This window comes from Streptomyces sp. NPDC047042, from assembly GCF_040644035.1.
In the GTDB taxonomy this organism is placed as follows: Bacteria; Actinomycetota; Actinomycetes; order Streptomycetales; family Streptomycetaceae; genus Streptomyces.
Genome location: NZ_JBEYVP010000052.1, coordinates 1 through 56,575, shown reverse-complemented (window position 1 = coordinate 56,575; position 56,575 = coordinate 1). Strand labels below are relative to the sequence as shown.

Here is a 56,575-nt window from a genome sequence, read left to right as displayed (position 1 = left end):
CGATGGGAGCAGCGCACCCGAGTGGACCGGTTCCGGCGGGGCGAGAGGTGAGCAGCAGGGCTCGGACGATGGTGGGGGTTCGGGGGACGACGAGTCGCCGCCCGAGAACCTGTACGGGCTGCCGACCATGGCCAGGCCCCTCTCCCCGCCGCCGCGGCGGACCGGATGGCGCAGGGGTGGGGCATCGGGGTCCGAGCCCCAGAAGCGGACGCCTCCCCCGCCGCCTCCGCCCCCGCCCCCGCCCCCGCCCCCGCCCCCACCGCCACCGCCCGGTACGCCCAAGGGGCGGCGCTGACCTGCGCGTAAGCTGCTCGCCATCCCCGCGAAACGTACTGTTCCCTGTCCGTCAGTCGGACCGCGTGCGCGGAAGGCACTGGGTGCCGGATACGGTGGAAACACCATGAACGCTACGCAGACCGCTGACGTACCCACCCTTCTCGTCAAAATCTTCGGCAAGGACAGGCCGGGCATCACCGCCGGTCTGTTCGACACACTTGCCGCCTACTCCGTTGACGTGGTCGACATCGAGCAGGTCGTCACGCGTGGCCGCATGGTGCTGTGCGCGCTCGTGACGCAGCCGCCTGCCGGGCTCGAAGGCGATCTGCGGGCCACCGTCCACAGCTGGGCGGAGTCCATGAAGATGCAGGCGGAGATCATCTCCGGGCTCGGTGACAACCGGCCGCGTGGGCTCGGACGTTCCCTCGTCACCGTGCTCGGGCATCCGCTGACCGCCGAGTCGACGGCCGCGATCGCCGCGCGGATCACCAGGACCGGCGGCAACATCGACCGTATCTTCCGGCTCGCCAAGTACCCCGTGACGGCGGTCGAGTTCGCCGTCTCCGGTGTCGCGACCGAGCAGCTGCGCACCGCCCTGGTCACCGACGCGGCGGCACTCGGTGTCGATGTCGCGGTCGTCGCGGCGGGGCTGCACCGGCGGGCACAGCGGCTGGTCGTCATGGACGTGGACTCCACGCTCATCCAGGACGAGGTGATCGAGCTCTTCGCCGCGCACGCGGGCTGTGAGGACGAGGTCGCCGAAGTGACCGCCGCCGCGATGCGCGGGGAGCTGGACTTCGAGCAGTCGCTGCACGCGCGGGTGGCGCTGCTGAAGGGGCTCGACGCGTCGGTCGTGGACAAGGTGCGCAGCGAGGTCCGGCTCACCCCGGGTGCGCGCACGCTGATCCGTACGCTGAAGCGGCTCGGCTTCGAGGTGGGTGTCGTCTCGGGTGGGTTCACCCAGGTCACCGACGATCTGAAGGAGCGGCTCGGGCTGGACTTCGCCCAGGCCAACACGTTGGAGATCGTCGACGGGAAGCTGACGGGCAAGGTCGTCGGCGAGATCGTGGACCGGGCGGGCAAGGCTCGGCTGCTGCGGCGGTTCGCGGCGGAGGCGGGGGTGCCGCTGGATCAGACCGTGGCGATCGGCGACGGGGCGAACGACCTGGACATGCTGAACGCGGCGGGGCTCGGTGTCGCGTTCAACGCCAAGCCGGTCGTGCGGGAGGCCGCGCACACCGCGGTGAACTTCCCCTTCCTGGACACCGTGTTGTATCTGCTGGGTGTCACCCGGGAAGAGGTCGAGGCGGCGGACACCCAGGAGTAGTTCTCGGGGTGTTGTGCGGGGCGGCGACTCGTGGGTGGAGGTGAGTGGACGCCGCCGGCTGCGGGTGGCAGGCCTGGTGCCGCCGGTCGGCACCAGGCCCTGGTGCTACTCGGTCGGTGCCCAGAAGTCGAGCAGTGTCGCCGTCTTCGGCTCCAGGCCCTTCCAGGAGCCTGTGAAGGACAGGGTCGCGAAGGCAGCCGCGGGGAAGCCCCGACGGGTGAGCCTGGTGCGTGAGTCGCTCTCGGACTCTTCGGCCAGGATGTCGGTGAGTGCCTGCACTCCTGGGTTGTGGCCGATCAGGACCACGTTCTGGATGTCGTCCGGGGTTTCGTTGAGCAGGGCGATGAGTTCGCCCGGTGAGGCTTCGTAGATCCGCTCCTCATAGACGGTCTTCGGCCGTTGCGGGAGTTCCTGGACCGCCAGTTTCCAGGTCTCGCGGGTCCGGGTGGCGGTGGAGCAGAGGGCCAGGCCGAAGGGGATGCCGGTGTCGGCCAGCCTGCGTCCGGCGACAGCGGCGTCCTTGCGGCCCCGGTCAGCGAGCGGCCGCTCGTGATCAGTCACCTGGGGCCAGTCGGCCTTCGCATGCCGGAAGAGGACGATCCTGCGGGGTTCTGCGACGCTCATGGCATCCAGCTTCGCATGAAACACGCCATCAGGCGCAGGGAGTTGACGGGCGGCTCCGCAGGTGGGAATGGGGTCTCCACGGTGCTCAGCGCGTCACCAGCTCCCGGGCTCGCTCAAGGAGGTGGGCGATCATCGGGTCGCCGCTCGCGGCCTGCGCGTCGGTCGGGTTCAGCATCAGGAGGAGCAGCGCGACGAACGCGATCGTCGGCAGGGCCAGGGCCCACCAGGGCAGCCGTATGTCGACGTCACGCCTGGTCGGCGAGAGGGGCCGGGAGTGCGTGCGGGCCGACATGGTGCCTCCGTGGGTCTACGAGCCGTCTGTGGCCCGCGTCTCGCGGCCACACCACGAAGTTACGGAACCCGCGGCCCTCAACCCATCCGGTGATCCACCCACTTGACCCTGAGACTCACCCCCTAGGGGATGGTGGGGCTACCCCCACCCAAGGCCGTCACGGTGAGGCGATCGTCGCGATGACGGCGATGATCACGAAGATGGCGAAGAACGAGCCGAAGACGAGCAGCATCTTCTTCTGGCCGTTCTGGGGGTTCGGATCGAGCACTGGCATACGGCCAGTCTCGCACCTGTCCCCCCGACTGCTCCCTGCGGGGTGCGCGCACCCGGTGGGGTGGGGTCAGCGGGCCGCGGCCTCGTCCTCCACCGTGCGGTCACGCCCCGCGAGTACCCCGACGACCATCTGCGGCAGCATCAGGCCGGCCATCAGCGCGAGCGGCAGTCCCCAGCCGCCGCTGTGCTGGTAGAGGACACCTACGAGGAGCGGCCCGGGGATGGAGATGAGATAGCCGGTGCTCTGGGCGAAGGCCGACAGCTGGGCGACGCCCGCGCCCGTCCTGGCCCGCATCCCGACCATCGTGAGGGCCAGTGGGAAGGCGCAGTTGGCGATGCCGAGCAGTACGGCCCAGATCCAGGCTCCGTCGGCGGGTGCGAGGTACAGGCCCGCGTAGCCGAGGAGTCCGCAGCCGCCGAGGGCGAGCACGATCGGCCCCTGGTGGGGCAGGCGCGTGGCCACGCGCGGGATGACGAAGGCGAGGGGCACGCCCATGGCCATGGTCACGGCGAGCAGCAGTCCCGCGGTGCCGGCCGGGACGCCGGCGTCCCGGAAGATCTGGGCCATCCAGCCCATGGTGATGTAGGCGGCGGTCGCCTGCAGCCCGAAGAACACCGCGAGCGCCCAGGCGGTACGGCTCCGGGTGATGCGCAGGGCGCCGGTCTCCCGTCCCGTGGCGGACGTCCCGCGCGCGGGGTGCGCCTCCGGCCCTGCTCCGCTGGCGCCCCGGACCCCGTGCCCCGTGGGGGACGTCCCGCGCGCGGTGTGGGCCCCGGGCCTCGGTCCGCCCGCGCCCCGATCCCGTACCAGCGGGATCCAGGGCACCACCGCGGCCGCCGCGAGGAACGCCCAGACGGTCAGTCCCGTCTGCCAGCCGCCCCCCAGCGCCTCGGTCATGGGCACGGTGACCGCCGCCGCGGCGGCGGTGCCGAGGGCGATGGCCATCGAGTACACGCCCGTCATGGAACCGACCCGGTCCGGGAACCAGCGCTTGACGACGACCGGCATCAGGACGTTGCTGACCGCGATCCCCATGAGGGCGAGCGCGGTGGCGGCCAGGAAGCCTACGGCGGTGCCCGTCCAGGGCCGGATCGCCAGGCCGGCGGCGATGGCGACCATGCCCGCGCAGACCACCGCCCCGAGGCCGAAACGGCGGGCCAGGCGGGGTGCCAGGCCGCCGAAGAGGGCGAAACAGAGCGGCGGTACGGAGGTGAGGACTCCGGCGGCGGTACCACTCATACCAAGTGCGTCGCGCACCTCTTCGAGGAGGGCGCCGAGGCTGGTGACGGCCGGGCGGAGGTTGAGGGCGGCCAGCACGATGCCGACGACGACCAGCCGCGTGAGCCACACGCGCGCGCGTGGTCCCACAGTCGCTGTCGACGTGGATGTGGATGTGGACTCCGTCGTCCGGGTTTCCTCGCTCACCATGCCATCCAGCATAGGATCATAGGATGATTGGTTGTAGTCCTCCGTCCGAAGGTGCGCCATGCCGCCGCTGAGCCATCCCCGTCGATCGGTCCTCTCCGAGCAGGTCATCGCCGCCCTGCGCAACCAGATCACCTCGGGCGAGTGGCCCGTCGGCTCCCGCATTCCGACGGAACCGGAGCTGGTCGAGCAGCTCGGGGTGGCCCGGAACACGGTCCGGGAGGCGGTCCGGGCCCTCGCGCACAACGGGCTCCTGGCCATCCGCCAGGGCTCGGGCACGTACGTCGTGGCGACCAGTGAGCTGGCCGGTGTCATGCACCGCCGGTTCGCCGACGCGGACCCCCGGCACATCGCCGAGCTGCGTTCCACACTGGAGTCGGGCGCGGCCGAACTGGCGGCCCTGCGGCGCACCGAACGCGACCTCAAACAGCTGGACGCGCTCCTGGAGCGCCGGGAGGAGGCCTGGGCGTCCGGCGACGCGGAGGCGTTCGTGACGGCAGACGCGAGCCTGCACATGGCGGTGGTGGCCGCTTCCCACAACGACGTGATGACGGCGATGTACGCGGACCTGGGTGAGGTCCTGCGGGACTGGCTGCGCGACGACGTGGGTGGGGAGCTGACCCCCCGGTCGTACGTGGACCACGCCCCGCTCGTCGACGCGATCCGCGCGGGCGACGCGACGGCCGCCGCGAGGGAGGCCGCCGGCTATCCGTTCGTGTGCCGGTTCAGGGCGTCCGCTGCTGGTGGCTGACCCACACCGAGCGGACCTCCTTCCAGCAGCGGCCGGTGAGCCGTACGGTCTGCGCCGGGCCGGCCTCCACCAGGGCGCCGTCGCTGTCCAGGTCCCACCAGCGGGCGCACTCGATGTGCAGACGCACGCGGTCGGCGGGCACATAGGGGTTGTGGCAGTACGCGGTCACCTCGGAGCCGGTGACCCGGGTGTGACAGGTGGCGCCGAAGGGCTCGGGCCGTTCCGGCTGCCGGGCCGCCACGCGCGCGTGGGGCACGGCCTCGTACGGAACAACGGTTATGAGCGCGGCGGCGGCGAGCAGCGGGGCGAAGCTGCGGGACAGGCGCACAAGGGGGACCTCCTCGGCCGTGCTGGGGAGGAAACGCGAGGTCGACGCGTACTCCAGCGTGCCCGGTCACCCCTCCCCCGCGCCCGGTCGGATGCGCCGAACGGGTGAAGGCGTACCGACGCACCGAGGGCCCGCGCCGGAAGCGGCGCGGGCCCTCGAGATGTCGGCCGTGCCCCGAGGCAGCGGCAGCGGTGTCACGCGCCGATCGCGTGCAGCCCGCCGTCGACGTGGATGATCTCGCCGGTGGTCTTCGGGAACCAGTCGCTGAGCAGGGCGACGATGGCACGGCCGGCCGGCTCGGGGTCCTTGAGGTCCCACTCCAGGGGCGACCGGGCGTCCCACACGGAGGCCAGCTCGCCGAAGCCCGGGATGGACTTGGCGGCCATGGAGGCGAGCGGGCCGGCGGAGACGAGGTTGCAGCGGATGTTCTGCTTGCCCAGGTCACGGGCGACGTAACGGCTGGTTGCCTCCAGGGCGGCCTTGGCCGGGCCCATCCAGTCGTACTGCGGCCAGGCGAACTTCGCGTCGAAGGTGAGGCCGACGACCGAGCCGCCGTTCTGCATCAGCGGCAGGCAGGCCATGGTGAGCGACTTCAGGGAGTACGCCGAGACGTGCATGGCCGTGGCGACCGACTCGAACGGCGTGTTCAGGAAGTTGCCGCCGAGCGCGTCCTGCGGGGCGAAGCCGATGGAGTGGACGACGCCGTCGAGGCCGCCGAGCTCCTCGCCGACGAGGTCGGCCAGCCGTCCGAGGTGCTCGTCGTTGGTGACGTCGAGCTCGATGACCTTGGTGGGCTTGGGCAGCTTCTTGGCGATGCGCTCGGTCAGCGTGGGCCGCGGGAACGCGGTCAGAATGATCTCGGCGCCCTCTTCCTGAGCCAGCTTGGCGGCGTGGAAGGCGATGGAGGACTCCATCAGTACACCGGAGATGAGGACGCGCTTGCCCTCGAGAATTCCGCTCATGGTGATCAGTGACCCATTCCCAGTCCGCCGTCAACGGGAATGACGGCTCCAGTGATGTACGAGGCGTCGTCCGAGGCGAGGAACCGCACCGTTGCGGCGATCTCCTCCGGCTGCGCGTACCGGCCGAGCGGCACCTGCTTCACGATGTTCTCGCGCTGCTCGTCGGTGAGGACCTTGGTCATGTCGGTGTCGACGAAGCCGGGCGCGACCACGTTGAAGGTGATGTTGCGCGAGCCCAGCTCACGCGCGAGGGACCGCGCGAAGCCGACCAGACCGGCCTTGGAGGCGGCGTAGTTGGCCTGACCGGGACCGCCGAACAGACCGACAACCGAGGAGATGAGGACGACGCGGCCCTTCCTGGCGCGCAGCATGCCGCGGTTGGCACGCTTGACGACGCGGAAGGTGCCGGTGAGGTTGGTGTCGAGGACGGAGGTGAAGTCCTCCTCCGACATACGCATCAGGAGCTGGTCCTTGGTGACGCCGGCGTTGGCGACGAGGACCTCGACCGGACCGTGCTCGGCCTCGATCTCCTTGTAGGCCTGCTCCACCTGCTCGGTGTCGGTGATGTCGCACTTGACGGCCAGGCAGCCCAGCTCTGTCAGGGCGGCCGGCGGCTCACCGGAACGGTATGTGATGGCGACCTTGTCGCCGGCCTCGGCGAACGCGCGGGCGATGGCGAGGCCGATGCCCCGATTGCCTCCGGTGACGAGAACCGAGCGGCTCAACGGATCACCCTTTCGTTAGCGGTTCAACACCTGTCCGAACAGCAGGGTTGACAGGCTGCTTCTGCGAAAATCTATCGGTCCGTCCACACCTGCGGACAATCGGGCACCGACAGTGGCTCACCCCTGGTCCTGTGGGGTCCCTACAGTCGGCGCCCTGTCGCCTCGCCTCTCCCGCGCTGTCCTGATCGAGGCCAATCCGTTGGAAGCCGTGCTGTCGGACCTGCATGATTCACTGCGAGACAGACGCATCACACTGCGCATCACACTCACCGTGACAAGGAGAGGCCGCTCATGGCCCATGAGGTCGATCAGTCATTCCTGGCACTGCCCCTACGCGCGTTGGCCGACGCCGCCCTCGCACGCGCGCGTGCGCTCGGTGCCGAGCACGCGGACTTCCGGTTCGAGCGGGTGCGCAGCGCGTCCTGGCGGCTGCGGGACGCCAAGCCGTCCGGATCGTCGGACACCACGGATCTGGGGTACGCGGTGCGGGTGGTGCACGGCGGTACCTGGGGGTTCGCGTCGGGCGTGGATCTGAGCATGGACGCCGCCGCGAAGGTCGCCTCGCAGGCCGTGGCCATGGCGAAGCTCTCCGCCCAGGTGATCAAGGCGGCGGGGTCCGACGAGCGGGTGGAGCTGGCCGGTGAGCCGGTGCACGCCGACAGGACGTGGATCTCGTCGTACGAGATCGACCCGTTCACCGTGCCCGACGAGGAGAAGGCGGGTCTGCTCGCCGAGTGGAGCGCCCGGCTGCTCGCGGCGAACGGGGTCAACCACGTCGACGCCTCGCTGCTCACGGTGCACGAGAACAAGTTCTACGCCGACACCGCGGGGACCGTCACGACCCAGCAGCGGGTGCGGCTGCACCCGCAGTTCACGGCCGTCTCCGTCGACGAGTCGAGCGGCGAGTTCGACTCGATGCGGACCATCGCGCCGCCCGTCGGGCGCGGCTGGGAGTACCTCACGGGCACCGGATGGGACTGGGATTCCGAGCTCGAACAGATCCCTGAGCTGCTCGCCGAGAAGATGCGGGCGCCGAGCGTCGAGGCGGGGCTCTACGACCTGGTCGTCGACCCTTCCAACCTGTGGCTGACCATCCACGAGTCCATCGGCCACGCCACCGAGCTGGACCGGGCGCTGGGTTACGAGGCCGCGTACGCCGGCACCTCCTTCGCCACCTTCGACCAGCTCGGCAAGCTCCGGTACGGCTCGGAGCTGATGAATGTGACGGGTGACCGCACCGCCGAGCACGGCCTCGCGACCATCGGCTACGACGACGAGGGCGTAGCCGGTCAGTCGTGGGACCTGGTCAAGGACGGGACGCTGGTGGGCTACCAGCTGGACCGGCGGATCGCGAAGCTCACCGGGTTCGAGCGGTCCAACGGGTGCGCGTACGCCGACTCCCCCGGGCATGTGCCCGTGCAGCGCATGGCCAATGTGTCGTTGCGGCCCGATCCGGGCGGGCTGGCGACCGAGGATCTCATCGGCGGGGTCGACCGCGGGATCTATGTCGTCGGAGACCGGTCCTGGTCCATCGACATGCAGCGCTACAACTTCCAGTTCACCGGGCAGCGGTTCTTCAGGATCGAGAACGGCCGGATCACCGGGCAGCTGCGGGACGTGGCCTACCAGGCGACGACCACCGACTTCTGGGGCTCCATGTCGGCCGTCGGCGGACCGCAGACATACGTCCTCGGCGGTGCCTTCAACTGTGGCAAGGCCCAGCCGGGGCAGGTCGCGGCCGTGTCCCACGGGTGCCCGTCGGCCCTCTTCCGGGGCGTCAACATTCTGAACACCACGCAGGAGGCCGGTCGATGAGCGCTCACCGCAACAAGGCGAACAAGCCGCACGAGATCGTCGAGCGGGCCCTCGAGCTGTCCCGGGCCGACGGATGTGTCGTGATCGCCGACGAGGAGTCCACCGCCAACCTGCGCTGGGCGGGCAACGCCCTCACCACCAACGGGGTCACGCGCGGGCGCACGCTCACCGTCGTCGCGACCGTCAACGGCAAGCAGGGCACGGCCTCTGGGGTCGTCTCCCGCGCGGCCGTCACCGCCGACGAGCTGGAACCGCTCGTACGGGCCGCGGAGGCCGCCGCGCGCGGCGCCGGGCCGGCGGAGGACGCCCAGCCGCTGGTCGGGGGCGTGCCGGAGTCCCCGGACTTCACGGACGCGCCCGCCGAGACCTCCTCCGCGGTGTTCACCGACTTCGCGCCGACGCTCGGCGAGGCCTTCGCACGCGCGCGTGCGGGCGGCCGGGAGCTGTACGGCTTCGCCAACCACGAGCTGGTGTCGAGCTACATGGGTACGTCGACGGGGCTGCGCCTGCGCCATGACCAGCCCAACGGGACGCTGGAACTGAACGCCAAGTCCCCGGACCGTACGCGCTCCGCGTGGGCCGGGCGGTCGACGCGGGACTTCAAGGACGTCGACCCGGCCGCCCTCGACGCCGAACTCGCCGTACGGCTCGGCTGGGCGGAGCGGCGCATCGAGCTGCCGGCGGGGCGGTACGAGACGCTGCTGCCGCCGACCGCGGTCGCCGACCTGCTGATCTACCAGATGTGGTCGGCGTCGGCGCGGGACGCCGCCGAGGGGCGCACGGTGTTCTCCAAGCCGGGCGGTGGGACACGTCTCGGCGAGAAGCTCACCGAGCTGCCGCTGACCCTGCGCAGCGACCCGAACGAGCCGGGCCTGGAGACCTCCCCCTTCCTGCTCGCCCACTCCTCCGGCGACGACCAGTCGGTGTTCGACAACGGACTGCCGCTGAGCGCCACGGAGTGGATCCGGGAGGGCGAGCTGAACCGGCTGATCACCTCCCGGCACACCGCCGGACTGACCAGCCTGCCCGTGTCCCCGGCGATCGGGAACATCGTCCTGGACGGGGGTGAGGACAAGTCGCTGGAGGAGATGGTCGCGAACACGGAGCGCGGGCTGCTGCTGACCTGCCTCTGGTACATCCGCGAGGTCGACCCGGCCACCCTGCTGCTGACCGGCCTGACCCGCGACGGGGTGTACCTCGTGGAGAACGGCGAGGTCAGCGGGGAGGTCAACAACTTCCGCTTCAACGAGTCGCCGGTGGACCTGCTCGGGCGGGCCGTCGAGGCGGGGCGTACGGAGAAGACGCTGCCCCGGGAGTGGAGCGACTGGTTCACCAGGGCCGCGATGCCGGCGCTGCGGGTGCCGGACTTCAATATGAGCTCTGTCAGTCAGGGCGTATAACCTCGTTGCCGGTAGTCCCTCGGCTGCCGTAGAACTGCATGAAGACCACCCAAGGAGATACGAGAACCGTGACGGACATCGTCGACGAGCTGAAGTGGCGGGGGCTTTTCGCCCTGTCCACTGACGAGGACGCTTTGCGCAAGGCGCTCGCGGACGGTCCCGTCACGTTCTATTGCGGTTTCGACCCGACGGCGGCGAGTCTGCATGTCGGTCACCTGGTGCAGGTGCTCACCATGCGCCGCCTCCAGCAGGCGGGCCTGCGTCCGCTGGCGCTGGTCGGCGGGGCGACCGGTCAGATCGGGGACCCGCGTCCGACGGCGGAGCGCACGCTGAACGACCCGCAGACGGTCGCGAACTGGGTGACCCGGCTCCGCGCGCAGATCGAGCCGTTCCTGTCCTTCGAGGGCGAGAACGCCGCCGTGATGGTGAACAACCTGGACTGGACGGCCGGCCTGTCGGCGATCGAGTTCCTCCGGGACATCGGCAAGCACTTCCGCGTCAACAAGATGCTGACCAAGGACTCGGTCGCCCGGCGGCTCGAGTCCCAGGAAGGCATCAGCTACACGGAGTTCAGCTACCAGCTCCTGCAGGGCATGGACTTCCTGGAGCTGTACCGACGGTACGGCTGCACGCTCCAGCAGGGCGGCAGCGACCAGTGGGGCAACCTGACGGCGGGCCTGGACCTGATCCACCGGCTCGAGCCCGACGCCGAGGCGCACTGTCTGGCGACGCCGCTGATGGTCAAGGCGGACGGCACCAAGTTCGGCAAGACCGAGGGCGGCGCCATCTGGCTCGACCCGGAGATGACGACGCCGTACGCGTTCTACCAGTTCTGGCTGAACGTGGACGACCGGGACATCTCGACGTACATGCGCATCCTGTCCTTCCAGTCCCCGGAGCAGCTGGAGGCGCTGGAGGCGCAGACCGCTGAGCGGCCGCAGGCGCGGGCCGCGCAGCGGGCGCTCGCGGAGGAGCTGACGACGCTGGTGCACGGCGCCGAGCAGACGGCCGCCGTGATCGCCGCGTCCAGGGCCCTCTTCGGCCAGGGCGAGCTGGGTGAGCTGGACGAGCGGACGCTGAGCGCGGCCCTCTCCGAGGTGCCGCACATCCGGGTCGCCGAGGCGGGTCTGGTCGTCGACCTGTTCGCCGAGGTCGGGCTGGTGGCCAGCAAGTCGGCCGCACGGCGCACGGTGAAGGAGGGCGGCGCCTACGTGAACAACGTGAAGGTCACCGCCGAGGACGCGGTTCCCGCGAAGGAGGACCTGCTGCACGGGAAGTGGCTGGTCCTGCGCCGGGGCAAGAAGAACCTGGCGGCGGTCGAGGTCACCGGCTGATCGGTACGTGTGGGAGGGGGCGGCCCGATCGACAGGGCCGCCCCCTCGACACCTACAGCTGTCGCTAAGCCCGGTGTCGTCTCTTGCCGCGCATCGACGAGTACGCCATGTCGCCCAGCATCACGATCACGACGGCCGCGGCGAGCTGGAGCGCGTGGCGGCCCCAGTCGATGCCGCTCGTCTCCTCGATGCCGAACCCTCGTGCGATCGCGTTGCCGACAATGGCTCCGAGGATGCCGAAGATGGTCGTCAGCCAGAGCGGACTGTGCTGCTTGCCCGGAATGATCAACTTGGCCAGCACGCCCAGCACGAGTCCCACGATGATCGCCCACAACCAGCCCATTTGCTGCCTCCTCGTACGGCTCCGGTGAGCATTACGCCCAGTGTCGGTCCGTTCGCGCTACGGCGCATGTCGGGGGCCTCGGTACGCGGTACGGCGCAGAGCGCTCACCCCGGGGGAAGGTGCCCCGGTCTCGTAGGCGGCGCAGACGCGGCGTAACGTGGAAGACGTCCGGGCCTGGTTCCCCGACCGGGTTCGGCGCGGGGGTACGGGCCGGGGCGTGTCCGATTCGGGTGGATGGTGGAATGTGATGCGGAAGCAGAGCAACGGTGGCGGCGCCCAGGTCTTCCGGATCACCGGGGCCCGGCAGGGGCTCGCGGACGATGTGCGCGCCAGACAGCGGCGGTACGTCATCTCCATGTCCGTGCGCACGGTGGCGGTGGTCCTCGCGGCGGTGCTCTGGAACATCGAACGGCACGTCGCGTTCGTGGCACTTGTGCTCGGCATGGTCCTCCCCTACATCGCCGTGGTGATCGCCAACGCGGGTCGTGAGAACGCGCCGGGGCTTCCGTCGACCTTCGTGACGGTTCCGGTACGGCCGATGATCGCCCCGCCGCGACCGGAAGAGGACCACGCGGAACCCGCAGCGGAAGACGTCGAGGGCGATCAGGGAGCCGGTGCGCGGGCCAATCCGCGCGAGCGAGCCTGACCGGAAGTCAGTGCGGACGGCTTCGCCAAGCTCAAGAAAAGCTCAGATCAATCATGGAGTTCCGGTGCCGGGCGGACGGGTACCCGTGACATACTTCGTACGCGCTCCGCATCCCCCGTCGGAGCGACAGACCGACGCCGGGCAGCTCCCCCCGTGGCTGCTCGGCGTCGCCTTTTTGAGCGCGGTTTCCGCCGGGTTAAGGTCGGCAAATGATCGGCCCTGACCCTGACTCCCCCATCTGTTCCGCCAAGGCATGCCGGGCGGACGCCGTGTGGGTCCTCGCCTGGAACAACCCGAAGCTGCACACTCCCGAGCGGCGCAAGACGTGGCTGGCGTGCGAGGAGCATCGCGAGCACTTGTCCCAGTTTCTGGGGGTGCGGGGGTTTCTCAAGGACGTGGTGCGGCTTGAGTCCTGGGGGGCTCCTCCGGAGGGGTGAGCGGGGGTTCGCCGGGTAACCATTCGCCTGCGGGCCGTGTGTGGCTTGTCGCGCAGTTCCCCGCGCCCCTAAAACGCTAGCCGCCGATTGCTGACATCGGTCTGTCCGGCTGGACGAAGGACGGGTCGTCGAGGCCCGCGCCTGCCTTCTTGCCCCACATTGCCTCGCGCCAGAGGCGGGCTATCTCCTCGTCCGGGGCGTCGGAGCGGAGGGCCGCGCGGAGGTCGGTCTCCTCGCGGGCGAAGAGGCAGGTGCGGACCTGGCCGTCGGCCGTCAGCCGGGTGCGGTCGCAGGCCGCGCAGAACGGGCGGGTGACGGAGGCTATGACGCCCACGCGGTACGGGCCGCCGTCCACCAGCCAGCGCTCGGCCGGCGCCGAGCCTCGTTCGTCGCTGCCCTCGGGGGTGAGGTCGAAGCGGGTGCGGAGGGAGGCGAGGATGTCGCCTGCCGTGACCATGCCGTCGCGCTTCCAGCCGTGCTGGGCGTCCAGGGGCATCTGCTCGATGAAGCGCAGCTCGTATTCGTGCTCGACCGCCCAGGCCAGCAGGTCGGGGGCCTCGTCCGCGTTGAGCCCCGGCATCAGGACCGCGTTGACCTTCACCGGGGTCAGGCCGGCGTCCCGGGCCGCTTCCAGGCCCGCGATGACGTCGTGGTGGCGGTCGCGGCGGGTGAGCGTCTTGAAGACGTCCGGGCGGAGGGTGTCCAGGGAGACGTTGACCCGGTCCAGGCCTGCCGCCTTCAGCGCCTTCGCCGTACGGACCAGGCCGATGCCGTTGGTCGTCAGGGACATCTGGGGGCGGGGGGCCAGGGCCGCGACCCGCTCCACTATGCCGACCAGGCCCGGGCGCAGCAGCGGTTCGCCGCCCGTGAAGCGGACCTCCTCGATGCCGAGGGAGGTGACGGCGATGTCGATCAGGCGGACGATCTCGTCATCGGTGAGCAGGTCGGGCTTGGCCAGCCACTGCAGGCCCTCCTCGGGCATGCAGTACGTGCACCGCAGGTTGCAGCGGTCGGTCAAGGAGACGCGCAGGTCGGTGGCCACCCGGCCGAAGGTGTCGATGAGCACGTGGGCCCCCTCCCTCGTAGCGGATCTTGTCGGATCGGAGTTTCTCCTACACCTGCGAGCCTACGTGACCCCACTGACAACATGACAGGCCCGAGGCCCCGGATGCGGCGCGGGGCCGCCGTGGATCTCGTGGATCCCACGGCGGCCCCGCGTGACGCCTTCACCGCAACAACGGCTCCTAGTGCGCGCCGGTTCCCGTGAGGGAGCGCACCTCCAGCTCCGCGTACTTGCCGGCGTCGGGCTCCTCCTTGGAGAGGACGGTGCCGAGCCAGCCCATGAAGAAGCCGAACGGGATGGAGATGATGCCGGGGTTCTTCAGCGGGAACCAGTGGAAGTCGACGTCCGGGAACATCGCCTTCGGGTCGCCGGAGACGACCGGCGAGAACAGCACCAGGCCGACCGCCACGATCAGGCCGCCGTAGATCGACCACAGGGCGCCCTGGGTGGTGAACCTCTTCCAGAACAGGCTGTAGAGGATCGTGGGCAGGTTGGCGGACGCGGCCACCGCGAACGCCAGTGCGACGAGGCCGGCCACGTTGAGGTCGCGGGCGAGGGCGCCCAGGGCGATGGAGACGATGCCGATGAAGACGGTGGACCAGCGGGCGGCCTTCATCTCCTCCTTCTCGGTGGCCTTCCCCTTGCGGATGACGTTGGCGTAGATGTCGTGCGCGAACGACGACGACGAGGCCAGCGTCAGGCCGGCGACCACGGCGAGGATCGTCGCGAAGGCGACCGCCGAGATCGTCGCGAGCAGCACCGCGCCCCAGGCGGAGTCGACGCCGCCGATGTGCAGGGCGAGCAGTGGCGCCGCCGTGTTGCCCGAGGGGTTGGAGTCGGTGATCTCTTTCTGGTCGATCAGTGCGGCGGCGCCGAAGCCGAGCGCGATCGTCATCAGGTAGAAGCCGCCGATGATGCCGATCGCCCAGTTGACGGACTTCCGGGCAGCCTTGGCCGTGGGCACCGTGTAGAAGCGGATCAGGATGTGCGGCAGACCGGCGGTGCCGAGGACCAGGGCGATGCCGAGGGAGATGAAGTCCAGCTTGGTGGTGCCGGTGGCGCCGTACTGGAGGCCGGGCTCCAGGAACGCGTCGCCCTTGCCGCTGCGTTCGGCCGCGGTGCCGAGCAGATCGGAGATGTTGAAGTTGAACTTCAGCAGCACCAGGAACGTAATGAGGATCGTGCCGCCGATGAGCAGCACTGCCTTGACCATCTGGACCCAGGTGGTGCCCTTCATGCCGCCGATGGAGACGTACACGATCATCAGGACGCCGACGAGGGCAACGATGGCGACCTTGCCCGCGTCGGAGGTGATGCCGAGGAGGAGCGAGACGAGGACGCCCGCGCCCGCCATCTGGGCCAGCAGGTAGAAGATCGAGACGACGATCGTCGACGTACCGGCGGCCGTGCGGACCGGGCGCTGGCGCATGCGGTACGCGAGGACGTCACCCATGGTGTAGCGGCCGGAGTTGCGCAGCGGCTCGGCCACCAGGAGCAGGGCGACCAGCCAGGCGACGAGGAAGCCGATGGAGTACAGGAAGCCGTCGTACCCGAAGAGGGCGATCGCGCCCGCGATGCCGAGGAAGGACGCGGCGGACATGTAGTCGCCGGAGACCGCGAGGCCGTTCTGGAAGGCGCTGAACTGGCGCCCGCCGGCGTAGAAGTCGGCGGCGCTCTTGGTCTGGCGGCCCGCCCAGACGGTGATGAAGAGGGTCGCGACGACGAACACCGCGAACAGGGAGATGATCAGTGGCCGATGCTCGCTCGCCTCGCCCGCCGCGAGAACACTCTGCTGTACGGGGCTCATGCGCCGCCCTCCATCCGGGACTTGATCGCCTCACCCTTCGGGTCGAGGTTCGCGGCGGAGTACCGCGAGTACCACCAGGCGATGAGGAACGTGGTGACGAACTGGGCGATACCGAGGACGAAGGCGACGTTGATGTGGCCGACGAGCTTGGTGCCCATGAAGCCGCCCGCGTAGTTCGACAGCAGGACGTACAGCAGGTACCAGGCGATGAAGCCGATGGTCAGCGGGAAGGCGAAGGAGCGGTGGGCGCGGCGCAGTTCGCCGAACTCGGCGCTCTGCTGCACCTCGACGAACTCCTCCGTGGAGGGGAAGCGGCGCTCTGTTTTCGAGGGGGGCGGTGCGTCGGTGGCCACGGAGTCTCCTCGCGTTGCGGGTGCGGCGGTGGACGGCGGTGCGTGGTCGTTCTCGGACGGGGTGGGGCTCGGTACGGACATGGCTCTTCTCTGACCTCGCGGTGATCTGGATCACGGTGGCCGGCTCGCGATGGTAGGGCCCCCACGCGTGATCCGACAGCGGGCTCGATGGTCCTCGCGCCCTCTGCCCAAGGTCACGGCGCCACGCGAGGAGCGGTTCAACTCGCCGCGCTTCTTTCCGAACTGGTCTCCGGAAGTCATTGCTGGCCAGCGGCGATGCGGGATAGCTTCGCCCTGTACCACCCGTCATGTACCTGCTAAATCGAAGGTGCGGGCCACGCGTCCGTGCCCGCTTTTTCGCGTGTACCCGCTTGTTGTCCATCCCTGCTACGCGCTTGCCCGGCAATCATCCTTGCCCGGGTGAGCCTCGCCTCCGGATGATGTGGAGAACCCATGGCTCATCTGCGCTCCAGACGTCGGCTCGCTCTCGCGGTGCCGGTCGTGCTGTCCCTGACCGCCTCCCTCGGCTTCCTGCCCGTGGCCGCGTCGGCCGCCGAGCCGGCCGCCCCCGTCGCCGCTCCGGCCGCGGAAGGCCCGAACCTCGCGTATGTCGTCAACACCAAGAGCACCGACCGTCACACGATCGGGGCGGTGACCAAGGCGATCTCCAAGGCCGGCGGCACCGTCGTGATCACGTACGGCAAGATCGGTGTGATCGTCGTCCACTCCACGAACCCCTCCTTCGGGGCGCAGATCCGCGCGGTACGCGGGGTGAGGTCCGCGGGTGCCACCCGGACCACACCGCTGGTCGCGGCCGGGACGACCGACGAGGGCGCGGCGGACTATCTGACGGCCGCGGAGGCGGCCAAGGTCGAGGCCGTGTCGGCGAAGACCCCCGAGAGCGAGCCCCTCGAAGCCGACCAGTGGGACCTGCGGTCGATCGGCGCCGACAAGGCCGCGAAGATCAACCCGGGCAGCCGCAAGGTGACCGTCGCCGTGATCGACACCGGCGTGGACGACACCCACCCGGACCTCGCCCCCAACTTCTCCGCCGCCCAGTCGGCGAACTGCGTCGGCGGCGTCGCGGACACCAGCGCGGGGGCGTGGCGCCCGTACACCGCCGAGGACTACCACGGCACGCATGTGGCCGGTGAGATCGCCGCCGCCCGCAACGGCATCGGGGTCGCCGGGGTCGCGCCCGGTGTGAAGGTCTCCGGCATCAAGGTGAGCGACCCGAACAACGGGCTCTTCTACCCGGAGAGCGTCGTCTGCGCCTTCGTGTTCGCCGCCGACCACGGCGTGGAGATCACGAACAACAGCTACTACGTTGATCCATGGCTGTACAACTGCATGGACGACCCCGATCAGCGGGCCATTGTCGACGCGGTCAACAGGGCGCAGCTGTACGCGCAGAACAAGGGCACCCTCAACCTGGCGTCGGCGGGCAACTCCAGCCACGACCTGGACTCCGACGCGATCGTCGACAGCACCAGCCCCGACGACTCGACGACGGTCACCCGCACGATCGACCCGCACGAGTGCTTCGACGTGCCCACCCAGCTCCCGGGTGTCGTCACGGTGAGCGCCACGGGCGTCGACAACGTCAAGTCGTACTACTCCACGTACGGCAACGGCGTCATCGACATCGCGGCCCCCGGCGGCGACCGCAAGTACCAGATACCGGACACGCCGTCGAAGAACGGCCGCATCCTGTCGACCATGCCGAACGGTGAGTACGGCTTCCTCCAGGGCACCTCGATGGCCTCGCCGCACGCCGCGGGCGTCGCCGCGCTGCTGAAGTCGAAGCACCCGTGGGCCACCCCGGCCCAGCTGCAGACGCTGCTCAAGGTGCAGGCGGACAACCCGGGCTGCCCCGCGTCGTACGACCAGGACGGTGACGGCACGCAGGACGCGGTGTGCGAGGGCGGCAAACGGGTCAACGGATTCTTCGGGTTCGGGATCGTCAACGCGCTGCGCGCGGTCAAGTGACCGGCACTGTTTCCGAGCTTTCCGCACGGTCCGCACGTCCCACGAACGAAGGAACTGGAGACTCTCTATGACAGCGCCTCACTCACGCTCCCGTCGCGCCGTGGCGATACCTGTCGGCATGGTCATGGCGTCGGCGTTCGCCTTCCTGCCGAACATCCAGGCTGTCGCGGCCGACGCCGAGGCCACCGCCGGTGCCACCGGTGCCGCCGCTGTCACGGCCGACGCCACCTCGCTGAGCTATGTCGTCAACGTGTTCCCCGGGTTCGGCCCTTCCCCGCACGTGAAGAAGGCCATCGCCAAGGCCGGCGGCACGATCGTGACGTCGTACGACCGGATCGGGGTGATCGTCGTCCACTCGGCGAACCCCGACTTCGCGAAGGTCATCCGCAAGGTGCACGGCGTGCAGTCGGCGGGCAACACGCGCAACGCGCCGCTGCCCGCGCAGTCGACCACCGACGAGGGCGCCCCGAAGGTCCTGACCGCCGCGGAGATGGCGAGCGCCACCGCCAGTGCCACCGCGGCCCAGGACCCGCTGGAGCCGTTGCAGTGGGACCTGCCCGCCATCAAGGCGGACAAGGCGCACGAGAAGACGCTCGGCAGCAGCAAGGTCACCGTCGCCGTGATCGACACCGGCGTCGACGACACCCACCCCGACATCGCGCCGAACTTCGACCGCGGCGCCTCCGTCAACTGTGTGACGGGCAAGCCCGACACCACCGACGGCGCCTGGCGGCCGACGACGGGCGAGAGCCCGCACGGCACGCACGTGGCCGGTGAGATCGCCGCCGCCAAGAACGGCGTCGGCGTCACGGGCGTCGCGCCCGGCGTGAAGGTGTCCGGCATCAAGGTGTCGACGACGGCCGGCTACTTCTACACCGAGGCCGTCGTCTGCGGCTTCGTGTGGGCTGCCGAGCACGGCGTCGACGTCACGAACAACAGCTATTACACCGACCCGTGGTACTTCAACTGCAAGAACGACCCGGACCAGAAGGCCCTGGTCGACGCCATCACCCGGGCCTCGCAGTACGCCGAGCACAGGGGTGTCGTCAACGTCGCGGCGGCCGGCAACGAGAACTACGACCTCGCGGCCGACGAGATCACCGACCCGGTCTCCCCCAACGACGCGACGCCCTCGGACCGGGTCATCGACCCGTCCAAGTGCTACGACATCCCGACCCAGCTCCCGGGCGTGGTGACGGTCGCCTCGACCGGCGCCAAGGGCCTCAAGTCGTCCTTCTCCAACCACGGCCGGGGCGTCATCGACATAGCCGCCCCCGGCGGCGACTCGACCCGTCTGCAGACCCCGGCCCCGCCGGCCACCAGCGGCCTGATCCTCGGCCCGCTGCCCGGCGGCAAGTGGGGCTACATGGCCGGTACGTCGATGGCGTCCCCCCATGTCGCGGGTGTGGCCGCCCTGATCAAGTCGACGCATCCGCACGCGTCGGCCGCGCTGGTGAAGGCGCTCCTGTACGCCGAGGCGGACGCCACGCCGTGCACGGACCCGTACGACCTCGACGGTGACGGCAAGGTCGACGCGGTGTGCGAGGGCCCGAAGAACTACAACGGCTTCTACGGTTACGGCATCGCGGACGCGTTGGACGCGGTGACGAAGTAACACACCTCTTCGATGTAACACACCTCTTCGATGGGCCGGGCAGTGTCGCACTGTCCGGTCCATCGTGTTGATTCAGTGCATATGTTGATACCCGGTGCAGGAAACGTGGCATTGGGGTGGGCTTGATACGAACGACCGACGGCGAACGCCCTGCCATCGCACGGGCGGTCGCCGTGCTCGTGCTGGTGGCCCTGGCCGCGCTGATACCGCTGCTCTCCCCGTCCGTCGCGCTGGACGGCACCGGGGAGGCCGCCGCGCCCGGCGTCGGCGGGATCGGGCTGCTGCGGACGGTGCTGTTCGCCGCGCTGTGCGTCCCGTTGGGCGAGTTGTTCGTCCACCGGCTGGCCGGCGGGCTGCCGGGGGCGCCCCCGGACCGGGCGCGCCCCTGGGCGCCGTACGCGGCCGGTGCCGGTTTCGTCGCCGCGTTGGGGCTCGCCTCGGTGGTGTCCACCGGGAACCTCGTACCGCACAGCCTGGGCGCGATCGACGTCGGCGGTCTGTACGAGTCCCGGGACGGGAAGCTCGCTCTCCTGGAGGTCAACGGGTTCGCGGCGGCGGGCCTGTGCGCCCTGTCGGCCCGCCCGGCCACCCAGATCTGGCCGTTGGCCGCGGTCGCCGTGGCGGAGGCGCTGCGGGCCCATCCGGCGCCGGAGCTCGATCCACTGACCGGTTCGGCGCTGACGTTCGTCCATGTCGTCTGCGCGGCACTGTGGGTGGGCGGACTGGTGTACGTACTGCGGACGTTGCCCCTCTGGGGAGAGGCCCGTGCGGCGGGCGTGGCCTTGTTGGGCCTCTACGCGCGCGTGGCGGCCGTTCTGCTCGCCCTGATCACCGCGACGGGCGTCTGGAGCACCCTGCGCCGGATGCCGCCGGACACGGTCCTGGACCAGCTGACGTCGACGGCATACGGCCGCACGCTGCTCGCCAAGCTGCTCGTGGTGGCCGCCGTCGCCGTGCTCGCCCTGTGGGCGCGGCTGCGGCTGCGTCGGGCGGCCGATCCGCTGACGGCCTGCTCCCCCGCACGCGCGGAGGTGGTCGCGCTGGGAGTGGTGGTCGCGGTGTCGGGGCTGCTCACGGCGCTGCCGGTGCCGATCCGCTGGACGTGACGGGCAGGTGACGCCCCGTCCGCGCGGCCGCGTGATCCAGAAGTCGGGGACCGGCAGCTGGGGGCAGGTTGTTGCTGACAAGTATTCAGGGCTGTACGCGCTTGCTTGTCGGCGGCCTTCATCAACGGGCGCGCGACGGAGTGTCAGTCGCGGCCCGTATTCTCTGTGACCATGCTCGAAGACCTGACGCCCACGCCGTCCTCCGCCCCGTGGCCGACCGCATATCCCCAGGGATACGCGGTCGTTGACGTCGAGACGACCGGTCTGTCCCGGGACGACCGGATAATCTCCGCCGCCGTCTACCGGCTCGACGCGCGCGGCGAGGTCGAGGACCACTGGTACACAACGGTCAATCCGGAGCGGGATCCCGGTCCGGTGTGGATCCACGGGCTGACGAGCGACGCCCTGGAGGGTTCCCCCCTCTTCGCCGACATCGCCGAGGAGTTCGCGTCCCGGCTCGCCGACCGCGTGCTCGTCGCGCACAACGCCGTCTTCGACTGGTCGATGATCGCCCGGGAGTACGCGCGCGCGGAGCGCGAGGCGCCGGTGCGGCAGCGGCTGTGCACCATCGCGCTGTCCAAGGAGTTGGGGCTGCCGCTGCCCAACCACAAGCTGGAGACGCTCGCCGCGCACTACGGGGTCGTTCAGCAGCGGGCCCACCACGCGCTGGACGACGCGCGCGTGCTCGCCGAGGCGTTCCGGCCCAGTCTGCACGCCGCGGCCCGGGGCGGCGTACGGCTGCCGCTGCTGGAGTGCCGGCCGCTGACGGAGTGGTCGGGGTCGGCGGCGGCAGGCGGCTCTGCGCGCCCGCAGATCGGACGGCAGGCCTCCGGGGGCTACGGGGGCTATCAGCCAACCAGTTGGCGGCCGTCCCGCAAGCGGCCCGCGTGCCCCTACCCCAACCCGGGGCGGTACCAGGACGGCAAGCCGCTCAGGCAGGGCATGCGGGTGGCCTTCTCCGGGGACACCTCGGTCGAGCGCGACCTCCTGGAGGACCGGGCCGTCGAGGCGGGGCTGCATGTCGCGACGAGCCTGTCCCGGCTGACCAGCCTGCTCGTCACCAACGACCCCGACTCCATGACCTCGAAGGTGGTCAAGGCCCGGCAGTACGGCACACCGGTCGTCGACGAGGCGGCCTTCGGGCAGCTGCTGCGGGACGTGGAACCCGCGGCGGAGGGATGACCGTACGGACGGGTGATTGGCGCCCGACTCGCCCCGCGCCGTCTCGCTCGGACGGCACGGACGGCCCACCCTGTGGCCCATGGCGACGTGTGAAGTCTGCGGCAACAGTTACGGCATGACCTTCGAGGTGCACGCGCAGGGCGCGGTGCACGTCTTCGACTGCTTCTCCTGCGCGATCCACCGCATGGCACCCATCTGCGAGCACTGCCGGGTCCAGATCATCGGGCAGGGCGTCGAGGCCGAGGGCCACTGGTACTGCGGGGCGCACTGCGCACGCGCGGAGGGAAGGGTGGGGATCATCGACCGGGTCTGAGCGCGACCTGGAGCCACTGGGAACGAGAGCCCCTCACCAACCTGCGAGCACCCCCCTGAAGGCACCCCACGGACGAGTTGTACCGTCAGTGGGGTGTACCGCTTCCTCTTGTCCCGGCAGTGGGTGATCCTCACGCTGGTCGCCCTCCTCCTCATCCCCACGATGATCAGGCTGGGCATCTGGCAGATGCACCGCTACGAAGAGCGCACCGCCCGCAACCAGCTCGTCGCCGACGCGCTGTCCGCCGCGCCGGTACCCGTGGAGAAGCTGACCTCGCCAGGACACACCGTCACCACCGGCGAGCGGTACCACACCGTCAGCGCGAAGGGGCATTTCGACACCGACGACGAGGTGGTCGTCCGGCGCCGCACCAACTCCGACGACGAGGTCGGCTACCACGTCCTGACCCCCTTCGTCCTCGACGACGGCAAGGTTCTGCTGGTCAACCGGGGCTGGATCCCCGCGGACGGTCCGAGCCAGACCGCGTTCCCCGCCGTCCCGGCGCCCCCGAAGGGCGAGATCACCGTCACCGGGCGGCTGATGCCCGCCGAGACGACCGCGGCGAGCGGCATCAAGGACCTCAAGGGCCTCCCCGACCGGCAGGTCATGCTGATCAACAGCGCGCAGGAGGCCAAGCGGCTCGGGGCCGAGGTGCTCGGCGGCTACATCGTGCTGACGACCCCCGAACCGAAGGGCGACACCCCGGAGCTGCTGGGCAAGCCGGGCGACGAGAACGCCGCGCTGAACTACGCCTACGCCATCCAGTGGTGGCTGTTCGCCGCCGGTGTCCCCGTGGGCTGGGTGATCCTCGTGCGCCGGGAACGCCGAGACCGGGCGGAGGCCGAGGCCGCGGCGCGCGCGGCGCGGGAATCGCCGGACACCGAGCCCGCCACCGTGTGACCCACCCCTGTCCGGCGTGAGAGCCCGTGTGACGTAACCGGCGGATCTCGGCGTGTGACAGGACGTCTTCGCCCGAATGCCGGGGCCCTGCACCGGGAACCCGCTCCTGGTGCATCCCCACCAGAACCACCGCATCCCCCGTATCGAGGACTACGCCCTCGTCGGCGACCACCAGACCGCCGCGCTCGTCGGCATGGACGGCAGCGTCGACTGGCTCTGTCTGCCCCGCTTCGACTCGGCCGCCTGTTTCGCCGCGCTGCTCGGCGACGAGCGCAACGGACACTGGCGGATCGCTCCCGAGGGCGCCGACCGCTGCGTACGGCGTGCCTACCGGCCCGGCACCCTCGTCCTCGACACCGAGTGGGAGACCGAGGACGGCGCGGTGCGCGTCACCGACCTGATGCCCCAGCGCGACCGCGCCCCCGATCTCGTACGGATCGTCGAGGGCGTACGCGGCGAGGTGACCGTCCGCAGCACGCTGCGGCTGCGCTTCGACTACGGGGCGATCGTGCCCTGGATGCGCCGGGCGAACGGGCACCGGGTGGCCGTCGCCGGCCCGGACGCCGTGTGGCTGCGCACCGACGACGGAGTGCGCACCTGGGGCCGGGACTTCACCACGTACTCGGAGTTCACCGTCGCCGAGGGCGAACGGGTCGCGTTCGTGCTGACCTGGCATCCCTCGCACGAACCGCATCCGCCGTTCGTCGACCCGTACGAGGCGCTGGAGACGGCCGTCTCGGACTGGAAGGACTGGTCGGCGCGCTGTACGTACGACGGACCGCACCGGGACGCCGTCGTGCGCTCGCTGATCACCCTGAAGGCGCTGACGTACGCGCCGACCGGCGGCATCGTGGCCGCCGCCACCACCTCCCTCCCCGAGGAACTGGGCGGCGTACGCAACTGGGACTACCGCTACTGCTGGTTGCGCGACTCCACGCTCACCCTCAACGCGCTGCTGTCGGTGGGATATCACGAGGAGGCCGAGTGCTGGCGCGACTGGCTGCTGCGGGCGGTGGCCGGCGATCCGGCGGACCTCCAGATCATGTACGGGCTCGCCGGTGAGCGCCGGCTGCCCGAGTTCGAGCTGGACTGGCTGCCCGGATTCGGCGGCTCGGCCCCCGTGCGGATCGGCAACGCGGCCGTACGGCAGCTCCAGCTCGACGTGTACGGCGAGGTGATCGACTCGCTCGCGCTGGCCCGGCGTTCGGGGCTGCCGTCGAAGCCGCACATGTGGCGGGTGCAGTGCGCGCTCATGGAGTTCCTGAAGTCGGCGTGGCGCCTGCCCGACGAGGGGCTGTGGGAGGTGCGCGGTCCGCGCCGGCACTTCGTGCACTCGAAGGTGATGGCCTGGGTCGCCGCCGACCGAGCGGTGCGTCAGCTCGAGCTCAACCCGAAGCTCAACGGCGGCGACCTGGAGGGCTGGCGGGCCATGCGCGACGAGGTGCACCGGGAGGTGTGCGAGCGTGGCTACGACCCGAAGCGGAACACGTTCACCCAGTTCTACGGCTCCCGTGAACTCGACGCCGCCGTACTGCTGCTGCCCCGGGTCGGCTTCCTGCCGCCGGACGACCCGCGGATCATCGGCACCATCAACGCCGTCCGGGACGAGCTGGGTCACGGCGGATTCGTCCGCCGCTACAGCACGGACGGTCCCGTGGTCGACGGACTGCCCGGCGACGAGGGCGTGTTCCTGGCCTGCTCGTTCTGGCTGGCGGACGCCCTCCACATGACCGGCCGGACGAAGGAGGCGCGCGAGCTGTTCGAACGACTGCTCGGCCTCACCAACGACGTGGGACTGCTGGCGGAGGAGTACGACCCGGTCGCCGGCCGTCTGCTCGGCAACTTTCCCCAGGCGTTCAGCCACATCGGCCTCGTCAACACCGCCCTCGCCCTGTACGGCGAGGACCAGGCAGGATAGGGACCATGGATCTTGGACTGAAGGACCGGGTGTACGTCGTCACCGGAGCCACCCGCGGACTGGGCAACGCCGCCGCGCGCGAACTCGTCGCCGACGGCGCGAAGGTGGTTATCACGGGGCGGGACGAGAAGACGGTCACGGAGGCCGCGGCCGCCCTCGGCCCGGGGGCGGTCGGTGTGGCCGCGGACAACTCCGACCCGGAGGTCGCGCAGCGGCTCGTCGCGGCGGCCCGCGAGCACTTCGGGCGCTTCGACGGCATCCTCATCAGCGTGGGCGGTCCGGCGCCCGGGTTCGTCGCCGACAACACGGACGAGCAGTGGCAGGCCGCGTTCGACTCGGTGTTCCTGGGGGCGGTACGGCTGGCCCGTACGGCGGTGGCGGAGCTGGAGGCGGGCGGGGTCGTCGGGTTCGTGCTCTCCGGCTCGGTGCACGAGCCGATTCCGGGGCTGACCATCTCCAACGGCCTGCGGCCGGGGCTCGCCGGGTTTGCCAAGTCGCTCGCCGACGAGGTGGGGCCGCGGGGGGTCCGGGTGGTGGGGTTGCTGCCGGCGCGCATCGACACGGATCGCGTGCGGGAGCTGGACGGGTTGTCGGCGGATCCGGCGGCGACGCGGGTCGCCAACGAGTCGCGGATTCCGTTGCGGCGGTATGGGAGGCCGGAGGAGTTCGGGCGGGCGGCGGCGTTTCTGCTGTCGCCCGCGGCGAGCTATCTGACGGGGGTCATGCTGCCTGTTGATGGGGGGATGCGGCACGGGTTCTAGGGTGCGGGTGCGTTGTGGCTTGTCGCGCCCACGCGGCGGAGCCGCAAATGTCGCAGCCCCGCGCCCCTAGGGGGTTGTCAGTTGACCCTTTCCGCTCTGTGTTTGACCGCCCTCAGGTCCACCTCTGTCGGCAGGGACTTGAGGCCTGCCGAGTCGCGGGCGTTCGTCAGGGCCTCCGTGGTCAGGCGGGCCAGTGTCTCCCCGGGGGAGGCGTGGGGCTGCAGGAGGAGTTGGACTCGGGCCTCGGGGGACGCGCGGCGGCCGGTCAGGGTCACCCGGGCTCGTGCCACGCCCTCCTGGCGGGCCACCTCTCCCGCGACCGCGTTCTCCATGGCCCGGCCCCGTAGGAGCGCTCCCTCGCCGTCGCCCGTGTCGACCAGGACCTCGGTGAGGCGGCGTCGGCGGAGTACGGCGGCGAGCCACCACAGGGACAGCAGGACCAGGGCGGCCAGGACGGCGAGTACCGTCGGCCACCACCAGCCGGCGTCCCGGTAGTGGGTGCGTTCGGCGTCGCTGAGCAGTACGTCGTGACGGTCGTCGTGGATCCACCACGTCGGCCACCGGCTGCCCAGGCCCACGGCCAGTACCGAGCCGCCGACGACGATCAGGGCCAGGCCCGTGAGACCCAGCAGTACGCGGTTGACGATGCGCTGCATCCGTCCTCACCTCTTCCGGCCGGGCCGGACGACACGTACCGACAGAGCGGGCGGCCGGGTCAGACCGAGGCTCCTGACCGCGCCGGCGAGCACCTCGTCCAGGTCGGCCCGTACGTCGTCGAGTTCGCGGAAGTGGGAGATGGCGAGGACATCGGCCCTGGTCCGGGTCATCCGGACCCGGACCGACTGGACGCCGGACACCTCGACGGCCCAGTCGCGCAGCACCATCGCGGCGGCCGCCCGGTGCAGGCCCGCCCGGACCTCCGCGTGGGGGCGCCGCATCGGCAGGACACCGCGCAGACCGGGCGTCACGGCCAGGACGAGCAGCCAGGCGCCGAGTGCCACGGCGACACCGGCGCCGACCAGGACCCAGGTGTCGTCGAGGGGGCGCCGCGCGAGCTGCCCGGCGAGTGACCTGCGCCAGCTCATGGCGGGGCGGTGGGCGCGTACGGCGGTGATGTCGTAGAGGAACGCACCCGCGACGAGCAGGAGCAGCAGTGCGAGGAGGCCGGCGGGGACCCGGCGCGCCGACCAGAAGCGGCCGTTTCCGTCCTTCCCGTCGCCGAGGGTGGGCAGGGGGTCGTAGGCGGCGGTGGAGGATGCCTGCCCCGATCCGATGGGGTCGGGCGGCGGGTCTTTCGGTTTCTCGAGTACGGGCAGTCGTCGGGTGTTCTTCTCGAATGCGTCGAAGTCGTCCGAGCCGTCCGAGCCGCCGTGGGGCTCGCTCATCGCGTCCTCCCCTGTGCCTTCCCTGGTGCCGCACCGTGCGGCGGTGCCAGGTGCAGCCGCTCGACCTCGACGGCGACCTCCGGCACGTCCATTCCCGCCAGTGCGTGTACCCGGGATGCGACCCGATCACGCACCGTTGCACACTGGCCACCGATGTCGGAGGGGTACGGGAGTTCGAGGCTCACGCGGACGCGGGCCCTGTCGTGGTGGACGACGACCGTGGCGTGCGGAGGCACCACGTCCGGGGGCAGTTCGGTCAGCGCCTCGCGGGCCGCCCGCGCGGCGATCTTCGCGACGACCCGGTCCGCGATCCGGGTGGCGCCGCGTTCGCCCGGCGGCACGGTCGTCGTCGCCCTGCCGGGCGTACGGATGTCCTCCGGCCGCCCCTCACCGGGCTGCTCCTCGGCCACGGGACGTCACCGTCGTCTGTCGTCGCGGGTACGGAAGAAGTCACCCGGGTCGAGGTCGCCCTCGATGAACCGGCCGATCACAAAGCCGAGGGCGCCCAGGGCGGCCACCAGCAGAAACGCGCCGAAGCCGCCGAAGTACCCGGCGAATCCCAGCGCCATTCCGGCGATCATGCCGATGACGGCGATGCTCATGCTGCCCTGCCTTCCCGGTACCTTGCCGATGCCCCGCCCCCGTCACTGCAGACGCGGCTCGGGCTCGTCTTCCTCTTCGTCGGGCAGCTTGACGTCCGTCACCGCGATGTTGACCTCGACCACCTCCAGGCCGGTCATGCGCTCCACGGCCGCGACGACGTTCTCGCGCACGGCGCGGGCGACTTCGCCGATCGAGACGCCGTACTCGACGACGATCTCCAGGTCGAGGGCCGTCTGCACCTCGCCGACCTCGGCCTTCACCCCACGGGTGACGGATTTCGAGGCGCCGCCCGGCACCCGGTCGCGGACCGCTCCGAAGGTCCGCGAGAAGCCGCTGCCCATGGCGTGCACGCCGAGGACGTCACGGGCGGCTAGCCCGGCGATCTTCTCGACGACTCCGTCGGCGATCGTGGTGCGTCCCCGGTCCGCCGGGTCACCACCGCCTCGCTTGGTGACGTTCGATTTCCGGAGCTGCGTGGGACGCGGGTCGTCGCTCCCGCTCCCGGGCTGCTCCGGCTGGCTCCGCTGGGTCATGTCGGTCATCGCCGTACATCCCTTTCCGGTCGTCCTCCACGATCCACAGTAGGCGGGGTCGGCCGGACGCGCGCCGGGGATGCGGCAGGCAGGCGACGGGCGGGGCGGACGGTGAGCACTTCTCCAACGGTTGCCGACGACGGACGACGGTGGTGCGCGCCGACGACGGACGACGGTGGTGCGCGGCGCACCCCGCCCCACGTACGGCCGCCGGCACGGAACCGGTGTGCGGGACCGCTGCCCGTCGGCCGGTCCCTCACACGCGTGCGCCCCGGCGGGTCAGTCGCCGACGCCCGCCAGGTCGCGCAACCGGCGTCCCTGGGCGGCGCGTTCGGCGGTGCGCTGTTCGTCGTACGTGCGGCCCTGGACGCCGCGCAGCAGTGCCTTCGTCTCGATGAGGGCGTCGCGGGGCGCGGCGAGCAGCGCGGCCGACAGTTCGCGTACGGCGTCGTCGAGGCCCTCGGCCGGTACGGCGATGTTGGCGAGGCCCGTGTTCACGGCCTCCTCGGCCTGGACGAAGCGGCCGGTCGCGCAGATCTCCAGCGCGCGGGCGTAGCCGACGAGGCCGACGAGCGGATGGGTGCCTGTCAGGTCGGGGACGAGGCCCAGGCTGGTCTCGCGCATGGCGAACTGCACATCGTCGGCGACGATGCGCAGGTCACAGGCGAGCGCGAGCTGGAAGCCCGCGCCGACGGCGTGGCCCTGGACGACGGCGATGGACACGAGGTCGCTGCGCCGCCACCAGGTGAAGCCCTCCTGGTACGAGGCGATGGTGCCGTCCAGCGTGGCGTCGTCACTGCGTGCGAGATCGATGAACGACGGCTCGCCGTCGAACCCCTCGGGCGTGAACGCCTGTCGGTCGAGCCCGGCCGAGAACGACTTGCCCTCGGCGCGCAGCACGACGACCCGCACGGTGCCCGGCAGCAACCGGCCCGCCTCGGCCAGCGCCCGCCACAGAGCGGGGCTCTGCGCGTTGCGCTTGGCCGGGTTGGTCAGCGTCACCGTGGCGACCGTGTCGTCGACGGTGAGCCGTACGCCGTCCTTGTCGAGTACGGAAACTTCGGGACCTCGGTCAGTAACGTCCTGAACGTCCTGGTCGAACGAAGTCATGGGGCGCCTCCGATGAGTGCGGTCGGATCAGGTGTCCGCCCTCTGCGGGAGCACACCCAAGTGACTGCACAGTAACCACCCAGCCGGTCGGTCGACCGACCGGGTGGTCACCATCGAAGCCGACGAGTCGGCGGGGGGTCAGGCCGTAGCGGCCTTCTTGCCCCTGGTCGCCCCACCCCGTCCACGGAGCGTGACGCCCGACTCGCTGAGCATCCGGTGTACGAAGCCATACGAGCGACCGGTTTCTTCGGCCAGCGCTCGAATGCTCGCACCGGAGTCGTACTTCTTCTTCAGGTCTGCCGCGAGCTTGTCGCGCGCGGCGCCGGTTACCCGGCTGCCCTTCTTCAGAGTCTCGGCCACCCGTGCCTCCTCGTGGGAAGTGCGCTCTGGTCCTCTCATGATCACCCCTCAAGCGCGTCATGGCCACCCATTCGGCAAGGTCCGTGAGACAAGGTTTTGACGACAGGAGCGCATCCCCACAAGCGGAATTTGCAATTCCATAGCCGGGTGTCCGTACGGCCGAACGAGTTGTTTCGCGAAATGCCTGGTCAGGGACGCGCAACGGCCGGGCCCTTGTCGATGAAGGGCCCGGCCGTGAAATGGATGTAGGACACACCTCGGTATGAGGAGATCTCACACAGATGATGGATCACGGATCGGCCGAATGATCCATAGGGAGTGGATCAGCGATTCGATCACGTGACCGTGACCGTCAGGCGAGGGCCACCAGGTCCGCGTAGTCGGCTCCCCACAGGTCCTCGACGCCGTCCGGCAGCAGGATGATCCGCTCCGGCTGGAGCGCCTCGACGGCGCCCTCGTCGTGGGTGACGAGGACGACGGCGCCCTTGTAGGTGCGCAGCGCGCCGAGGATCTCCTCGCGGCTGGCCGGGTCGAGGTTGTTCGTCGGCTCGTCGAGGAGCAGCACGTTCGCGGAGGAGACCACGAGGGTCGCGAGCGCCAGGCGGGTCTTCTCGCCGCCGGAGAGGACGCCGGCGGGCTTGTCGACGTCGTCGCCGGAGAACAGGAACGAGCCGAGCGTCTTGCGGACCTCGACCAGGTCGAGGTCGGGGTTGGCGGAGCGCATGTTCTCCAGGACCGTGCGCTCGGGGTCGAGGGTCTCGTGCTCCTGCGCGTAGTAGCCGAGCTTGAGTCCGTGGCCCTCGATGACCTCGCCGGTGTCGGGCTTCTCGGCGCCGCCGAGGAGGCGCAGGAGGGTGGTCTTCCCGGCGCCGTTGAGGCCGAGGATGACGACCCTGGAACCCTTGTCGATGGCCAGGTCGACGTCGGTGAAGATCTCCAGCGAGCCGTACGACTTCGACAGGCCCTCCGCCATCAGCGGGGTCTTGCCGCAGGGCGCGGGCTCCGGGAAGCGCAGCTTGGCGACCTTGTCGGAGACGCGGACCGCGTCGAGCCCGGCGAGCAGCCGGTCGGCGCGCTTGGCCATGTTCTGCGCGGCGACCGTCTTGGTGGCCTTGGCGCGCATCTTGTCGGCCTGCGCGTTCAGCGCGGCGGCCTTCTTCTCGGCGTTCTGGCGCTCGCGCTTGCGGCGCTTCTCGTCGGCCTCGCGCTGCTGCTGGTAGAGCTTCCAGCCCATGTTGTAGACGTCGATCTGGGCGCGGTTGGCGTCCAGGTAGAACACCTTGTTGACGACCGTCTCGACCAGGTCGACGTCGTGGGAGATCACGATGAAGCCGCCGCGGTAGGTCTTCAGATAGTCGCGCAGCCAGACGATGGAGTCCGCGTCGAGGTGGTTGGTCGGCTCGTCGAGCAGCAGGGTGTCCGCGTCCGAGAACAGGATGCGGGCCAGCTCGATACGCCGGCGCTGACCGCCGGAGAGGGTGTGCAGGGGCTGGCCGAGCACCCGGTCGGGCAGGTTGAGCGCGGCGGCGATGGTCGCGGCCTCGGCCTCGGCGGAGTAGCCGCCCTTGGTGAGGAACTCCGTTTCCTGGCGCTCGTACTGGCGCAGGGCCTTCTCGCGGGTGGCGCCCGATCCGTTGGCGATGCGCTGCTCGTTCTCGCGCATCTTGCGGATCAGTACGTCCAGGCCGCGCGCGGAGAGGATGCGGTCGCTCGCCAGGACGTCGAGGTCGCCGGTACGGGGGTCCTGGGGGAGGTAGCCGACCTCGCCGGAGCGGGCCACCTGGCCCGCCGCGGGGATGCCCTCGCCGGCGAGGACCTTGGTGAGGGTTGTCTTGCCTGCGCCGTTGCGGCCGACCAGGCCGATGCGGTCGCCCTTGGCGATACGGAAGGTGGCGGACTCGATGAGGACACGGGCACCGGCGCGCAGCTCGATACCGGAGGCGGAGATCACGGACAGACTCCAGGGCGGGGTGGGTGGCGGGGTGGGCGGCTGAGGACTTTCCCGCCGTCTAATGCGCGAGGAGACAGGCCATGGGACAAGTCTAACGGGGGCGCGCAAGCACATTTCCTGCGCGCGGGTGTTCGAGGCTGTGGGAAGCGTCTCGACGGGGCGTTGTCAGTGGCCGGTGCCAGACTGGGCGCAGACGACTTTTCCGGTGGGAGTGATGGCCATGGCAGGCACGGGCGGCGGGCGTCCCAGCATCTATCCGACGGTGTTGTACGCGGACGCGAAAGCGGCGATCCGGCAGCTCACGGAGGCGTTCGGCTTCACCGAGGTGTCGGTGTACGAGGGGGAGGGCGGGTCGGTGCTGCACGCCGAACTGGTGCAGGGGAACGGCGCGGTGATGCTCGGTTCGAAGGGGCGGGGCGGCGTCTTCGACGCTGCGATGAAGGACGCGGGCCCGTGCGGGGTGTACGTCGTCGTGGACGACGTCGACGCACACCACCAGCAGGCCGTCGCACACGGCGCCGACATCCTGATGCCCCCGACGGACCAGGACTACGGTTCGCGCGACTACATGGCGCGCGACGCCGAGGGCAACATCTGGAGCTTCGGCACGTACACGCCCGAGATACAGGCCTGAGCTTCCCCGTCGGGCCGTATGCCGGGCCCAGTTGCCCTGCCTAGTTGCCTCCGGTGTGCACCTGGAAGGCGGCCCGGCGTACCGCCTTCGCGAGGGCGGGGTCGGGGTGGGCGGCGGCGAGGGCGACCAGGACCTGGACGGTGCGGGGGTGGCCCACCGCGCGCACCTCGTCGAGGAGCGCGGGGATCGTGGGCTGCACCGCTGACTCCAGATGGCGTACGAGCAGCGGTGCCTCACCGTGGTCGGCGACGGCCGCGGCGGTGTCCACCCACATCCAGGTGGCCTCCTCGCGGGTGAGCACCTCGTGGGCGTCCTCCGGGTCGATCCCGTCGTGCTCGGCCAGCCACAGCAGGGCGTACGGCCGCAGCGGGGTCTTCTCCACGACGGCGCGCACATCGGGCTCCGCCGGGCCGCCGACCACGCGGAGCGCCTCGAAGGCGAGACCGCGCAGCAGGGCGTCCTCGCCCCGGGCGGCGTCGAGGAGTTCGGCGACGGCACTGCCGACGGGGCGGGCGGCGAGCCAGGCCCGGTACTCGGCGCGGGCCGCGTTGGGACGCAGCTGGGAGCAGCCGCGCAGCATGTCCTCGGCGCTCTGCTCGATGTTGCCGGCCGGGCTCTGCGCGGCGACGCAGATCTGCTCCAGCTTGACCCACACCGCCCAGCTGCCGAGCGGGGTGAGCGTGGCGTGGCCGTCGCCGTAGGTGAGGGCGCCGACGGAGGCCAGGGCGTGCAGGGCCCAGTCGAGGAGGGGGGCGAGCGGGGTGTCGACGGCGGCGGTGGCCTCGGGCTGCTGCGGCAGCGGCTCGGGCTGGGGGCCGTACGGGATCTCGCAGCGTTCGGTGCGCAGTTCGATGACCCGCTGCTCCAGCAGGTCAAGGAGCTGCTCCATGGGGACGGGCCCCGCGGACAGCTGGAGGAAGGAGAGCACCTGAGGCATCGCGGAGACGACTTCCGCGACGGCGGCGGGCTCGTGGTCCGCGGCCTCCGGGTGGGCGATGGACCAGGCGTCGAACAGGGCGACCCAGCCGCGCAGTACGGCACTGTCGTCACGGTTCCAGGCGCGTAGGCGCCAGCCGGGGCGGGCGATGTCGCCGTGCACCTCGACCAGGCCGGCGAGCCGGGCGGTGTCCCAGTCGTGGCGGACCTGATCCGGGGTCAGCCCCAGCTCGGCGGCGGCCCGTTCGGCGGTGGCGTCGGACAGGGTGCCCCTGCCGTCGGAGGACCCGCCGTCATGGCCGGGTTTGAGCGAGGGGTCCGCCCAGCGGGCGACGCGGACCGCGCCGGCCAGTCCGGAGCGGGCCATTCTGGCCAGTTCCGCCGGGGCGGGTGTGCCCTCGGGCGGACGCGGGGCGGGGCGGCGCGAGCGCCGCTGGTTCATCGCTCGTGGGGCGGCGGCCAGGGGTCGCGGGCGGACGAGTCGAAGCCTGGAGTCGCGCGGGATACGGGACGTCACGGGTGCAGTCTTCCGGTTGACGGTCCGAAAACCCAAACGGAATGGCCTGACGCACCATGGACCGGACCGAGAGAGGGCTCCGGGGCGGGGTCCGAGGGGGACGTTCAAGCCAGTGGTCCAGCCTTAAACGGAACGCGGTGGGCAAGGGGGTCGCGCTCCGGCGACGGCGCGCGGACCAGGGGTTTCACCAGAATCCGCAGTGCGCCGGACCGCCGGACCGCTGAGTGGACGCCGGGCGGCGAGGCAGACGGGCGACGGGCCACCGAGAACGGGCGGACGCGCGGATGACACCGAGTCGCCGGGCGCGGGTCCGCCGAGTGGACGGGCGGCGGGCCACCCAGGACGGGTCGGCGGGCGGCAGGCCCCCGAGGCGAAGGATCGCCGCGTCCCCCGAGCGGCGGGGCGCCGGTCGACACGTCGACGGGGGGAGGCGGCCGCTGGGCAAGGGATCCGCGGACGCCGGATCGGCGAACAGCAGGTCGCCGGACGCCGGAGCTCCAGGGCGGCAGGGCCGCAGGACGCAGGGCCGCAGGACCGCAGGACCGCAGGACGCCGGGGCGGCGGAGCGGTGGACGCCAAGGCAGCCGGGCGGCAGGGCGGCGGGGCGGCGGCGCGGTGGGTGCCACGGTAGTGGGGGGCTACATCAGTGGGGTCAGGAAGCGGCGCAGGGTTTCTTCGTAGGTTGTTGGGTCCGCGTTCCACATTGCGCCGTGGGGGGCTTCCGGGACCTGGTGGAGGGTTACCAGGTCCGGGCGGTGGGCCGCCAGGCGGCGGGAGGGGGTCCAGGGGGCGATCGTGTCCGCCGGGCCGTGGAGGATCAGGGCCGGGACGGTGAGCCGGGTGAGGCCGGCGGCCTCGGCCTCGTGGGCGGGGATGCCGTGCAGGCCGGTACGGCCCTGGGCGGCGCGTACCGCCAGCGGCAGCAGCGCGCCCGGGGTGCGGCGGGCCGTGGCGAGGGCACGCAGGGTGGTCTGCCAGTCCAGCACCGGCGAGTCCAGGACCAGCCCGGAGACCCGGTCGCGCAGCGCGGAGCGGGTGGCGGCCCGCAGGGCCATGGTCGCGCCGGTGGACCAGCCGTACAGGACGACGTTCTCGGCGCCCTCGCGCAGGGCGTACCGGATCGCCGCGTCGAGGTCGCGCCACTCCGTCTCGCCGAGGTGGCCGAGCCCGTCCTGGGGCCGGGGCGCGCCGGGGTCGCCCCGGTAGGCGAGGTCGAGGACCGGGAACTGCTGGCGGTGCAGGAACGGCAGCACGTTCAGGGGGTGCTCGCGGGTGGTGCCGAGGCCGTGCACGGTGATCACCCAGGTGCTGCGGGCGCCCGGCACGAACCACGCGGGCAGGGCGCCCAGTTCGCCGGGGATCTCGATGTCGAGGTGTTCGAGTCCGAGAGCGGTTCCGGGGTCGCCGAAGTGCACGTTCGGGGTGAGCCAGACCTTGTCGCGGGGTTCCAGGGTGCCGTGGGTGACCCGTTCGAGGCGGCGTACGACGGTGTCGGCGGAGTGGGTGGCGTGGTTCAGGACGGGACCGACGACCGCGTGGGTCCCCTCGCCGGCGAGGCCGTAGGTGCCGGGGCGCTGGGAGGCCAGGGCGCGCGTGAGGGCGACCCGGCCGGCGGCGGTGGAGTGCACCGTGAGCCGGGGTTCGGTGGGCAGGGGCCTGCCGGGGGGCGCCTTGAGCGCGGCGTCGCTGGCGTAACGGCCGGCGGCGACACTGGCGGCGCCGGCTGCCAGGGCTGCGGTGACGGCAGCGGCCGTCGCGGTGACTGGACGCACCCACCCAGTGTCCTTGCGCAGCCCTCCGACGGCCAGCGGGAGAGGAGAACGGCGCCGAACAAGTCCTATCCCCGCTGCCCGTACCCCTTGAGCCGCTCCCCCGCCTCGCTCACCTGTGCCTCCGACAGCAGCGTGGGAGACAGCCCTGGTACGGAGGACGCCGTCAGCCAGACGCGGCACATCCACTCCAGCTGGGCGGTTCGGTCGTACGCCTGGTCGAGGGTGGCGCCGTGGGCGAGCGTGCCGTGGTTCTGGAGGATGCAGGCCGTGCGGTCGGTCAGGGCGCGAAGCGTGTTCCGGGCCAGCTCCTCCGTGCCGTACGTCGCGTACTCGGCGACCCGGACCGGGCCGCCGAGGTCGCCCGCCATGTAGTGGATCAGCGGCAGCTCCCGTACGAGGGTCGAGACCGCGGTCGCGTGGACGGCGTGGGTGTGGACGATCGCTCGGGCGTCGGTGGCGCGGTACACGGCGAGGTGCATGGGCAGTTCGCTGGTGGGGGTCGAGGTTCCGAGGAGTTGGCGGCCGGTCAGGTCGACGCCCACGACGTCCTCCGGGGTGAGCCGGTCGTACGGCACGCCGGACGGGGTGACCAGGACGGTGTCCCCGACGCGGACGGAGACGTTGCCGGAGGTGCCGACCACCAGACCGTCGGCCACCGTACGGCGGGCCGTCGCGACGAGCGCGGCCCAGGCACGCGCCGTCTCGTCGGAAACGCCGGAAACGGAACCCCCTCGTGCCGCCTCCGCTTCCCGCCCGCCGTTCCGCATGTCACGCCCGTCCCGTCGCCGCTCAGCCATGCCCTGATCCTGCCAGGCCACCTGGTGATCGGTGCCTCGCGCGGGGGCGGCGGGCACGGGTGCCGTCCGCACCGCGACCGGACGGGAAACGGCGCTCCGTTTTCGGCCACCCAGGATCCCCCGCCAGTTCATCTTCCGTTCATCCAGATTGCCTACGGTCCAACTGCCAATACCGTACGGAAGAAATCTGGGTAAATGGAAAGCTTCTCGCTGATCCTCGCGATCGTGGTCGTCACCGCGCTTGCGTTCGATTTCACGAACGGTTTCCACGACACCGCCAACGCGATGGCCACCACCATCTCGACCGGTGCGCTCAAGCCCAAGGTCGCGGTCGCCATGTCGGCCGTGCTCAACCTCGTGGGCGCCTTCCTTTCCGTCGAGGTCGCGAACACGATCTCCAAGGGCCTCGTGGACGAAAGCGGTATCCGTCCCGAGGTGATCTTCGCCGCGCTGGTAGGCGCGATCCTCTGGAACCTGCTGACCTGGCTGGTGGGGCTCCCCTCCAGCTCCTCGCACGCCCTGATGGGCGGCCTGATCGGCGCGACCATCGCCTCGGCGGGCACGGGCGCGGTCCACGGCGACGTGCTGGTGACGAAGGTGCTGATCCCGGCGATCGCCGCACCCCTCGTCGCGGGCATCGCGGCCATGCTCGCCACCCGGCTTTCGTACACGATCGGTGCCAAGCACACCGAGGGCAAGGCGGCCGAGAAGGGCTTCCGGGCCGGTCAGATCGCCTCCGCCGGCCTGGTCTCGCTGGCCCACGGCACCAACGACGCGCAGAAGACCATGGGCATCATCACCCTGGCCCTGGTCGCCGGCGGCGCCGTCTCCCCCGACTCCGATCCCCCGGTGTGGGTCATCCTCTCCGCGGGCCTGGCCATCGCGCTCGGCACCTACCTGGGCGGCTGGCGCATCATCCGTACGATGGGCAAGGGTCTGACCGACCTTCAGCCCCAGCAGGGCTTCGCCGCCCAGACCAGCGCGGCGACGGTCATCCTGGCCTCCTCCCACCTCGGTTTCTCCCTCTCCACCACCCACTCGGTGTCGGGTTCGGTGATGGGCGCCGGCCTCGGCCGCAAGGGTGGCGTGGTCCGCTGGTCGACGGCGACCCGCATGTTCGTCGCGTGGGGGCTGACGCTGCCCGCGGCGGCTCTCGTCGGCGCGCTCGCGGAGTACGTCACCGGGTTCGGGGACTGGGGTACGGCACTGGTGGCCGTCTTCCTCATCGCCTCGAGCGCGGCGATCTGGGTCGTCTCGCGCCGCGAGGTGATCGACCACACCAACGTCAACGACGTCCAGGAGGCCGACGCCGAGCCCGCGGGCGTCATCACGACGGCCATCGCCGCCGTGACCCCGCCTCCGACCGGCACCGTCACCGAGGGTCTGACGGCCACCATCCCCGCCCCGGCCGAGGTCACGGCGAAGCCGTCGGCCACGGCCCTCTGAGTCCGACTCCCGGTCCGCGTAAGAAGCTGAAGGAAGCAGAAGGAAGCAAGATGAAGATCGACTGGGCAGCCCTCGGCTCCGTCTTCGGCGTCAGTCTCGTCATCACCGTGGCCATGGTGGGCGTGTTCACCCTGGGCATCGCCGGACTCTCGCGCCGCGAACGGGCGGCCGCACAGGGAGAGTCGGCGGGACTCGCGGTCACGGGCGCGTACGCGTGCTTCGCCGCCTGTGCGGCCGTGGTGGCGTACGGGATCTATCTGATCGTGGCCTGACAGCGGCATCGATCATCTCCTCCTCGTCGCCCGCTCCGTCCGTGGCCATCTCGTCGGTGGTCACGGGCAGGGCGGGCGTTTTTCGTCGCCTCGATCCGGTCGCGATGTGGGGCACAGCACAGTCCTCCCTTCCAGGTCAACGGCAAGTTGACGGGTGTTCCGGGCCCGTGGTGGACTGCCGGAGCCATGTACGGCAGCAGGAGAGGAAGCCGGTGTGAATCCGGCGCGGTCCCGCCACTGTCACCGGGGTAGGTAACCCCGGGAGCCAGGAACTCTCGCCGCCGGTCTCGTCGAACCAGGGCGTGGACACCCTGAGTGAGGACATATCGCCATGCTCGGCTGCCGTTCGAGGTACAGCACCGGATCGCTGCCCGCTTCCACGGCCGGCTGAGCCGTGCGTGCCGATCGCGTCTTCGCGTACGGCGCCACCGCCGGACTCCTCGGTGATCTGATCCTGGGCGACCCTCGCCGCGGGCATCCGGTCGCCGTGTTCGGGCGGGCCGCCGGCGCCGTCGAGCGAATGCTGTGGCGGGACCACCGAGGCTGGGGCGCGCTGCACACCGCCGTGTGCGCGGGAGGCGCCGTCGCCCTCTCCGCGGCGGCCACTCGCCTCGTACGTCCGTCCGCTGCCGCTTCCGTCGCGCTGACCGCCGCCGCCACCTGGGCCGTCGTCGGCGGGACCTCGCTCGCGCGCGAGGCCCGGACCATCGGGCGTTCGCTGGAGACCGGGGACATCGAGGGGGCGCGGGAGCGGCTGCCCCATCTCTGCGGACGGGATCCCCAGGCCCTCGACGCCGACGGGATCGCCCGGGCCGTCGTCGAGTCCGTCGCCGAGAACACCTCCGACGCCGTCGTGGGCGCGCTGGTCTGGGGCGCCATGGGAGGGGTGCCCGGGCTGGTCGGGTTCCGGGCCGTCAACACCCTTGACGCCATGGTCGGGCACAAGTCCGCCCGGTACCGCAGGTACGGGTGGGCCTCCGCCCGGCTGGACGACGCGGCGGGCTGGCCGGGAGCGCGGCTCACCGCCGTACTGGCCACCCTCACCGGCGGTGATCCTCGCGGGGCCGTACGGGCCTGGCGGGACGACGCCGGGAAGCATCCGAGCCCCAACGCCGGGCCCGTGGAAGCCTCTTTCGCGGGCGCCCTGGGTGTGCGGCTCGGCGGGACCCTGTCCTACGGCGGACGTGTCGAGCATCGGCCTGTGCTGAATCAGAAGGGGCGGTCAGTGGAGGTTCAGGACATCGAGCGGGCCGTACGGCTGTCCCGTCGCGTCGGTCTGCTCGCGCTCGGCGTCGGTGTCGCCGGGCGGGCCGGCGTCAGGGCCGCCGGGCGGGTTCTCGCGGCCGCGAAGGGGCGTGTCTCATGAGCGGCGGCACGGTCGGTGGCGGGCTGCTCGTCGCCGGGACCACCTCCGACGCAGGCAAGAGCGTCGTCACCGCCGGGATCTGCCGGTGGCTCGTACGACAGGGGGTCAAGGTCGCGCCGTTCAAGGCGCAGAACATGTCCCTCAACTCCTTCGTCACGCGGGAGGGTGCCGAGATCGGGCGGGCGCAGGCCATGCAGGCGCAGGCGTGCCGCGTGGAACCCAGCGCGCTCATGAACCCCGTACTGCTGAAGCCGGGCGGCGACCAGAGCAGTCAGGTCGTGCTCATGGGCAAGCCCGTCGGGGAGATGAGCGCGCGCGGCTACCACGGAGGGCGCCAGCAGCGACTTCTCAGGACGGTGCTGGAGTGCCTCGCCGAACTGCGGGGCACGTATGACGCGGTGATCTGTGAGGGGGCCGGGAGCCCGGCTGAGATCAACCTCAGGCGGACCGACATCGTCAACATGGGAATCGCTCGGCGCGCCCGGCTCCCGGTGCTCGTCGTCGGCGACATCGACCGCGGCGGCGTCTTCGCCTCCTTCTTCGGCACGGTCGCCCTGCTGTCCCCCGAGGACCAGGCCCTCGTCGCCGGGTTCCTCGTGAACAAGTTCCGAGGAGACGTGTCCCTGCTCGAACCCGGGCTCGACATGCTCCGCGGGCTCACCGGACGGCCGACGTACGGTGTGCTGCCCTTCCGGCACGGCCTCGGCATCGACGAGGAGGACGGACTGCGCGTCTCGCTGCGCGGCACGGTCCGGGAGTCCAACGTGTACCCGCCGGTCGGGGAGGACGTCCTGCGGGTCGCCGTGTGCGCGGTCCCGCTGATGTCCAACTTCACCGACGTGGACGCGCTCGCCGCCGAACCCGGCGTCGTCGTGCGGTTCGTGGACCGGCCCGAGGAACTCGCCGACGCCGACCTCGTCATCGTCCCGGGGACCCGGGGGACGGTGAAGGCGCTGGCCTGGCTGCGGGAGCGCGGGCTCGCGGACGCCATCACACGCCGGGCCGCCGAGGGACGGCCCGTACTGGGCATCTGCGGCGGCTTCCAGATCCTCGGCGAGCACATCGAGGACGACGTCGAGAGCCGGCAGGGCCAGGTCGACGCACTCGGGGTCCTGCCCGTCCGGGTGCGGTTCGCCCGGGAGAAGACCCTCACCCGGCCCGTCGGCACCGCCCTCGGCGAGACGGTCGAGGGGTATGAGATCCATCACGGGGTCGCCGAAGTCACGGGAGGAGAGGCCTTCCTGGACGGGTGCCGGGTCGGGAGCGTCTGGGGCACGCACTGGCACGGCTCGCTCGAGTCCGACGGGTTCCGGCGGGCGTTCCTGCGCGAGGTGGCCGCCGCCGCGGGCCGCCGCTTCGTACCGGCCGCCGACACCTCCTTCGCCGCGCTGCGCGAGGAGCAGCTCGACCTGCTCGGCGATCTCATCGAACAGCACGCGGACACCGACGCGCTCTGGCGGCTCATCGAGTCGGGCGCGCCGCAAGGACTGCCATTCATTCCACCGGGAGCGCCCGCATGAGCACAGTGTTGTTGTTGTCGACCGCCGACACGGACCTGCTGGCGGCCCGGGCCGCTTCCGGCGCCTCGTACCGGATCGGCAATCCGACCCGGGTGGACGTCACGGAGGAGCTGCCCGCGCTCGTCGAGGGCGCGGACATCGCCGTCGTACGGCTGCTGGGCGGGAAGCGGGCCTGGGAGGACGGGCTCGCCTATCTGAAGACGTCCGGTGTGCCCACCGTGCTGCTGGGCGGGGAAACCGTGCCCGACGCCGAGTTGATGGCCGAGTCGTCCGTGCCCGCCGGGGTCGTCGCGGAGGCGCTGCGGTATCTCGTCGAGGGCGGGCCCGCCAACCTTCTGGAGATGGCGCGGTTCCTGTCCGACACCGTGCTGCTGACCGGTGAGGGCTTCGTCGAGCCGCAGAAGATGCCCGAGTATGGGGTCCACGGCTCGTACGCGCGGGAGAGCGGCCGTCCGACGGTCGGGGTCCTCTTCTACCGGGCCCATGAGCTCAGCGGCAACACCGGTTTCGTGGACACCCTCTGCGACGCGATCGAGGCGCGGGGCGCCAACGCCCTTCCCGTGTACTGCGGTTCACTGCGCGGGGCCGACGCGGGCCTGTACGAGCTGCTCGCCGGCGCCGATGCCCTGGTCGCCACCGTGCTCGCCGCCGGCGGTACGCACGCCTCCGAGGCCTCGGCCGGAGGCGACGAGGAGGCCTGGGACATCGGGGCGCTCGCCGACCTCGACGTGCCTGTGCTGCAAGGACTTTGCCTTACGTCGTCCAGGGCCGCCTGGGACGGCTCCGACGCCGCCCTCTCCCCCATGGACGCGGCGATGCAGGTCGCGATCCCCGAGTTCGACGGCCGGCTGATCACCGTGCCGTTCTCCTTCAAGGAGGACGGCCCGGGCGGCGTACCGGTCTACGTCGCCGACCCCGAGCGGGCCGCCCGCGTCGCCGGAATCGCCGTACGGCACGCCCGGTTGAGGCACAAGCCGAACGCCGAGAAGAAGCTCGCGCTCGTCTTCACCGCCTACCCGACCAAGCACTCGCGCGTCGGCAACGCGGTGGGCCTGGACACGCCCGCCTCGGCGGTACGGGTGCTGGACGCGCTGCGCGACGCCGGGTACGTCGTCGAGGGGTACCCCGACAACGGCGACGAGTTGATCCACCGGCTCATCGAGGCCGGCGGTCATGACGTGGAGTGGCTGACGGAGGACCAGTTGGCCGCCGCCCCCGCCCGGGTGCCGCTCGCCGACTACCAGGCGTGGTTCGACAAGCTGGACGCCGAGTTGCGCGACGGGATGCTGGAGGCGTGGGGCGAGCCGCCGGGCTCCCTGTACGTCGACGGGGACGACATCGTGCTGGCCTCCCTCCAGTTCGGGAACGTCGTCGTGATGATCCAGCCGCCGCGCGGCTTCGGCGAGAACCCGATCGCGATCTACCACGACCCGGACATGCCGCCCTCGCACCACTACATGGCGGCCTACCGCTGGCTGGAGGCTGTGCCTTCTCAAGGCGGCTTCGGCGCCGATGCCGTGGTCCACATGGGCAAGCACGGCACCATGGAATGGCTGCCCGGCAAGGGACTTGGGCTGAGTCGCGGGTGCGGGCCGGACGCCGTGCTCGGTGAACTCCCCCTCGTCTACCCCTTCATCGTCAACGACCCCGGCGAGGGCACCCAGGCCAAGCGGCGCGGCCACGCCACCGTCGTCGACCATCTCGTACCGCCGATGGCACGCGCGGACACCTACGGCGACCTGGCGAAACTGGAGCAGCTCCTCGACGAGTACGCGCTCGTCTCCGACCTGGACCCGACTAAGGCGCCGGCGGTCCGCGCGCAGATCTGGACGCTGGTCAAGGCGGCCGAACTGCATCATGACCTGCATGTCGACGACCAGCCGGACGACGACGCGTTCGACGAGTTCGTCATGCACATCGACGGCTATCTGTGCGAGATCAAGGACGTGCAGATCCGGGACGGACTGCACATCCTCGGTGGCGGTCCGGAGGCCGAGCCGCGCGTGAACCTCGTCCTGGCGGTGCTGCGCGCCTCGCAGGTGTGGGGCGGACAGGCGAACGCCCTGCCGGGGCTGCGGGCTTCGCTCGCCGCTCATTACGGGCTGGTGGAGAAGGAGTTGCTGGCCGAGCCGGGAGCACCGGTGAAGCTGCCCGTCGAACTGACGGATCTCGTCGAGGGGCCGGCGCGTTCGGCCGCCGACGCGATCGATCTGCTGGAGCAGCTGTGCCGACGGCTCGCGGAGGGCATGGAGGAGCGGGCCTGGGAGGTCGCGGCTGTCCCTGCTCTGGTGCGGGACGTACTGGGGCTCGAACTCCCGGACGCCGTCGCGGTGTTGGAGTTCGCCTGCCGTGAGGTGGTGCCCCGGCTGGCCCGTACGACGGACGAGATCGACCACATCCTCAAGGCACTTGACGGCGGTTACGTCCCGGCGGGTCCCTCGGGCTCACCCACGCGCGGACTCGTCAACGTCCTGCCGACCGGCCGCAACTTCTACTCCGTCGACCCCAAGGCCATTCCGTCCAGGCTGAGTTGGGAGGTCGGGCAGGCGCTCGCCGACTCGCTCGTGCAGCGGTACCTCACCGACAACGGCGAGTACCCGACGTCCGTCGGCCTGACGGTCTGGGGTACGTCGGCCATGCGGACCCAGGGCGACGACATCGCCGAGATCCTGGCACTGCTCGGCTGCCGTCCCGTGTGGGACGACGCGTCGCGCCGCGTGACCGGGTTCGAGGTGGTGCCGGTGGCCGAGCTGGGGCGGCCTCGTATCGACGTCACGGTGCGTATCTCCGGGTTCTTCCGGGACGCGTTCCCGCACGTGGTCGGGCTGATCGACGACGCGGTACGGGCGGTCGCGGAACTGGACGAGCCGGCCGAGTCCAACTTCGTACGGGCGCACGTGGACGCGGATGCGGCGGAGCACGGGGATCGGCGCCGGGCCACGGCTCGGATCTTCGGGTCGAAGCCGGGGGCGTATGGGGCTGGGTTGCTGCCGTTGATCGACGCGCGGAACTGGCGGTCCGATGCTGATCTGGCTGAGGTGTACGCCGTGTGGGGCGGTTATGCCTATGGGCGCGGGCTTGATGGGCGGGCTGCCCGGGGGGACATGGAGACGGCGTTCCGCCGGATCGCGGTGGCGGCGAAAAATGTCGACACGCGCGAGCACGATCTTGTCGACGCCGACGACTACTTCCAGTATCACGGCGGCATGGTCGCGATGGTGCGCCACCTGACGGGGGCGAGCCCCGAGGCGTACGTCGGGGACTCCGCGACCCCCGACCAGGTGAAGACCCGGACCCTGGGCGAGGAGACCCACCGGGTGTTCCGGGCCCGGGTGGTCAATCCCCGCTGGATGGCGGCGATGCGACGGCACGGGTACAAGGGCGCGTTCGAGATGGCCGCGACGGTGGACTACCTGTTCGGGTACGACGCGACGGCGGGGGTCGTGGACGACTGGATGTACGAGAAGCTCAGCGCGGAGTATGTCTTCGACGCCGAGAACCGGGACTTCATGAAGACGTCCAACCCATGGGCGTTGCGCGGGATCACGGAACGGCTGCTCGAGGCCGCCGACCGTGGACTGTGGGCCGAGCCCGACGCCGACACGATCGAGCGGCTGCGCGCGACCTACCTGGAGCTCGAAGGCGACCTGGAGGGTGACGACAAGTGAGTACCCCGTTTCCGTTCACGGCCGTCGTCGGCCAGGACGATCTGCGGCTCGCTCTGCTGCTGAACGCGGTGTCGCCGGCGGTGGGTGGCGTATTGGTGCGCGGCGAGAAGGGCACCGCCAAGTCCACTGCCGTGCGCGCCCTTTCGGTGCTGTTGCCCGAGGTCGATGTCGTCGCCGGGTGCCGGTTCTCTTGTGATCCCGGGGCGCCCGATCCGGCCTGTCCCGATGGGCCGCACGAGGCGGGGGCCCACGAGTCCAGGGCCGCCCGGATGGTCGAGCTGCCCGTCGGTGCCTCCGAGGACCGGCTGGTCGGGGCGCTTGACATCGAGCGGGCGCTCGCGGAGGGCGTGAAGGCGTTCGAGCCCGGGCTGCTCGCCGATGCGCATCGCGGGATTCTGTACGTCGACGAGGTCAATCTCCTTCATGACCATCTCGTCGACCTGCTGCTGGACGCCGCCGCCATGGGCGCCTCCTACGTCGAACGCGAGGGTGTCTCCGTACGGCATGCGGCGAAGTTCCTGCTGGTCGGGACCATGAATCCCGAAGAGGGTGAGCTGCGGCCGCAGTTGCTCGACCGGTTCGGGCTGACCGTCGAGGTCGCGGCCTCGCGGGAGCCCGATCAGCGGGTCGAGGTCGTGCGGCGGCGGCTCGCGTACGACGACGATCCCGCCGGGTTCGCCGCTCGCTGGGCCGACGAGGAGGCCGCCGTACGGGCCCGGATCGTGGCCGCGCGGGAGCTGTTGCCGTCCGTGCGGCTGGGCGACGGGGCGCTCCGGCAGATCGCCGCCACTTGTGCCGCCTTCGAGGTGGACGGGATGCGCGCCGACATCGTGATGGCGCGTACGGCGGTCGCGCTGGCCGCCTGGAATGGGCGTACCGACGTGCTCGCGGAGGACGTGCGGCAGGCCGCATTGCTTGCTCTGCCTCATCGCCGACGTCGATCGCCTTTCGATGCGCCCGGGCTTGACGAGAACAAGCTCGACGAGACGTTGGAGGAGTTCGGCGGGCAGGGGTCTGGGGACGGGGACGAGGATCCTGAGCCCGACCCTGATCCCGGGCCGGACGGGCCCGGTGGAGGTGGTGGTCCTGCTCCGGAGTCCGACGGTGGGCCGCAGGGGGGTGACTCCGCCGCGCAGCCCGAGGCCGGGGAAGGCGGGGAGCCGCAGTCTTCGGGGGCGGGTGCTGGGGAACAGCAGGCCGTGCGGGCCGGTGAGCCCTTTCGTACCAAAGTGCTGAGTGTGCCCGGTGTGGGCGAGGGCGCTGCCGGGCGGCGGTCTCGGGCGCGTACCGAGCGGGGGCGGACGACGGGGTCCCGGCGGCCCCAAGGGGCGCTCACCAAGCTGCACTTGGCGGCCACCGTGCAGGCCGCGGCGCCGCATCAGCGGGCGCGGGGGCGGGTCGGTCGTGGGCTGGTCGTGCGGCGGGACGATCTTCGGCAGGCCACTCGGGAGGGGCGTGAGGGGAATCTGGTCCTGTTCGTCGTCGACGCCTCGGGGTCGATGGCTGCCCGGCAGCGGATGAGTGCCGTCAAGGGGGCGGTGCTGTCGTTGCTGCTCGACGCGTATCAGCGGCGGGACAAGGTGGGGCTCGTTACTTTCCGGGGCACGGGTGCTGAGGTCGCCTTGCCGCCGACGTCTTCGGTCGACGCGGCTGCGGCCCGGCTGGAGTCGTTGCCGACGGGTGGCCGTACGCCGCTCGCGGCCGGGCTGCTCAAGGCGCATGACGTGCTGCGGGTCGAGCGGTTGCGGGATCCCGCGCGGCGGGCTCTTGTCGTGGTGGTGACGGACGGGCGGGCCACTGGCGGGCCCGAGCCGGTCGCGCTGGGCGCGCGGGCGGCCCGGTTGTTCGCGGCCGAGCAGGTCGCCTCGGTCGTCGTCGACTGTGAGTCGGGGGCTGTGCGGCTCGGGTTGGCCGGTCAGCTCGCCAGTGACCTGGGCGGTACCGCCGTCACGCTGGACGAGTTGCGGGCCGATTCGATCGCCGGGCTGGTCCGGGACGTGCAGGGTGACAGGCAGAGCAACAGGCACAGCAGCAGGCAGAGCAACAGGAGGGCCGCGTAATGCCTCAGGGACAGCCGAGTGTCGTGCCGGAGGACGGGCTGACGACCAGGCAGCGGCGTAATCGGCCGCTTGTCGTCGTCCATACCGGGGTCGGGAAGGGCAAGTCCACCGCCGCCTTCGGGCTCGCGCTGCGCGCCTGGAACCAGGGGTGGCCCATCGGGGTGTTCCAGTTCGTCAAGTCGGCGAAGTGGAAGGTGGGGGAAGAGAACGCGCTGCGGGTGCTGGGGGCCAGTGGTGAGGGCGGGTCCGTCGACTGGCACAAGATGGGTGAGGGCTGGTCGTGGGTTCAGCGCGACGCGCAGCTCGACAACGAGGAGAAGGCCCGGGAGGGCTGGGAGCAGGTCAAGCGGGATCTCGCCGCCGAGACGTACAAGCTGTATGTGCTGGACGAGTTCGCCTATCCCATGCACTGGGGGTGGGTCGACGTCGACGAGGTCGTGTCGGTGCTGCGGGACCGGCCGGGGACCCAGCATGTGGTGATCACCGGGCGTAACGCGCCGGAGAAGCTGGTCGAGTTCGCGGATCTGGTGACCGACATGTCCAAGGTCAAGCATCCGATGGACGCCGGGCAGAAGGGGCAGCGGGGGATCGAGTGGTGACATCGGTGCCCCGGCTGGTCATTGCCGCGCCCTCCTCGGGCAGCGGCAAGACCACCGTCGCCACGGGGTTGATGGCCGCGTTCGCCGCGCGGGGGCTCGCCGTGTCCGCGCACAAGGTCGGGCCGGACTACATCGACCCCGGGTATCACGCGCTCGCCACCGGGCGGGTGGGGCGGAATCTCGACGCGTACATGTGCGGGCCCGAGTTGGTCGGGCCGTTGTTCCTGCACGGGGCGCAGGGGTGTGACCTTGCCGTGGTCGAGGGCGTGATGGGGCTGTACGACGGGGCCGCGGGCGAGGGTGAGCTCGCGTCGACGGCTCAGGTGGCCAAGTTGCTGCGGGCGCCTGTGGTGCTGGTGGTGGACGCGTCTTCGCAGTCCCGGTCCGTGGCGGCTCTCGTGCACGGGTTCGTGTCGTGGGATCCGGATGTGCGGGTGGGGGGCGTGATCCTCAACAAGGTCGCGTCGGATCGGCATGAGGAGATGCTGCGGGAGGCGTTGGAGTCTGTGGGGGTGCCTGTGCTGGGGGTGCTTCGGCGGGTTTCGCAGGTGGATGTGCCTTCTCGGCATCTGGGGTTGGTGCCTGTTGGTGAGCGGCGGGGGGAGGCTGTGGCTGCGGTTGCGGCTATGGCTGCGCAGGTTGCGGCGGGGTGTGATCTTGACGCGGTGTTGGGGGTGGCTCGGGGGGCGGGGGCCTTGTCGTGTGTGGGGTGGGATGCGGGTGCGGCTTTGGTTTCCTCGCCCCCGCCGCCCCTACCCGTCCCATCACTGGGGGCTGCGCCCCCAGACCCCCCTACGGCCCTGAAGGGGCCTCGTCCTCAAACGCCGGACGGGCTAAAAGGCGTCACCGTCGCTCTTGCCGGCGGAGCCGCCTTCACCTTTTCCTATGCCGAGCAGGTGGAGTTGTTGCGGGCCGCCGGGGCCGAGGTTGTTGTGTTTGATCCGCTTCGGGATGAGCAGTTGCCGGAAGGGACTCGGGGGGTGGTCATCGGGGGTGGGTTTCCTGAGGTGTTCTCTGCCGAGTTGTCCGCCAATGAGCCGTTGCGGAAGTCCGTTGCCGCTTTGGCGGAAAGTGGTGCGCCGGTTGCCGCCGAGTGTGCCGGGTTGCTTTATCTGTGCCGGGAGTTGGACGGGCTGCCCATGTGCGGGGTGCTCGACACCGACGCCCGGATGACCGATCGGCTCACCCTGGGTTACCGGGACGCCGTGGCCGTGAGTGACAGTTCGCTCGCGGCGGCCGGGGCCCGGATGCGGGGGCACGAGTTTCATCGGACCGTCGTCGAGCCGGCGGCGGGGGCGGCTCCCGCCTGGGGGGTGCGTGTGCCTGCGCGGCGGGTCGAGGGGTTCGTCCAGCGTGGTGTGCACGCGAGTTATCTGCATACGCACTGGGCGTCGGCGCCCGGTGTCGCCCGTCGGTTCGTGGAGAGGTGCCGTGCGTCATGAGCAGCAGCGTCAGCAGGCTGGTAGGGGTGGGGGTCGGGCCCGGTGATCCGGAGCTGGTGACCGTCAAGGGCGTCAACGCGTTGCGTGCCGCCGATGTGGTCGTCGTACCGGTGATGGACACGGGTGAGCGGGGGCGGGCCGAGGCCACGGTGCTGCATTATGTGGGCGCCGAGAAGATCGTCCGGGTTGTTTTCGCGCTCAACGAGCGGTCCGATCGTGGGCGGCGTGAGGCTGCCTGGGATGCCGCCGATGCTCGGGTCGCCGAGTTGCTCGGGGCGCATTCCGTCGTCGCCTTCGCGACCATCGGTGATCCCAATGTGTACTCGACGTTCACCTATCTCGCCCACACGATCGGGGAGCTGGTGCCGTCGGTCGTGGTCGAGACCGTGCCCGGTATCACCGCGATGCAGGATCTGGCGGCGCGGTCGGGGGCCGTGCTCACCGAGGGGACCGAGCCGTTGACGCTCGTGCCGGTGACCGCGGGGGCCGCCGTGCTCAAGGAGGCGCTCAAGGGGCCGGGCACTGTCGTGGCGTACAAGTTCGGGCGGCAGGCCCAGGAGGTCGCCGAGGCGTTGCGGGAGAGCGGGCGGATCGGCGATGCCGTGTGGGGGTCGGCCCTGGGGCTGGCGGAGGAGTCCATCCGTCCGGCTGATGAACTCGACGGTGCGGCGCTCCCCTATCTGTCGACGCTCATCGCGCCCGCGCCGCGCGACGGCGGGCGGGGCGGCAAGTTGTGAACCACCGCCTCGACGGCGCGCGTTCGGGCTCAGCCCGACATGCCGACCACCAGCCAGATGAACGCCACGCCCGCGATCGTGCACAGCACTGTCGAGTGGGCGGGGTGTTCGTGGTGGGCCTCGGGGAGGATCTCGGCGGCGGCGAGGTAGAGCAGTACGCCGGCGAAGAGGCCGAGGTAGCCGCCGAGTGCCTGTTCGGGGATGGTGAAGAGGAGGGTCGAGGCCGCGCCGACGACCGGTGCCGCCGCGTCGGCGAACAGCATGGTCACGGCTTTGCGGCGGGCGTTTCCGTACAGGCTTGTGATCGTGTACGTGTTGAAGCCGTCGGCGAAGTCGTGGGCGATCACGGCGAGCGCGACCGCGAGGCCCATGCCGCCGCCCACCTGGAAGGCGGCGCCGATCGCGACGCCGTCCATCGCGCTGTGGCCGACCATGGCGGCGGCGGCCGTCAGGCCCACCTGGGGCGTCCGGCCGCCGTTCGGTCCGTGCTCCCCGCTCTCCGTGGTGGCGCCGTGCGCGGCCTGCCGTACCGCGAGGAGACGTTCCACCAGATGGGCCAGCAGAAATCCGGCGACGAACAGCAGCAGCGCCGCCGGTACGCCGAACACCTCCTCGCCCGCCGCGTCCAGCGCCTCGGGCAGCAGGTCGAGGCCGACCACGCCCAGCATCAGGCCGCCGGCCAGGCCCAGGACGAGATGGCGGCGGTCGGTCACACGCAGTGCCGTCCAGCCGCCGGCCAGCGTCATCAGGAACGCGCCGAGCGCGACGAAGACCGCCATGTGCTCTTGCTATCCGATCGACAGGCCTTCGCGCACCTCCACACCGACCCGTACAATCACTGACTTTTTCTACATTCCGTACGAGAGGATCTCGCCCCATGGCTCCCACGGCCGACATTTCGACCGGCGCTACCACCGGCAAGGTGACGTTCGTCGGTGCCGGCCCCGGCGCCGCCGATCTGCTGACGTTCCGCGCGGCCCGTGCCATCGCCGAGGCGGACATCGTGATCTGGGCGGCCAGCCTCGTCCAGGAGGCGGTTCTCGAACACGCGCGCGAGGGGGCGGAGATCCTCGACTCGGCGACGATGTCGCTCGAGGACGTCATCGCCGTGTACGAGCGTGCCGTGCGCGAGGGGCTGCGCGTGGCGCGTATCCACTCCGGCGATCCCGCGCTCTGGGGCGGGACCCAGGAGCAGGTCGACCGGTGTGCGGAGATCGGGATCGAGACCGAGATCGTCCCCGGTGTCTCCTCCTTCTCCGCGGTCGCCGCCCTCGCCCAGCGCGAGCTGACCATCCCCGAGGTCGCGCAGTCCGTGATCCTCACCCGGCTGGGCGGCGGCAAGACGCCGATGCCGCCGGGCGAGGAGGTGCGGGAGTTCGCGCGGCACGGGACGACCATGGCGATCTTCCTGTCCGCCGCGCGCAGCGGGCAGCTCGTACGGGAGCTGCTGGAGGGCGGCTATCCGACCACGACCCCGGTCGTCATCGCCTACCAGGCGACCTGGCCGGAGGAACTGGTCGTGCGGTGCACGATCGAGACGCTCGAGGAGACGGTCAAGGAGCACAAGCTGTGGAAGCACACCTTGTTCCTGGTCGGCCCGGCCCTCGACGCCAGCGGCACCCGCTCGCACCTCTACCACCCCGGCCACTTCCACGGCTTCCGCAAGGCCGACCCGGCGGCCCGCCGGGCGCTGCGCGAGCGAGGGGCGAGTACGTGATCACCGTCATCGGTACGGGGACGGGGGCGCCGCTCGCTCCGGACGCCGCGGCCGTCGTCGCCGGGGCCGCGCTGGTCGTGGGCGGCCGGCGGCATCTGGCCGCGGTGTCGGGGGCGGTGGCGGAGGGCGCCGAGCGGATCGTCCTCGGGGCGCTGGCTCCGGCGCTCGACACCGTCGAGGAGTACGTCGGGAAGAAGCTGCCTGTTGTCGTGCTCGCGTCTGGTGATCCCGGGTTCTTCGGGATCGTGCGGGCGCTGGCCGAGCGGTTCGGGGCCGGCGGGCTCGATGTCCGGCCGGGGGTGTCCTCCGTCGCGACGGCGTTCGCCCGGCTGGGGCTGACCTGGGACGACGCGGTGGTCGTCAGCGCGCACGGGCGGGCGCTGCGTACGGCGGTCAATGTGTGCCGGGCGCGGCCCAAGGTGGCGGTGCTGACCGGGCCGGGGGCCGGGCCCGCCGAGTTGGGTGCCGCGCTGGCCGATGAGCCCGGGGCGCGTGTCCTTGTCGTCGCCTCGGCGCTGGGTGACCCGGACCTCGAACGAGTGGAGCGGGTCACGCCTGCCGAGGCGGCGGCGCGGGACTGGGGTGACGCGGTGAGCGTGGTGCTCTGTCTGGACGAGGCGCGGGCGCTGGCGCCTGCCCCGGTCACGGTCGCCGGAGGGTTCGGCGGGCCTGGCCAATGGGCCCTGGGAGAAGGGGAGTTCGCGCACCGCGACTCCATGATCACCAAGTTCGAGGTGCGGGCCCTGGCGCTGGCCCGGCTCGGGCCGCGCCTCGGTGACCTGGTCTGGGACGTCGGCGCGGGCTCCGGGTCCGTGGCCGTGGAGTGCGCGCGGCTCGGGGCCGCCGTTGTCGCCGTCGAGAAGACGGCGGACGGGGCGGAGCGGGTGCGGGCGAACGCCGCCGCGCATGGCGTTGATGTCCGGGTGGTGGAGGGGGTCGCTCCTGATGGCCTCCCCGGGGCAGCCGAACTGGACGACCCCGACGCCGTGTTCATCGGCGGAGGCGGGCGCGAGCTGCCCAGCATCGTCGCCGCGTGTGCGCGGCGGGCCCGGCGGACGGTGGTGGTCGCGATGGCCGCCCTCGACCGGGTGCCGGCGGTACGCGAGGCGCTCACCGGGGCCGGGCTCGACTGCGACGGTGTCCTGCTCCAGTCGTCCCGGCTCGCACCGCTCCCGGGTGAGGTGACCCGGCTCGCGGCGACCAACCCCGTTTTCCTGCTGTGGGGCACGCGCCCCACAACACACCCTGTCAGCAAAGGAGTTGCTCTGTGATCGGCCTGATTTCCGCGACGGCGGCGGGCGCGGCGGCGCGTGATCGGCTTGCCGCCGCCTGGCCCGACCGTACGCGTGTGTACGAGGGGCCGGTCGCCGACGCCGTCCGGCGCGCGTTCGGCGAGTGCGAGCAGCTCGTGTGCTTCCTGGCGACGGGGGCGGTCGTACGACTGGTCGCGCCGTTGCTGTCCGACAAGGCGTCCGACCCCGGTGTGGTGTGTGTCGACGAGGGCGGGCGGTTCGCCGTGTCGCTGGTGGGCGGACATGGTGGCGGGGCCAATGAACTCGCCCGTGCGGTGGGGGCGTTGCTGGGTGCCGAGCCGGTGGTGACCACCGCGACGGACGCCGTGGGTGTCCCGGGTCTCGACACGCTCGGGTTGCCCGTGGAGGGGGACGTCGCGGGGGTGTCGCGGGCGCTGCTCGACGGTGAACCCGTCGCGCTGGAGCTGGAGTCGAGCTGGCCGCTGCCCGCGCTGCCGGACAACGTCGGGGGTGCGGTGTCTGGCGGCGGGCCGACGATCCGGGTGACCGACCGGTTGACGGGCAGCGCCGGTGCGGGTGTGGTCGTGTTGCGGCCGCCGTCGCTCGTCGTCGGTGTGGGCGCCTCCAAGGGTGCTCCGCTCGACGAGGTACTCGGCCTGGTCCAGGGGGCGTTGGCGGACGCGGGGCTCTCGGCGGCCTCGGTCGCCGCGCTGGCCACCGTCGACGCGAAGGCGGCAGAGCCCGGGATCGTCGGGGCCGCCGAGCGGCTCGGGGTGCCCGTGGTGACGTACTCCGCCGATGAGTTGGCCGGCGTCGAGGTGCCCAATCCCTCCGACGCGCCGCTCGTCGCCGTCGGTACACCGTCCGTGGCGGAGGCCGCCGCGCTGGTCGGCGGGGGTGAACTCCTCGTGCCCAAGCGGAAGTCCGAGCGTGCGGACGGGGCGCCTGCCATGGCGACCTGTGCCGTCGTACGGCGGCCGGGGCGTGGGCGGCTCGCGGTCGTGGGCCTCGGGCCCGGGGCGCGGGATCTGCTGACGCCGCGCGCGGAGACGGAGTTGCGGCGGGCGTCCGTGGTCGTCGGGCTCGATCAGTACGTCGACCAGATCCGTGATCTGCTGCGGCCCGGTACCCGGATCCTGGAGTCGGGGCTCGGCGCCGAGGAGGAGCGGGCGCGGACGGCGGTGGCGGAGGCCCGGAAGGGGCAGGCGGTCGCGCTGATCGGCAGCGGGGACGCGGGCGTGTACGCGATGGCGTCGCCGGCGCTCGCCGAGGCGTCCGACGACATCGACGTGATCGGCGTCCCGGGCGTCACCGCGGCCCTCGCCGCAGGCGCGATCCTCGGCGCCCCGCTCGGCCACGACCACGTCTCCATCAGCCTCTCCGACCTGCACACTCCCTGGCCGGTCATCGAACGGCGGGTGCGGGCCGCGGCCGAGGCGGACATCGTCGTGACGTTCTACAACCCGCGCAGCCGGGGCCGTGACTGGCAGCTGCCCAAGGCGCTGGCCATCCTCGGCGAGCACCGGGAGCCGACGACGCCCGTGGGTGTCGTACGCAACGCGTCGCGGCCCGACGAGTCCAGCCGCGTCACCACGCTGGCCGACCTCGACGCGGCGACGGTCGACATGATGACGGTCGTGACCGTCGGCAACACCGCCACCCGCAACGTCGCGGGCCGGATGGTCACACCTCGCGGATACCGCTGGCAGGAGACGACGCGATGAACCCGACCGGATCCGCTCGGCTGCCTTTCTTTTCGCTCAACCCCCTTCCCTATCCCTTTACTTCACAGTCCGAGGAGACATCGTGACGACCCCGCCGCCCGCCCTGCTCATCGCCGGCCACGGCACCCGGGACGAGGCCGGGGCCGAGGCGTTCCGTGACTTCGTCCAGGAGTTGGGGCGCCGCCACCCCGAACTGCCCGTCGCGGGCGGCTTCATCGAGCTGTCGCCGCCGCCGCTGGGCGACGCCGTGACCGAGCTGGTGGAGCGGGGCGTACGGCGGTTCGCCGCCGTTCCGCTGATGCTGGTGTCCGCCGGGCACGCCAAGGGGGACATCCCGGCGGCGCTGGCCCGCGAGAAGGAACGGCACCCGGGCATCTCCTACACGTACGGGCGTCCGCTGGGCCCGCACCCGGCGCTGCTGGCCGTGCTGGAGCGGCGGCTGGAGGAGGCCCTGGGCGGTGGGGAGCGTACGCCCGAAGACCGGGCGGACGTGACCGTCCTGCTGGTCGGGCGCGGCTCCACCGACCCGGACGCCAACGCGGAGGTGCTCAAGGCGGCTCGTCTGCTGTGGGAGGGGCGCGGGTACGCCGGTGTGGAGACGGCGTTCGTGTCGCTCGCGGCGCCGGACGTGCCGACGGGGCTCGACCGGTGCGTGAAGCTGGGGGCGCGGCGGATCGTGGTCCTGCCCTACTTCCTGTTCACCGGGATCCTGCCGGACCGCGTACGACAGCAGACGGAGGGCTGGGCCGCCGCGCACCCGGAGATCGAGGTGCGGTCCGCCGAGGTCATCGGTCCGGAGCCGGAGTTGCTCGATCTGGTGATGGAGCGCTACCGGGAGGCCGTGCAGGGGGACCTGCGGATGAACTGCGACTCGTGCGTGTACCGGATCGCACTGCCCGGTTTCGAGGACAAGGTCGGACTGCCTCAGCAGCCGCACTTCCATCCGGACGACGACGGCCACCACGATGGTCACCATCATGGACATCACTCACACGGGCACTCGCACTCCCATGCACACTGACGAAGACACCGGCGGACACGATCTACGGCACCACGGGGACGCCGAAGTACGTGACGACGGGGCCAAGTTGGTCGACCTCGCGGTGAACGTCCGGGCCGGTACTCCCCCGGTCTGGCTCCGCGAGCACATCGCCGGCTCGCTCGGCGAACTCGCCGCGTATCCCGACGGGCGGGCAGCGCGGGCGGCGGTCGCGGCCCGGCACGGGGTGCCCGTGGAGCGGGTGCTGCTCACCGCCGGGGCCGCGGAGGCCTTCGTGCTGCTGGCGCGCGCCCTGAAGGTGCGCCGGCCGGTGGTCGTGCACCCCCAGTTCACCGAGCCGGAGGCCGCCCTGCGGGATGCCGGGCACAGTGTGGACCGGGTGCTGCTGCGGGCCGAGGACGGGTTCCGGCTGGACCCGGCGCTGGTGCCCGAGGAGGCCGACCTGGTCGTGATCGGCAACCCGACGAACCCGACGTCGATCCTGCATCCGGCGGCCCTTGTCGCCCAACTCGCCCGTCCCTGGCGGACGTTGGTGGTCGACGAGGCGTTCATGGACGCGGTGCCGGGTGAGCGGGAGGCGCTGGCCGGGCGTACCGACGTGCCCGGTCTTGTGGTGCTGCGGAGTCTGACGAAGACGTGGGGGCTGGCGGGGCTGCGCATCGGGTACGTGCTGGCGTCGCCGGAGACGATCGGGGAGCTGGAGCGGGCGCAGCCGTTGTGGCCGGTGTCCACGCCGGCGCTCGCGGCGGCCGAGGCGTGCGTGTCCGGGCGGGCGTTGGCGGAGGCGGAGGAGGCGGCGCGGCGGATCGCCGCGGACCGGGCTCATCTTGTTGCCGGGCTTGCGGAGTTCGGGGCGGACGGGGTGCGGGTGGTGGGGGCGGCGGAGGGGCCGTTCGTGTTGGTGCGGGTGGAGCGGGGTGGGGTTGTTCGGGGGCATTTGCGGGGGTTGGGGTATGCGGTGCGGCGGGGGGATACGTTTCCTGGGCTGGGGGAGGGGTGGTTGCGGGTGGCTGTGCGGGATCGGGTGACGGTGAACGGGTTTTTGCAGGCGTTCGATCGGGCTGTGATGTTGGCTGGGCGGTAGTTTTCTTCGCCCCCGCCGCCCCTACCCGTCCCATCCGTCTCGGGGGCGCTGCCCCCGAACCCCCGCTCCTCAAACGCCGGAGGGGCTGGATAGTCAGCCCGTCCGGCGTTTGTGGGTGTGGGC

General features: G+C 71.1%; 53 protein-coding genes and 1 riboswitch. Of the genes, 30 read left to right on the top strand and 23 right to left on the bottom strand.

All coding sequences use genetic code 11. The features are described 5' to 3' along the window. Positions 1 to 400: 400 nt before the first annotated feature. Positions 401 to 1,603 carry a phosphoserine phosphatase SerB gene (gene serB / locus ABZ855_RS41915; protein WP_360817077.1) on the top strand — a complete coding sequence of 401 codons (1,203 nt, stop codon included), beginning with the start codon at positions 401 to 403 and terminating at the stop codon, positions 1,601 to 1,603. Between the two features lie 105 nt (positions 1,604 to 1,708). Here the strand turns inward: serB and ABZ855_RS41910 are convergent, their stop codons facing one another. From ABZ855_RS41910 to ABZ855_RS41895, 4 genes are all read right to left on the bottom strand, one after another. Then, on the bottom strand, positions 1,709 to 2,227 hold the full coding sequence (locus ABZ855_RS41910) for a histidine phosphatase family protein (RefSeq protein ID WP_360817074.1): 519 nt from the start codon (positions 2,225 to 2,227) through the stop codon (positions 1,709 to 1,711). An 85-nt stretch (positions 2,228 to 2,312) separates the two neighbouring features. Beyond that, positions 2,313 to 2,519: a hypothetical protein gene (locus ABZ855_RS41905; RefSeq protein WP_360817071.1), complete on the bottom strand. Its 207-nt coding sequence runs from the start codon at positions 2,517 to 2,519 to the stop codon at positions 2,313 to 2,315. Positions 2,520 to 2,676: 157 nt separating this feature from the next. Beyond that, positions 2,677 to 2,793 carry an SGM_5486 family transporter-associated protein gene (locus tag ABZ855_RS41900; protein WP_105974872.1) on the bottom strand — a complete coding sequence of 39 codons (117 nt, stop codon included), beginning with the start codon at positions 2,791 to 2,793 and terminating at the stop codon, positions 2,677 to 2,679. 66 nt (positions 2,794 to 2,859) lie between these two features. Next, positions 2,860 to 4,233: an MFS transporter gene (locus ABZ855_RS41895; protein WP_360817068.1), complete on the bottom strand. Its 1,374-nt coding sequence runs from the start codon at positions 4,231 to 4,233 to the stop codon at positions 2,860 to 2,862. 46 nt (positions 4,234 to 4,279) lie between these two features. Here ABZ855_RS41895 and ABZ855_RS41890 point away from each other — a divergent pair, with 46 nt between their 5' ends. Beyond that, a complete protein-coding gene (locus ABZ855_RS41890) occupies positions 4,280 to 4,969 on the top strand; it encodes a FadR/GntR family transcriptional regulator (RefSeq protein ID WP_360817065.1) in 690 nt (229 codons plus the stop codon). Here the strand turns inward: ABZ855_RS41890 and ABZ855_RS41885 are convergent. The 3 genes from ABZ855_RS41885 to fabG form a co-directional block, all read right to left on the bottom strand. Next, positions 4,944 to 5,297, bottom strand: a complete 354-nt coding sequence (locus ABZ855_RS41885) for a hypothetical protein (protein ID WP_360817063.1) — start codon at positions 5,295 to 5,297, stop codon at positions 4,944 to 4,946. The genes ABZ855_RS41890 and ABZ855_RS41885 overlap by 26 nt on opposite strands. 194 nt (positions 5,298 to 5,491) lie before the next feature. Then, the gene (gene fabI, locus ABZ855_RS41880; RefSeq protein WP_319199800.1) at positions 5,492 to 6,259 is read right to left on the bottom strand and encodes an enoyl-ACP reductase FabI; all 768 of its coding nucleotides are present in this window, start codon (positions 6,257 to 6,259) and stop codon (positions 5,492 to 5,494) included. A 5-nt stretch (positions 6,260 to 6,264) separates the two neighbouring features. Beyond that, entirely contained in the window at positions 6,265 to 6,984 is a 720-nt protein-coding gene (gene fabG, locus ABZ855_RS41875) for a 3-oxoacyl-[acyl-carrier-protein] reductase (RefSeq protein ID WP_360817059.1), read from the bottom strand. Between the two features lie 291 nt (positions 6,985 to 7,275). On the opposite strand from fabG, the gene ABZ855_RS41870 reads away from it, so the two are divergent. The 3 genes from ABZ855_RS41870 (at position 7,276) to tyrS (ending at position 11,533) form a co-directional block, all read left to right on the top strand. Continuing rightward, positions 7,276 to 8,799, top strand: a complete 1,524-nt coding sequence (locus ABZ855_RS41870) for a TldD/PmbA family protein (RefSeq protein WP_360817056.1) — start codon at positions 7,276 to 7,278, stop codon at positions 8,797 to 8,799. After that, the gene (locus ABZ855_RS41865) at positions 8,796 to 10,199 is read left to right on the top strand and encodes a metallopeptidase TldD-related protein (RefSeq protein ID WP_360817053.1); all 1,404 of its coding nucleotides are present in this window, start codon (positions 8,796 to 8,798) and stop codon (positions 10,197 to 10,199) included. The genes ABZ855_RS41870 and ABZ855_RS41865 overlap by 4 nt, the downstream gene beginning before the upstream one ends. Before the next feature lie 68 nt (positions 10,200 to 10,267). After that, complete coding sequence (tyrS, locus tag ABZ855_RS41860; protein WP_360817050.1) at positions 10,268 to 11,533, top strand: tyrosine--tRNA ligase; 1,266 nt, start codon at positions 10,268 to 10,270, stop codon at positions 11,531 to 11,533. A 64-nt stretch (positions 11,534 to 11,597) separates the two neighbouring features. Here the strand turns inward: tyrS and ABZ855_RS41855 are convergent, their stop codons facing one another. Then, a complete protein-coding gene (locus tag ABZ855_RS41855; protein ID WP_360817047.1) occupies positions 11,598 to 11,876 on the bottom strand; it encodes a GlsB/YeaQ/YmgE family stress response membrane protein in 279 nt (92 codons plus the stop codon). Between the two features lie 247 nt (positions 11,877 to 12,123). Between ABZ855_RS41855 and ABZ855_RS41850 the strand changes: the two genes are divergently transcribed. Together ABZ855_RS41850 and ABZ855_RS41845 are read left to right on the top strand one after the other, a co-directional pair. Continuing rightward, positions 12,124 to 12,522 (top strand): DUF3099 domain-containing protein, encoded by a 399-nt coding sequence (locus ABZ855_RS41850; RefSeq protein WP_360817045.1) that lies wholly within the window; start codon positions 12,124 to 12,126, stop codon positions 12,520 to 12,522. A 209-nt stretch (positions 12,523 to 12,731) separates the two neighbouring features. Continuing rightward, entirely contained in the window at positions 12,732 to 12,959 is a 228-nt protein-coding gene (locus tag ABZ855_RS41845; protein ID WP_360817042.1) for a hypothetical protein, read from the top strand. Between the two features lie 76 nt (positions 12,960 to 13,035). On the opposite strand, the gene moaA is transcribed toward ABZ855_RS41845, so the two are convergent. The 3 genes from moaA to ABZ855_RS41830 form a co-directional block, all read right to left on the bottom strand. Next, positions 13,036 to 14,025 (bottom strand): GTP 3',8-cyclase MoaA, encoded by a 990-nt coding sequence (gene moaA, locus ABZ855_RS41840; RefSeq protein ID WP_360817040.1) that lies wholly within the window; start codon positions 14,023 to 14,025, stop codon positions 13,036 to 13,038. 178 nt (positions 14,026 to 14,203) lie between these two features. Further along, positions 14,204 to 15,829 carry a cation acetate symporter gene (locus ABZ855_RS41835; RefSeq protein ID WP_360817037.1) on the bottom strand — a complete coding sequence of 542 codons (1,626 nt, stop codon included), beginning with the start codon at positions 15,827 to 15,829 and terminating at the stop codon, positions 14,204 to 14,206. Beyond that, positions 15,826 to 16,182, bottom strand: a complete 357-nt coding sequence (locus ABZ855_RS41830; protein WP_360817034.1) for a DUF485 domain-containing protein — start codon at positions 16,180 to 16,182, stop codon at positions 15,826 to 15,828. Before ABZ855_RS41830 ends, ABZ855_RS41835 begins: the two co-directional genes overlap by 4 nt. A 453-nt stretch (positions 16,183 to 16,635) precedes the next feature. Between ABZ855_RS41830 and ABZ855_RS41825 the strand changes: the two genes are divergently transcribed. The 8 genes from ABZ855_RS41825 to ABZ855_RS41790 all read left to right on the top strand — a co-directional run bounded on the left by ABZ855_RS41825 (position 16,636) and on the right by ABZ855_RS41790 (position 25,966). Next, positions 16,636 to 18,171, top strand: a complete 1,536-nt coding sequence (locus ABZ855_RS41825) for a S8 family serine peptidase (RefSeq protein ID WP_360817031.1) — start codon at positions 16,636 to 16,638, stop codon at positions 18,169 to 18,171. Positions 18,172 to 18,238: 67 nt separating this feature from the next. Beyond that, on the top strand, positions 18,239 to 19,786 hold the full coding sequence (locus ABZ855_RS41820; protein ID WP_360817028.1) for a S8 family serine peptidase: 1,548 nt from the start codon (positions 18,239 to 18,241) through the stop codon (positions 19,784 to 19,786). 122 nt (positions 19,787 to 19,908) lie between these two features. Next, complete coding sequence (locus tag ABZ855_RS41815; RefSeq protein WP_360817025.1) at positions 19,909 to 20,892, top strand: CopD family protein; 984 nt, start codon at positions 19,909 to 19,911, stop codon at positions 20,890 to 20,892. A 171-nt stretch (positions 20,893 to 21,063) separates the two neighbouring features. Further along, the gene (locus tag ABZ855_RS41810) at positions 21,064 to 22,074 is read left to right on the top strand and encodes a DEDDh family exonuclease (protein WP_360817022.1); all 1,011 of its coding nucleotides are present in this window, start codon (positions 21,064 to 21,066) and stop codon (positions 22,072 to 22,074) included. 79 nt (positions 22,075 to 22,153) lie between these two features. After that, a complete protein-coding gene (locus tag ABZ855_RS41805) occupies positions 22,154 to 22,387 on the top strand; it encodes a hypothetical protein (RefSeq protein WP_319199785.1) in 234 nt (77 codons plus the stop codon). A gap of 93 nt (positions 22,388 to 22,480) precedes the next feature. Beyond that, a complete protein-coding gene (locus tag ABZ855_RS41800; RefSeq protein ID WP_360817019.1) occupies positions 22,481 to 23,287 on the top strand; it encodes an SURF1 family protein in 807 nt (268 codons plus the stop codon). Between the two features lie 133 nt (positions 23,288 to 23,420). Then, positions 23,421 to 25,205, top strand: coding sequence for a glycoside hydrolase family 15 protein (locus ABZ855_RS41795; protein WP_360817127.1), 1,785 nt, complete (start codon positions 23,421 to 23,423; stop codon positions 25,203 to 25,205). A 5-nt stretch (positions 25,206 to 25,210) separates the two neighbouring features. Then, the gene (locus tag ABZ855_RS41790; protein WP_360817016.1) at positions 25,211 to 25,966 is read left to right on the top strand and encodes an SDR family oxidoreductase; all 756 of its coding nucleotides are present in this window, start codon (positions 25,211 to 25,213) and stop codon (positions 25,964 to 25,966) included. Between the two features lie 77 nt (positions 25,967 to 26,043). Here ABZ855_RS41790 and amaP read toward each other — a convergent pair whose 3' ends face one another. From amaP to ABZ855_RS41750, 8 genes are all read right to left on the bottom strand, one after another. Further along, positions 26,044 to 26,622, bottom strand: coding sequence for an alkaline shock response membrane anchor protein AmaP (amaP, locus tag ABZ855_RS41785; RefSeq protein WP_360817013.1), 579 nt, complete (start codon positions 26,620 to 26,622; stop codon positions 26,044 to 26,046). 6 nt (positions 26,623 to 26,628) lie between these two features. Next, positions 26,629 to 27,351 carry a DUF6286 domain-containing protein gene (locus ABZ855_RS41780; RefSeq protein WP_360817010.1) on the bottom strand — a complete coding sequence of 241 codons (723 nt, stop codon included), beginning with the start codon at positions 27,349 to 27,351 and terminating at the stop codon, positions 26,629 to 26,631. Further along, a complete protein-coding gene (locus ABZ855_RS41775; RefSeq protein ID WP_360817124.1) occupies positions 27,348 to 27,722 on the bottom strand; it encodes a hypothetical protein in 375 nt (124 codons plus the stop codon). Before ABZ855_RS41775 ends, ABZ855_RS41780 begins: the two co-directional genes overlap by 4 nt. A 45-nt stretch (positions 27,723 to 27,767) precedes the next feature. After that, positions 27,768 to 27,953 carry a hypothetical protein gene (locus ABZ855_RS41770; RefSeq protein WP_360817007.1) on the bottom strand — a complete coding sequence of 62 codons (186 nt, stop codon included), beginning with the start codon at positions 27,951 to 27,953 and terminating at the stop codon, positions 27,768 to 27,770. A 42-nt stretch (positions 27,954 to 27,995) separates the two neighbouring features. Further along, positions 27,996 to 28,496, bottom strand: coding sequence for an Asp23/Gls24 family envelope stress response protein (locus tag ABZ855_RS41765; protein ID WP_360817004.1), 501 nt, complete (start codon positions 28,494 to 28,496; stop codon positions 27,996 to 27,998). A gap of 270 nt (positions 28,497 to 28,766) precedes the next feature. Further along, a complete protein-coding gene (locus tag ABZ855_RS41760) occupies positions 28,767 to 29,597 on the bottom strand; it encodes an enoyl-CoA hydratase/isomerase family protein (protein WP_360817001.1) in 831 nt (276 codons plus the stop codon). 138 nt (positions 29,598 to 29,735) lie between these two features. Beyond that, positions 29,736 to 29,957 carry a helix-turn-helix domain-containing protein gene (locus ABZ855_RS41755; RefSeq protein ID WP_018518904.1) on the bottom strand — a complete coding sequence of 74 codons (222 nt, stop codon included), beginning with the start codon at positions 29,955 to 29,957 and terminating at the stop codon, positions 29,736 to 29,738. A 352-nt stretch (positions 29,958 to 30,309) separates the two neighbouring features. Beyond that, positions 30,310 to 31,908, bottom strand: a complete 1,599-nt coding sequence (locus ABZ855_RS41750) for an ABC-F family ATP-binding cassette domain-containing protein (protein WP_360816997.1) — start codon at positions 31,906 to 31,908, stop codon at positions 30,310 to 30,312. A 220-nt stretch (positions 31,909 to 32,128) separates the two neighbouring features. Between ABZ855_RS41750 and ABZ855_RS41745 the strand changes: the two genes are divergently transcribed. Beyond that, a complete protein-coding gene (locus tag ABZ855_RS41745) occupies positions 32,129 to 32,542 on the top strand; it encodes a VOC family protein (RefSeq protein WP_360816994.1) in 414 nt (137 codons plus the stop codon). A gap of 40 nt (positions 32,543 to 32,582) precedes the next feature. On the opposite strand, the gene ABZ855_RS41740 is transcribed toward ABZ855_RS41745, so the two are convergent. From ABZ855_RS41740 to ABZ855_RS41730, 3 genes are all read right to left on the bottom strand, one after another. After that, positions 32,583 to 33,995: a hypothetical protein gene (locus ABZ855_RS41740; RefSeq protein WP_360816991.1), complete on the bottom strand. Its 1,413-nt coding sequence runs from the start codon at positions 33,993 to 33,995 to the stop codon at positions 32,583 to 32,585. Positions 33,996 to 34,633: 638 nt separating this feature from the next. Further along, positions 34,634 to 35,767, bottom strand: a complete 1,134-nt coding sequence (locus ABZ855_RS41735; protein ID WP_360816988.1) for an alpha/beta fold hydrolase — start codon at positions 35,765 to 35,767, stop codon at positions 34,634 to 34,636. Positions 35,768 to 35,832: 65 nt separating this feature from the next. Further along, positions 35,833 to 36,564: a class II aldolase/adducin family protein gene (locus ABZ855_RS41730; RefSeq protein WP_360816985.1), complete on the bottom strand. Its 732-nt coding sequence runs from the start codon at positions 36,562 to 36,564 to the stop codon at positions 35,833 to 35,835. Positions 36,565 to 36,759: 195 nt separating this feature from the next. Between ABZ855_RS41730 and ABZ855_RS41725 the strand changes: the two genes are divergently transcribed. From ABZ855_RS41725 to cobI, 9 genes are all read left to right on the top strand, one after another. After that, complete coding sequence (locus ABZ855_RS41725; RefSeq protein WP_360816982.1) at positions 36,760 to 38,010, top strand: inorganic phosphate transporter; 1,251 nt, start codon at positions 36,760 to 36,762, stop codon at positions 38,008 to 38,010. A 50-nt stretch (positions 38,011 to 38,060) separates the two neighbouring features. Next, on the top strand, positions 38,061 to 38,282 hold the full coding sequence (locus tag ABZ855_RS41720) for a hypothetical protein (RefSeq protein ID WP_319199769.1): 222 nt from the start codon (positions 38,061 to 38,063) through the stop codon (positions 38,280 to 38,282). A gap of 154 nt (positions 38,283 to 38,436) precedes the next feature. Next, positions 38,437 to 38,580, top strand: a riboswitch (cobalamin riboswitch). Between the two features lie 96 nt (positions 38,581 to 38,676). After that, entirely contained in the window at positions 38,677 to 39,648 is a 972-nt protein-coding gene (locus ABZ855_RS41715; RefSeq protein WP_360816979.1) for a cobalamin biosynthesis protein, read from the top strand. After that, the gene (locus tag ABZ855_RS41710) at positions 39,645 to 41,168 is read left to right on the top strand and encodes a cobyric acid synthase (RefSeq protein WP_360816976.1); all 1,524 of its coding nucleotides are present in this window, start codon (positions 39,645 to 39,647) and stop codon (positions 41,166 to 41,168) included. Before ABZ855_RS41715 ends, ABZ855_RS41710 begins: the two co-directional genes overlap by 4 nt. Further along, the gene (cobN, locus tag ABZ855_RS41705) at positions 41,165 to 44,836 is read left to right on the top strand and encodes a cobaltochelatase subunit CobN (protein WP_360816974.1); all 3,672 of its coding nucleotides are present in this window, start codon (positions 41,165 to 41,167) and stop codon (positions 44,834 to 44,836) included. Before ABZ855_RS41710 ends, cobN begins: the two co-directional genes overlap by 4 nt. Further along, positions 44,833 to 46,896 carry a putative cobaltochelatase gene (locus ABZ855_RS41700; protein ID WP_360816971.1) on the top strand — a complete coding sequence of 688 codons (2,064 nt, stop codon included), beginning with the start codon at positions 44,833 to 44,835 and terminating at the stop codon, positions 46,894 to 46,896. Before cobN ends, ABZ855_RS41700 begins: the two co-directional genes overlap by 4 nt. Further along, positions 46,896 to 47,495 carry a cob(I)yrinic acid a,c-diamide adenosyltransferase gene (gene cobO / locus ABZ855_RS41695; RefSeq protein WP_319199764.1) on the top strand — a complete coding sequence of 200 codons (600 nt, stop codon included), beginning with the start codon at positions 46,896 to 46,898 and terminating at the stop codon, positions 47,493 to 47,495. The genes ABZ855_RS41700 and cobO overlap by 1 nt, the downstream gene beginning before the upstream one ends. Then, positions 47,489 to 48,937 (top strand): cobyrinate a,c-diamide synthase, encoded by a 1,449-nt coding sequence (locus ABZ855_RS41690; RefSeq protein ID WP_360816967.1) that lies wholly within the window; start codon positions 47,489 to 47,491, stop codon positions 48,935 to 48,937. The genes cobO and ABZ855_RS41690 overlap by 7 nt, the downstream gene beginning before the upstream one ends. Beyond that, the gene (cobI, locus tag ABZ855_RS41685) at positions 48,922 to 49,674 is read left to right on the top strand and encodes a precorrin-2 C(20)-methyltransferase (RefSeq protein WP_360816964.1); all 753 of its coding nucleotides are present in this window, start codon (positions 48,922 to 48,924) and stop codon (positions 49,672 to 49,674) included. Before ABZ855_RS41690 ends, cobI begins: the two co-directional genes overlap by 16 nt. Before the next feature lie 29 nt (positions 49,675 to 49,703). Here cobI and ABZ855_RS41680 read toward each other — a convergent pair whose 3' ends face one another. Continuing rightward, entirely contained in the window at positions 49,704 to 50,453 is a 750-nt protein-coding gene (locus ABZ855_RS41680) for a ZIP family metal transporter (RefSeq protein WP_360816961.1), read from the bottom strand. A 98-nt stretch (positions 50,454 to 50,551) separates the two neighbouring features. Between ABZ855_RS41680 and cobM the strand changes: the two genes are divergently transcribed. The 5 genes from cobM to cobC all read left to right on the top strand — a co-directional run bounded on the left by cobM (position 50,552) and on the right by cobC (position 56,452). Beyond that, complete coding sequence (gene cobM / locus ABZ855_RS41675) at positions 50,552 to 51,391, top strand: precorrin-4 C(11)-methyltransferase (protein ID WP_360816958.1); 840 nt, start codon at positions 50,552 to 50,554, stop codon at positions 51,389 to 51,391. After that, positions 51,388 to 52,662 carry a precorrin-6y C5,15-methyltransferase (decarboxylating) subunit CbiE gene (cbiE, locus tag ABZ855_RS41670; protein ID WP_360816955.1) on the top strand — a complete coding sequence of 425 codons (1,275 nt, stop codon included), beginning with the start codon at positions 51,388 to 51,390 and terminating at the stop codon, positions 52,660 to 52,662. Before cobM ends, cbiE begins: the two co-directional genes overlap by 4 nt. Further along, the gene (gene cobJ, locus ABZ855_RS41665; RefSeq protein WP_360816953.1) at positions 52,659 to 54,368 is read left to right on the top strand and encodes a precorrin-3B C(17)-methyltransferase; all 1,710 of its coding nucleotides are present in this window, start codon (positions 52,659 to 52,661) and stop codon (positions 54,366 to 54,368) included. The genes cbiE and cobJ overlap by 4 nt, the downstream gene beginning before the upstream one ends. A gap of 82 nt (positions 54,369 to 54,450) precedes the next feature. Then, positions 54,451 to 55,389 (top strand): sirohydrochlorin chelatase, encoded by a 939-nt coding sequence (locus tag ABZ855_RS41660; RefSeq protein WP_360816950.1) that lies wholly within the window; start codon positions 54,451 to 54,453, stop codon positions 55,387 to 55,389. Beyond that, positions 55,379 to 56,452, top strand: coding sequence for an Rv2231c family pyridoxal phosphate-dependent protein CobC (cobC, locus tag ABZ855_RS41655; protein ID WP_360816947.1), 1,074 nt, complete (start codon positions 55,379 to 55,381; stop codon positions 56,450 to 56,452). The genes ABZ855_RS41660 and cobC overlap by 11 nt, the downstream gene beginning before the upstream one ends. Positions 56,453 to 56,575 lie beyond the last annotated feature (123 nt).

Coding starts and splice junctions, on each gene's coding strand:
- serB (WP_360817077.1), top strand. CDS start 401: ATGAACGCTACGCAGACCGCTGACGTACCCACCCTTCTCGTCAAAATC.
- ABZ855_RS41910 (WP_360817074.1), bottom strand. CDS start 2,227: ATGAGCGTCGCAGAACCCCGCAGGATCGTCCTCTTCCGGCATGCGAAG.
- ABZ855_RS41905 (WP_360817071.1), bottom strand. CDS start 2,519: ATGTCGGCCCGCACGCACTCCCGGCCCCTCTCGCCGACCAGGCGTGAC.
- ABZ855_RS41900 (WP_105974872.1), bottom strand. CDS start 2,793: ATGCCAGTGCTCGATCCGAACCCCCAGAACGGCCAGAAGAAGATGCTG.
- ABZ855_RS41895 (WP_360817068.1), bottom strand. CDS start 4,233: ATGCTGGATGGCATGGTGAGCGAGGAAACCCGGACGACGGAGTCCACA.
- ABZ855_RS41890 (WP_360817065.1), top strand. CDS start 4,280: ATGCCGCCGCTGAGCCATCCCCGTCGATCGGTCCTCTCCGAGCAGGTC.
- fabI (WP_319199800.1), bottom strand. CDS start 6,259: ATGAGCGGAATTCTCGAGGGCAAGCGCGTCCTCATCTCCGGTGTACTG.
- ABZ855_RS41870 (WP_360817056.1), top strand. CDS start 7,276: ATGGCCCATGAGGTCGATCAGTCATTCCTGGCACTGCCCCTACGCGCG.
- ABZ855_RS41865 (WP_360817053.1), top strand. CDS start 8,796: ATGAGCGCTCACCGCAACAAGGCGAACAAGCCGCACGAGATCGTCGAG.
- ABZ855_RS41855 (WP_360817047.1), bottom strand. CDS start 11,876: ATGGGCTGGTTGTGGGCGATCATCGTGGGACTCGTGCTGGGCGTGCTG.
- ABZ855_RS41850 (WP_360817045.1), top strand. CDS start 12,124: ATGCGGAAGCAGAGCAACGGTGGCGGCGCCCAGGTCTTCCGGATCACC.
- ABZ855_RS41845 (WP_360817042.1), top strand. CDS start 12,732: ATGATCGGCCCTGACCCTGACTCCCCCATCTGTTCCGCCAAGGCATGC.
- ABZ855_RS41835 (WP_360817037.1), bottom strand. CDS start 15,829: ATGAGCCCCGTACAGCAGAGTGTTCTCGCGGCGGGCGAGGCGAGCGAG.
- ABZ855_RS41825 (WP_360817031.1), top strand. CDS start 16,636: ATGGCTCATCTGCGCTCCAGACGTCGGCTCGCTCTCGCGGTGCCGGTC.
- ABZ855_RS41820 (WP_360817028.1), top strand. CDS start 18,239: ATGACAGCGCCTCACTCACGCTCCCGTCGCGCCGTGGCGATACCTGTC.
- ABZ855_RS41810 (WP_360817022.1), top strand. CDS start 21,064: ATGCTCGAAGACCTGACGCCCACGCCGTCCTCCGCCCCGTGGCCGACC.
- ABZ855_RS41805 (WP_319199785.1), top strand. CDS start 22,154: ATGGCGACGTGTGAAGTCTGCGGCAACAGTTACGGCATGACCTTCGAG.
- ABZ855_RS41790 (WP_360817016.1), top strand. CDS start 25,211: ATGGATCTTGGACTGAAGGACCGGGTGTACGTCGTCACCGGAGCCACC.
- amaP (WP_360817013.1), bottom strand. CDS start 26,622: ATGCAGCGCATCGTCAACCGCGTACTGCTGGGTCTCACGGGCCTGGCC.
- ABZ855_RS41780 (WP_360817010.1), bottom strand. CDS start 27,351: ATGAGCGAGCCCCACGGCGGCTCGGACGGCTCGGACGACTTCGACGCA.
- ABZ855_RS41770 (WP_360817007.1), bottom strand. CDS start 27,953: ATGAGCATCGCCGTCATCGGCATGATCGCCGGAATGGCGCTGGGATTC.
- ABZ855_RS41765 (WP_360817004.1), bottom strand. CDS start 28,496: ATGACCGACATGACCCAGCGGAGCCAGCCGGAGCAGCCCGGGAGCGGG.
- ABZ855_RS41760 (WP_360817001.1), bottom strand. CDS start 29,597: ATGACTTCGTTCGACCAGGACGTTCAGGACGTTACTGACCGAGGTCCC.
- ABZ855_RS41745 (WP_360816994.1), top strand. CDS start 32,129: ATGGCAGGCACGGGCGGCGGGCGTCCCAGCATCTATCCGACGGTGTTG.
- ABZ855_RS41730 (WP_360816985.1), bottom strand. CDS start 36,564: ATGGCTGAGCGGCGACGGGACGGGCGTGACATGCGGAACGGCGGGCGG.
- ABZ855_RS41725 (WP_360816982.1), top strand. CDS start 36,760: ATGGAAAGCTTCTCGCTGATCCTCGCGATCGTGGTCGTCACCGCGCTT.
- ABZ855_RS41720 (WP_319199769.1), top strand. CDS start 38,061: ATGAAGATCGACTGGGCAGCCCTCGGCTCCGTCTTCGGCGTCAGTCTC.
- ABZ855_RS41710 (WP_360816976.1), top strand. CDS start 39,645: ATGAGCGGCGGCACGGTCGGTGGCGGGCTGCTCGTCGCCGGGACCACC.
- cobN (WP_360816974.1), top strand. CDS start 41,165: ATGAGCACAGTGTTGTTGTTGTCGACCGCCGACACGGACCTGCTGGCG.
- cobO (WP_319199764.1), top strand. CDS start 46,896: ATGCCTCAGGGACAGCCGAGTGTCGTGCCGGAGGACGGGCTGACGACC.
- ABZ855_RS41680 (WP_360816961.1), bottom strand. CDS start 50,453: ATGGCGGTCTTCGTCGCGCTCGGCGCGTTCCTGATGACGCTGGCCGGC.
- cobM (WP_360816958.1), top strand. CDS start 50,552: ATGGCTCCCACGGCCGACATTTCGACCGGCGCTACCACCGGCAAGGTG.
- cobC (WP_360816947.1), top strand. CDS start 55,379: ATGCACACTGACGAAGACACCGGCGGACACGATCTACGGCACCACGGG.